This window comes from Bythopirellula sp. (assembly GCF_041737835.1).
In the GTDB taxonomy this organism is placed as follows: Bacteria; Planctomycetota; Planctomycetia; order Pirellulales; family Lacipirellulaceae; genus Bythopirellula.
The window spans coordinates 1-50,655 of the sequence record NZ_JBGSQY010000038.1; the positions used below are offsets into that span (position 1 = coordinate 1).

At 55.4% G+C, this 50,655-nt stretch carries 48 protein-coding genes and 1 pseudogene; 14 read left to right on the forward strand and 35 right to left on the reverse strand.

The genetic code is table 11. From position 1 onward, the window contains the following. Positions 1 to 415 precede the first annotated feature (415 nt). Complete coding sequence (locus tag AC6T8Q_RS11280) at positions 416 to 625, forward strand: hypothetical protein (protein WP_500679174.1); 210 nt, start codon at positions 416 to 418, stop codon at positions 623 to 625. A gap of 99 nt (positions 626 to 724) precedes the next feature. Here the strand turns inward: AC6T8Q_RS11280 and AC6T8Q_RS11285 are convergent, their stop codons facing one another. Next, positions 725 to 3,550 (reverse strand): cation-translocating P-type ATPase, encoded by a 2,826-nt coding sequence (locus AC6T8Q_RS11285; RefSeq protein WP_500679175.1) that lies wholly within the window; start codon positions 3,548 to 3,550, stop codon positions 725 to 727. A 166-nt stretch (positions 3,551 to 3,716) separates the two neighbouring features. Here AC6T8Q_RS11285 and AC6T8Q_RS11290 point away from each other — a divergent pair, with 166 nt between their 5' ends. The 10 genes from AC6T8Q_RS11290 to AC6T8Q_RS11335 all read left to right on the forward strand — a co-directional run bounded on the left by AC6T8Q_RS11290 (position 3,717) and on the right by AC6T8Q_RS11335 (position 12,887). Continuing rightward, positions 3,717 to 4,529, forward strand: a complete 813-nt coding sequence (locus AC6T8Q_RS11290; RefSeq protein ID WP_500679176.1) for a transglutaminase-like domain-containing protein — start codon at positions 3,717 to 3,719, stop codon at positions 4,527 to 4,529. A 428-nt stretch (positions 4,530 to 4,957) separates the two neighbouring features. After that, positions 4,958 to 6,187: a glycosyltransferase family 4 protein gene (locus AC6T8Q_RS11295; protein ID WP_500679177.1), complete on the forward strand. Its 1,230-nt coding sequence runs from the start codon at positions 4,958 to 4,960 to the stop codon at positions 6,185 to 6,187. A gap of 2 nt (positions 6,188 to 6,189) precedes the next feature. After that, the gene (locus AC6T8Q_RS11300; RefSeq protein WP_500679178.1) at positions 6,190 to 7,260 is read left to right on the forward strand and encodes a hypothetical protein; all 1,071 of its coding nucleotides are present in this window, start codon (positions 6,190 to 6,192) and stop codon (positions 7,258 to 7,260) included. 67 nt (positions 7,261 to 7,327) lie between these two features. After that, entirely contained in the window at positions 7,328 to 8,335 is a 1,008-nt protein-coding gene (locus tag AC6T8Q_RS11305) for a glycoside hydrolase family 130 protein (RefSeq protein ID WP_500679179.1), read from the forward strand. Position 8,336: 1 nt separating this feature from the next. Continuing rightward, positions 8,337 to 8,540 (forward strand): hypothetical protein, encoded by a 204-nt coding sequence (locus AC6T8Q_RS11310; RefSeq protein ID WP_496921128.1) that lies wholly within the window; start codon positions 8,337 to 8,339, stop codon positions 8,538 to 8,540. A gap of 69 nt (positions 8,541 to 8,609) precedes the next feature. Further along, positions 8,610 to 8,792 (forward strand): hypothetical protein, encoded by a 183-nt coding sequence (locus AC6T8Q_RS11315; protein WP_500679180.1) that lies wholly within the window; start codon positions 8,610 to 8,612, stop codon positions 8,790 to 8,792. Between the two features lie 69 nt (positions 8,793 to 8,861). After that, on the forward strand, positions 8,862 to 9,038 hold the full coding sequence (locus AC6T8Q_RS11320; protein ID WP_500679181.1) for a hypothetical protein: 177 nt from the start codon (positions 8,862 to 8,864) through the stop codon (positions 9,036 to 9,038). Positions 9,039 to 9,217: 179 nt separating this feature from the next. After that, complete coding sequence (gene nhaA, locus AC6T8Q_RS11325; protein WP_500679182.1) at positions 9,218 to 10,543, forward strand: Na+/H+ antiporter NhaA; 1,326 nt, start codon at positions 9,218 to 9,220, stop codon at positions 10,541 to 10,543. A gap of 132 nt (positions 10,544 to 10,675) precedes the next feature. After that, the gene (locus AC6T8Q_RS11330; RefSeq protein ID WP_500679183.1) at positions 10,676 to 11,968 is read left to right on the forward strand and encodes a DEAD/DEAH box helicase; all 1,293 of its coding nucleotides are present in this window, start codon (positions 10,676 to 10,678) and stop codon (positions 11,966 to 11,968) included. Between the two features lie 178 nt (positions 11,969 to 12,146). After that, entirely contained in the window at positions 12,147 to 12,887 is a 741-nt protein-coding gene (locus AC6T8Q_RS11335) for an MBL fold metallo-hydrolase (protein ID WP_500679184.1), read from the forward strand. Between the two features lie 127 nt (positions 12,888 to 13,014). Here AC6T8Q_RS11335 and AC6T8Q_RS11340 read toward each other — a convergent pair whose 3' ends face one another. After that, positions 13,015 to 14,814 (reverse strand): DUF3466 family protein, encoded by a 1,800-nt coding sequence (locus tag AC6T8Q_RS11340; protein WP_500679185.1) that lies wholly within the window; start codon positions 14,812 to 14,814, stop codon positions 13,015 to 13,017. A gap of 139 nt (positions 14,815 to 14,953) precedes the next feature. Beyond that, a complete protein-coding gene (locus AC6T8Q_RS11345) occupies positions 14,954 to 16,318 on the reverse strand; it encodes a flavin-containing monooxygenase (RefSeq protein ID WP_500679186.1) in 1,365 nt (454 codons plus the stop codon). Positions 16,319 to 16,425: 107 nt separating this feature from the next. On the opposite strand from AC6T8Q_RS11345, the gene AC6T8Q_RS11350 reads away from it, so the two are divergent. After that, positions 16,426 to 16,962, forward strand: coding sequence for a helix-turn-helix domain-containing protein (locus AC6T8Q_RS11350; protein ID WP_500679187.1), 537 nt, complete (start codon positions 16,426 to 16,428; stop codon positions 16,960 to 16,962). Between the two features lie 6 nt (positions 16,963 to 16,968). Here AC6T8Q_RS11350 and AC6T8Q_RS11355 read toward each other — a convergent pair whose 3' ends face one another. The 9 genes from AC6T8Q_RS11355 to AC6T8Q_RS11395 all read right to left on the reverse strand — a co-directional run bounded on the left by AC6T8Q_RS11355 (position 16,969) and on the right by AC6T8Q_RS11395 (position 22,807). After that, a complete protein-coding gene (locus AC6T8Q_RS11355) occupies positions 16,969 to 17,583 on the reverse strand; it encodes a hypothetical protein (protein WP_500679188.1) in 615 nt (204 codons plus the stop codon). Then, entirely contained in the window at positions 17,583 to 17,798 is a 216-nt protein-coding gene (locus AC6T8Q_RS11360) for a hypothetical protein (protein WP_500679189.1), read from the reverse strand. The genes AC6T8Q_RS11355 and AC6T8Q_RS11360 overlap by 1 nt, the downstream gene beginning before the upstream one ends. Positions 17,799 to 17,855: 57 nt before the next feature. After that, entirely contained in the window at positions 17,856 to 18,254 is a 399-nt protein-coding gene (locus AC6T8Q_RS11365) for a hypothetical protein (RefSeq protein WP_500679190.1), read from the reverse strand. Next, entirely contained in the window at positions 18,254 to 19,054 is an 801-nt protein-coding gene (locus tag AC6T8Q_RS11370) for a LamG-like jellyroll fold domain-containing protein (protein ID WP_500679191.1), read from the reverse strand. The genes AC6T8Q_RS11365 and AC6T8Q_RS11370 overlap by 1 nt, the downstream gene beginning before the upstream one ends. 2 nt (positions 19,055 to 19,056) lie before the next feature. Continuing rightward, the gene (locus AC6T8Q_RS11375) at positions 19,057 to 19,542 is read right to left on the reverse strand and encodes a hypothetical protein (protein WP_500679192.1); all 486 of its coding nucleotides are present in this window, start codon (positions 19,540 to 19,542) and stop codon (positions 19,057 to 19,059) included. Positions 19,543 to 19,603: 61 nt separating this feature from the next. After that, positions 19,604 to 20,764 (reverse strand): phage major capsid protein, encoded by a 1,161-nt coding sequence (locus tag AC6T8Q_RS11380; RefSeq protein WP_500679193.1) that lies wholly within the window; start codon positions 20,762 to 20,764, stop codon positions 19,604 to 19,606. 100 nt (positions 20,765 to 20,864) lie between these two features. Beyond that, on the reverse strand, positions 20,865 to 21,335 hold the full coding sequence (locus AC6T8Q_RS11385) for a capsid cement protein (RefSeq protein WP_500679194.1): 471 nt from the start codon (positions 21,333 to 21,335) through the stop codon (positions 20,865 to 20,867). A gap of 63 nt (positions 21,336 to 21,398) precedes the next feature. Further along, positions 21,399 to 22,403 (reverse strand): hypothetical protein, encoded by a 1,005-nt coding sequence (locus AC6T8Q_RS11390; protein ID WP_500679195.1) that lies wholly within the window; start codon positions 22,401 to 22,403, stop codon positions 21,399 to 21,401. Between the two features lie 221 nt (positions 22,404 to 22,624). Next, positions 22,625 to 22,807 carry a hypothetical protein gene (locus tag AC6T8Q_RS11395; protein WP_500679196.1) on the reverse strand — a complete coding sequence of 61 codons (183 nt, stop codon included), beginning with the start codon at positions 22,805 to 22,807 and terminating at the stop codon, positions 22,625 to 22,627. Between the two features lie 185 nt (positions 22,808 to 22,992). On the opposite strand from AC6T8Q_RS11395, the gene AC6T8Q_RS11400 reads away from it, so the two are divergent. Beyond that, on the forward strand, positions 22,993 to 24,834 hold the full coding sequence (locus AC6T8Q_RS11400) for a hypothetical protein (protein WP_500679197.1): 1,842 nt from the start codon (positions 22,993 to 22,995) through the stop codon (positions 24,832 to 24,834). 20 nt (positions 24,835 to 24,854) lie between these two features. Here the strand turns inward: AC6T8Q_RS11400 and AC6T8Q_RS11405 are convergent, their stop codons facing one another. The 14 genes from AC6T8Q_RS11405 to AC6T8Q_RS11470 form a co-directional block, all read right to left on the reverse strand. After that, positions 24,855 to 25,397, reverse strand: coding sequence for a PH domain-containing protein (locus AC6T8Q_RS11405; RefSeq protein ID WP_500679220.1), 543 nt, complete (start codon positions 25,395 to 25,397; stop codon positions 24,855 to 24,857). Between the two features lie 241 nt (positions 25,398 to 25,638). Continuing rightward, positions 25,639 to 26,514: a pyruvate, water dikinase regulatory protein gene (locus AC6T8Q_RS11410; RefSeq protein ID WP_500679198.1), complete on the reverse strand. Its 876-nt coding sequence runs from the start codon at positions 26,512 to 26,514 to the stop codon at positions 25,639 to 25,641. A gap of 223 nt (positions 26,515 to 26,737) precedes the next feature. Further along, positions 26,738 to 28,090, reverse strand: a complete 1,353-nt coding sequence (locus AC6T8Q_RS11415; protein ID WP_500679199.1) for a phage portal protein — start codon at positions 28,088 to 28,090, stop codon at positions 26,738 to 26,740. A 151-nt stretch (positions 28,091 to 28,241) separates the two neighbouring features. After that, positions 28,242 to 29,864 (reverse strand): phage terminase large subunit family protein, encoded by a 1,623-nt coding sequence (locus AC6T8Q_RS11420; RefSeq protein WP_500679200.1) that lies wholly within the window; start codon positions 29,862 to 29,864, stop codon positions 28,242 to 28,244. Further along, positions 29,864 to 30,382, reverse strand: coding sequence for a hypothetical protein (locus AC6T8Q_RS11425; RefSeq protein ID WP_500679201.1), 519 nt, complete (start codon positions 30,380 to 30,382; stop codon positions 29,864 to 29,866). Before AC6T8Q_RS11425 ends, AC6T8Q_RS11420 begins: the two co-directional genes overlap by 1 nt. Then, a complete protein-coding gene (locus AC6T8Q_RS11430; protein WP_500679202.1) occupies positions 30,379 to 31,503 on the reverse strand; it encodes a GNAT family N-acetyltransferase in 1,125 nt (374 codons plus the stop codon). The genes AC6T8Q_RS11425 and AC6T8Q_RS11430 overlap by 4 nt, the downstream gene beginning before the upstream one ends. 58 nt (positions 31,504 to 31,561) lie before the next feature. Beyond that, positions 31,562 to 32,125, reverse strand: a complete 564-nt coding sequence (locus AC6T8Q_RS11435; RefSeq protein ID WP_500679203.1) for a ParB N-terminal domain-containing protein — start codon at positions 32,123 to 32,125, stop codon at positions 31,562 to 31,564. Between the two features lie 3 nt (positions 32,126 to 32,128). Beyond that, the gene (locus AC6T8Q_RS11440) at positions 32,129 to 32,401 is read right to left on the reverse strand and encodes a hypothetical protein (protein ID WP_500679204.1); all 273 of its coding nucleotides are present in this window, start codon (positions 32,399 to 32,401) and stop codon (positions 32,129 to 32,131) included. A gap of 8 nt (positions 32,402 to 32,409) precedes the next feature. Next, on the reverse strand, positions 32,410 to 33,093 hold the full coding sequence (locus tag AC6T8Q_RS11445) for a hypothetical protein (RefSeq protein ID WP_500679205.1): 684 nt from the start codon (positions 33,091 to 33,093) through the stop codon (positions 32,410 to 32,412). A 33-nt stretch (positions 33,094 to 33,126) separates the two neighbouring features. Further along, the gene (locus AC6T8Q_RS11450; RefSeq protein ID WP_500679206.1) at positions 33,127 to 33,417 is read right to left on the reverse strand and encodes a hypothetical protein; all 291 of its coding nucleotides are present in this window, start codon (positions 33,415 to 33,417) and stop codon (positions 33,127 to 33,129) included. 16 nt (positions 33,418 to 33,433) lie between these two features. After that, positions 33,434 to 34,435 carry a S1 family peptidase gene (locus AC6T8Q_RS11455; RefSeq protein ID WP_500679207.1) on the reverse strand — a complete coding sequence of 334 codons (1,002 nt, stop codon included), beginning with the start codon at positions 34,433 to 34,435 and terminating at the stop codon, positions 33,434 to 33,436. 1 nt (position 34,436) lies between these two features. Beyond that, on the reverse strand, positions 34,437 to 35,027 hold the full coding sequence (locus AC6T8Q_RS11460; RefSeq protein WP_500679208.1) for a hypothetical protein: 591 nt from the start codon (positions 35,025 to 35,027) through the stop codon (positions 34,437 to 34,439). 253 nt (positions 35,028 to 35,280) lie between these two features. Further along, positions 35,281 to 36,378, reverse strand: a complete 1,098-nt coding sequence (locus AC6T8Q_RS11465; protein WP_500679209.1) for an endonuclease/exonuclease/phosphatase family protein — start codon at positions 36,376 to 36,378, stop codon at positions 35,281 to 35,283. Between the two features lie 351 nt (positions 36,379 to 36,729). Next, positions 36,730 to 37,254 carry a MogA/MoaB family molybdenum cofactor biosynthesis protein gene (locus AC6T8Q_RS11470; protein WP_500679210.1) on the reverse strand — a complete coding sequence of 175 codons (525 nt, stop codon included), beginning with the start codon at positions 37,252 to 37,254 and terminating at the stop codon, positions 36,730 to 36,732. Positions 37,255 to 37,607: 353 nt separating this feature from the next. On the opposite strand from AC6T8Q_RS11470, the gene AC6T8Q_RS11475 reads away from it, so the two are divergent. Then, complete coding sequence (locus AC6T8Q_RS11475; RefSeq protein ID WP_500679211.1) at positions 37,608 to 38,816, forward strand: HEAT repeat domain-containing protein; 1,209 nt, start codon at positions 37,608 to 37,610, stop codon at positions 38,814 to 38,816. Positions 38,817 to 39,015: 199 nt separating this feature from the next. Here AC6T8Q_RS11475 and AC6T8Q_RS11480 read toward each other — a convergent pair whose 3' ends face one another. From AC6T8Q_RS11480 to AC6T8Q_RS11520, 9 genes and pseudogenes are all read right to left on the reverse strand, one after another. After that, positions 39,016 to 39,420, reverse strand: a complete 405-nt coding sequence (locus AC6T8Q_RS11480; RefSeq protein ID WP_500679212.1) for a hypothetical protein — start codon at positions 39,418 to 39,420, stop codon at positions 39,016 to 39,018. Positions 39,421 to 39,563: 143 nt separating this feature from the next. Beyond that, complete coding sequence (locus AC6T8Q_RS11485) at positions 39,564 to 40,598, reverse strand: hypothetical protein (protein ID WP_500679213.1); 1,035 nt, start codon at positions 40,596 to 40,598, stop codon at positions 39,564 to 39,566. Positions 40,599 to 40,854: 256 nt separating this feature from the next. Then, positions 40,855 to 41,499 carry an RNA polymerase sigma factor gene (locus AC6T8Q_RS11490; RefSeq protein WP_500679214.1) on the reverse strand — a complete coding sequence of 215 codons (645 nt, stop codon included), beginning with the start codon at positions 41,497 to 41,499 and terminating at the stop codon, positions 40,855 to 40,857. Positions 41,500 to 42,023: 524 nt separating this feature from the next. Continuing rightward, complete coding sequence (locus AC6T8Q_RS11495; RefSeq protein ID WP_500679215.1) at positions 42,024 to 43,817, reverse strand: CRTAC1 family protein; 1,794 nt, start codon at positions 43,815 to 43,817, stop codon at positions 42,024 to 42,026. A 234-nt stretch (positions 43,818 to 44,051) separates the two neighbouring features. Next, positions 44,052 to 44,696 (reverse strand): MIP/aquaporin family protein, encoded by a 645-nt coding sequence (locus AC6T8Q_RS11500; RefSeq protein ID WP_500679216.1) that lies wholly within the window; start codon positions 44,694 to 44,696, stop codon positions 44,052 to 44,054. A gap of 190 nt (positions 44,697 to 44,886) precedes the next feature. Beyond that, a complete protein-coding gene (locus AC6T8Q_RS11505) occupies positions 44,887 to 45,981 on the reverse strand; it encodes a carboxypeptidase-like regulatory domain-containing protein (protein WP_500679217.1) in 1,095 nt (364 codons plus the stop codon). A 126-nt stretch (positions 45,982 to 46,107) separates the two neighbouring features. Next, positions 46,108 to 46,971, reverse strand: coding sequence for a hypothetical protein (locus tag AC6T8Q_RS11510; protein ID WP_500679218.1), 864 nt, complete (start codon positions 46,969 to 46,971; stop codon positions 46,108 to 46,110). Positions 46,972 to 46,982: 11 nt separating this feature from the next. Continuing rightward, on the reverse strand, positions 46,983 to 48,728 hold the full coding sequence (locus AC6T8Q_RS11515) for an autotransporter outer membrane beta-barrel domain-containing protein (RefSeq protein WP_500679219.1): 1,746 nt from the start codon (positions 48,726 to 48,728) through the stop codon (positions 46,983 to 46,985). An 89-nt stretch (positions 48,729 to 48,817) separates the two neighbouring features. Further along, positions 48,818 to 50,655, reverse strand: a pseudogene (locus tag AC6T8Q_RS11520) (hypothetical protein); the annotation flags it as partial.

Here is a 50,655-nt window from a genome sequence, read left to right on the forward strand (position 1 = left end):
ATTGGTTCACTTGCGCGCAGTGAAGTCGGGCGACGACTTTGAAGCGAGAGTTTGTGAACGATTCTTGAGAGTTTTAATAATTTGCTTTGGACTTGAGCAGAATATTTGACGATTGTTTTATTCATCCTTATCCTTCACAGAATCGTAAGCTTCTCTCTCATTTCAACCAGCGGCCCACCCATCAATAATTTATAAAGCCGCGACCGTCGGTCGCGAACGCAACACGAATTCGCCTCGGCCGCGAACTTAACGATCAGGAGTAACGAGAGCTGACAAACCGCACGAGCAACTTAGCAAACTGCTAGCGAACAGGCTCTGTTTTTCAATTCTACGTGGCTTCCCTTGCTTTCTAAGCGCCCTGAGGGAGAGCCAAATTTTCAACTAGGGCGCGATCACGGAAGGAGCCCATAAGACTATGGCTACTAAGAAGAAATCTGCTAAGAAGGCCGCCCCCAAGAAGGCTGCAAAGAAGTCCCCAAAGAAAAAGGCTGCTGCTAAGAAGCCAGCCGCCAAGAAGTCGCCGAAGAAGAAGGCTGCTACAAAGAAAGCCGCTCCGGCCAAAAAGAGCCCCAAAAAGCGTGCTGCTGCCAAGAAGCCAGCCGCCGCTCCTGCCCCCACCGCCTAGTTCGGTCGGGTCAGAATCGTATCGAACCGATTGCGTCCTGCAGGACGCGATCGGTTTTTTTGTTGGTTGATTGCCGCAAGGTTCTATTCAAGCGGCCCCTCAACTCGCTGGCAATGAACTGCGGCGAGTTACAAATTTACTGAGCTCCCGCAGCCATACCACTGAACTGGCTACGACGGTGCAGAACAGCCAATCTCCGAAGCTCAGGTTCGTGGTTGAAAACGCCTTTTGCAGGAAAGGTATGTAAACCACCGCAATGTGCAGCACCAACGACAGACCTACCGCGCCCCATAACAGTGGATTGCGAAACAGGCCGTGAAAGGCGCTCACCTCATCTGAGCGGGCATTAAATACGTTGAACAGCTGAAACATCATCAGAGTGGTGAAGGCCATCGTTTGAGCGTATCGCATGTCGCCGCTGCCTTCGATCAGGCCGCCGGCTAGTGACGCATCAAGCACCGCGAGAGTTCCCACGGCCATGATCACCCCGACAAAAAAGATGCCTCGCCACATGCGGCCTGTGATGACCCCTTCATCTTGTGGACGCGGGGGACGTAGCATCAAACCCTCATCCGCCGGGTCGACACCGAGCGCCAAGGCAGGCGCTCCATCGGTCACCAGATTGATCCACAAAATTTGCGTGGCCAACAGCGGCAGCACCACGGCTTCCCCCTCGGCATGAAGTTCAATGACTCTGGCCAGTAGGACGCCAAAAAACATCGTCAGCACCTCGCCGATGTTCGACGAAAGCAGGTAGCGCAGAAACTTGCGAATGTTCGCGAAGATGGCCCGGCCCTCTTCGACGGCCGCGACGATGGTCGCGAAATTATCGTCCGTCAGCACCACGTCGGCCGCTTCCTTGGAAACATCCGTGCCGGTGATCCCCATCGCGATGCCGATATCCGACTTTTTCAGCGCGGGGGCATCGTTCACCCCGTCCCCCGTCATCGCGACCGTGTTGCCGTCACGTTGCAGTGCTTTCACGATGCGCAGCTTGTGTTCGGGATTCACCCGCGCATAGACCGACACTTCCCGCACGGTTTCGAGCAGGACTTCGTCGGACATGGCCTGGAGTTCGGAGCCGGTGACGGCACGAGCTTCGTTTGCAATCCCGAGTTCCACCGCAATCACGGCCGCCGTCTTGGGATGATCGCCCGTGATCATGATCGGGCGAATGCCGGCGCTCTTCGCTCGTGCGACGGCCTCGCGAGCTTCCTCGCGCGGGGGATCGATCATGCCAATGAGGCCTAGAAAAGCGAGTTCCTGTTCAACGCTATCGTCCATTTCATCTGGCTTGAGCGCGTCCGCAGCGAGTTTGCGCGCGGCCACCCCCAGGGTCCGCAACGCTTGGCCTGCTAGTTCTTCATTGGCCTGAACGATCTGCGCGCGACGCTCCGCGGTTAGCTTTTTGGACTGCTCTCCCACGTATTCGTGAGTACAGCGAGCTAACAGCACATCCGGCGCGCCTTTGGTGAAAATTAGCAAGTTTTCCTGGAGTTCAGCATCGGCGTGGACGGTCGTCATGAGTTTGCGTTCGGATGAAAAGGGAACCTCACCGAGTCGCTCGTATCGTGCGTCGAGTGATGCAGTCTCAAGACCCGCCTTGCGCGCCGCCACAATGAGCGAACCCTCTGTCGGGTCACCCTGCACCAGCCAACGCCCCTCGCGCTCCTGCAACACGGCGTTGTTTGCACGGTCGGCGACCGTCAGCGACATGTCCAGCTCCACGCGCAACGCCCCTTCGAGCGGCGACCCTCCCTCGACCTCAACTTGTCCCTCAGGGGCATATCCGGTCCCTGAGAAATTCACTCGGCCGCTGGCCGTAACAACAACTCGCACCGTCATTTCATTTTTCGTAAGCGTGCCGGTTTTGTCCGAGGCAATGACATCCGTCGAACCGAGTGTTTCCACCGCTGCCAGATGACGCACAATCGCTTGCCGCTTCGCCATCCGCTGCACGCCCAAAGCGAGAACCGCCGTCACCACTGCGGGCAAACCTTCGGGCACCGCAGCCACCGCGAGCGCCACCCCCAAAATGAGCACATCAAAGAGAGCAGAGATACCGCGCACATTCTCAACGAAAATGATTGTGATGATCATCACCACGGCGATTGCCACGACGACGATGCCAAGCACCCTGCCGACCTGATCGAGTTCCTTTTGCAGCGGCGTCGATTCCTCGGGAGTCTCTTGCAGCATCCCGGCGATGCGTCCCATCTCGGTTTGCATGCCCGTGGCCGTGACCACGGCCATGCCATGACCATAGGTGGCTGCCGTGCCGCTAAAGACCATGTTGTGACGGTCACCAAGGCTTACCTCCCCGGAAAGTGGTGGCACGTCTTTCGACACCGGCAGACTCTCGCCGGTAAGCGCCGCTTCGGCCACCTGAAGCGAGGCCGATTGAACCACGCGAGCATCGGCGGGAATGGTATCGCCCTCTTCGATGAGCAACAGATCACCCGGTACGATCTCCGTGGCCGGCACACTCCGCTGCTCGCCATCGCGAATCACCACAGCTTCAGCCGCCGACATCGCCCGCAACGCCGCCACCGCAGCTTCCGCTCGGGCTTCTTGCACGTAGCCCAGAATGGCATTGATCAGAACCACGCTGAAAATGGCAATCGCTTCATAGGGCAACGCCGATTCCCGCTCGTAGAGCCAAAGTCCAGTCGAGATCCCGGTCGCTATGAGCAACAAGATCACGAGAGTATCTGTAAACTGCGCGAAGAATTTCTTCCAACCAGGCACGGGAGGCTCGGCTATCAATTCGTTCCGGCCATATTGATCGAGTCGTTCCTGGGCTTTCGATTCCGAGAGACCCCGTTTTCGATCAGATCCCAAAGCCGAGAAAACTTCGTCATCCGATAGTAGATAAGGCGTGTCCAAAACACTTCCTGCTTCCTTGGCGATCAGTTTGCGATCCATCATGCACCCCTGACTCGCCGTCCGCCAAGATATACAAAAAAGTTCACCGTCAATTCGAAATGAGATCCGCTTCTAAAGGTAGCATGCGTCTCCGGCTCAATAAATGCACGACTTGGAGAGAATTGCTACAATGAAGGGTTTGGCGGATGAAAGATGAAATAAACTTATGCTTATTCAAGTTGGCTTCGAAGCCAGTTTCGATTTTTCCCAGCCAACGGCCGTGATCGTTATGGGTTATCTGCACCCCGAGCGGACCTCGACGATTCGCCAACTCAACCCCTTAACAGTCGCCCCCGCCGTCCCCATCAACGAATACTTCGACACCTACGGCAACCTCTGCGGTCGCGCGGTCGTGCCTGCGGGTCGTGTGAGCTTTCGCACCTTAGCCATTGTCGAAGACACTGGCCTCGTCGATGAGCTTGGGCTGAATGCCTTCCAACACCAAGTGCAGGACCTTCCTTACGACGTACTGCAATTCTTGCTCCCAAGCCGTTATTGCGAAGTCGACAGCGAACTGCGTGACATTGCCTGGGCCCGCTTTGGTAAAGAACCGGCGGGCTGGCCCGTCGTGCAAGCCGTCTGCGATTTTGTCCATGGGCATATCCGTTTCGACTATATGCGGGCTCGTGCGAATCGCACCGCGCTTGATGTGTTCCGCGAACGGACCGGCGTCTGCCGCGACTACATGCATTTAGCGATTGCGTTTTGCAGATCGCTCAACATCCCCGCACGATATTGCACGGGCTATCTGGGCGACATCGGCGTGCCTCCGGTGCACGACCCGATGGATTTCAGCGCGTGGTTTGAAGTTTATTTGGGTGGTCGGTGGTACACGCTCGACGCACGCAATAACACACCGCGCATCGGCCGCGTGCTGATGGCTCGTGGTCGTGATGCCGCCGACGTTGCGCTGACGACGACGTTCGGCATGAATACGTTGCACGACTTTCACGTTTGGGCTTACGATCTTCCAGCGTAAGAATTGAACCTGCTGCAATTGGAATCATTGGCTGAGCACAATCCACTCAGCGCGGTCGCGCGTGAGACAATTCTTACTAATCCCAAAGAAACCCTATAATAAAAAGGCGATAAAGCGCACCTATAACCCGTGTATTGGCAACAATGTGTTTAATGGTGACTTGTAAATAAGTACTCTTAGGCGTATGGTTGATATGCCGAATTCTTCTTACACCGACCAGGCAGTTGTTTGGTCGCTGACTCGATAAGCCTCACTCGGCGGGCATTTGAACCGGGCGATTTTGCTTCCTACTTCAACCACGCGTTGAATCTCCATTCGCTCGTTTGGACCATGCCGTCCAAGTCCTAATTGGTATTGTTGCCAGGCTAGTATGGCTTCGAATATCGCATGCTCCTTTCTAGCGATGAAGAAAGTGGTGGTGATTCGTGATGCGTACCATACGTCCGCTCTTTGTTTCCACGTATCCGCCTGAAGCATGCGGCCTCGCGACGTTCACAAAAGATTCGGCGGATGCCGTCGATGCGGTCGCTGATTGGCCCGTGTCCTCGGTGATGGCCATTCAAAAACTTGAAGAACTTCCCGGCGACGATCCGCGCATCGTACACGTCATCGACAACAATCGTGCGAACGCTTATCGCCACGCGGCTGAAGTAGCCAACGACGGTCCTTGTGACGTTGTCAGTTTGCAGCACGAGTTTGGACTATACCCCGACGAGTGGGGCAAGCGTGTCATCGACTTCATGCACGAGTGCCGTAAGCCGGTCGTCACAACGTTTCATACCTTGCTGACAAAACCAGACTCATTGCCACGCCGCATCATCCAAGAGATTGCCGCTAAGAGCCAAGGCATCGTGGTGATGACCGACATCGCGGCCAAGTTGCTCCATAGCGTTTATCGAGTCCCCACGGCAAACGTGCATGTGATTCCGCATGGCGTGCCGACGGTGCCTTTTGAACGCGATGACTCGCATAAAGCACGATTAGGTCTCGCGGGTCGCAAGATGATTTGCAGCTTCGGCCTGATCAATCCGGGCAAAGGACTCGAGTACATGATCGAGGCGATGCCTCGCATCGTCGAGGAGTGTCCCGAGGCGATCTACTTGATTGTGGGTGCCACGCATCCCCAGGTGAAAAGAGATTCTGGAGAAAAGTATCGCGATAGTTTAGTGGACTTAGCTCAAAGGCGGGGCGTCGCGAATCATGTGCGGTTCGTGAATAAGTACCTGGATTTGCCAGGTCTGTTGCAACACCTGCAGGCCTGTGATGTGTTTGTCACGCCCTATCAAGGCGCCGATCAGATCGCGAGCGGGACATTGGCCTACGCCTTGGGTGCCGTGGGCTCGGTGGTCAGCACACCCTACTTGTACGCGAAAGAGATTTTGGCTGAGGGACGCGGATTGTTAGTTCCTTTTGGCGGCAGCGATCAATTTGCCACGGCGACTTTGCAATTTCTCAAAGACCCGCAGTTTCAACTGGAAACACGACGCCGTGCCTACAAATATGCAAAGTCGATGTTCTGGCCCGTTGTCGGACAACGCTACTTGGAGTGCTTCAAGAAGTACGGACAGGTCAGCAAGCATCCGGTCAATCGTGTTGAATACGCCCTTACGCCCGCGAACGGCTTAGGCCATCTCGCTGCACCCCTGCATGGAGGTTGAGAATGATAAATCGTATCGAACTTTGTTTAGAACATCTCGATCGCATGACAGACTCGACCGGTCTGATTCAACACGCGATCTACAGCATTCCGCGCCGCGAGAGTGGCTATTGCACTGACGACAATGCCCGTGCCCTGCGCATCTGCGTACGCTTGTGGCAACACCAGCCAAGCCAAGCGATGCTTAACCGTATCACGACATACTTGAGCTTTGTCGAGCATGCCCAATCGCCCGGTCGGGGATTTCATAATTTCATGGACTACGACCGTAGCTGGCTCGACGCCGAAGGCTGTGGCGACTGCCAAGGCCAAGCGGTGCTGGCACTCGCGGAAGTGTTGGGAAGCGATCTGCCTGAGGGTTATCGGCTCTTGGCACGCGAGCTGATCAACGCCGTGCTGCCAGCTCTTGCCGATTTACGCAGCCTGCGTGCCCAAGCTTATATCATTCTCGCCTGGGGTCATCTCCGCGCCAGTGGGGTTAAGGAGATTAACCTGCTCGAAAGTGTGGCTTGGTCCGCAACAAATCGACTCACGGAATGCTACGATCGTTCGTCGCGCCCCGATTGGCCCTGGTTCGAGTCGAAAATGACTTACGCCAATGCCGTTTTGCCTCACGCGATGATGATCGCCGCCCAACGCTGGCCCCAAGAAAAATTTCACATGGTGGCATTGTCATCCTTTGCATTTCTTGAACACACCACGACGGTTAACGGTTTCTTTCAACCGATTGGCAATCAGGGTTGGTTTGAGCATGGTGAGGAAAAAGCCGCCTACGACCAACAGCCCGTCGAGGCCGCGACGATGGCCGACGCATCACTCGCAGCGCATGAGCTTACGAACGACAAAAATCATCTCGTCACATTTCGGCGTGCCCGGGAATGGTTCTTTGGAGAGAATAGCCAACGGCAGTCACTTGTAAATCCTGAAAACCATTCGTGCTTTGACGGACTCGCGGCCGCAGGAGTCAATCGTAATCAAGGAGCCGAGTCGACCCTCGCTTATCTGTTCGTCGCCGTCCTAGACTCCACGATGGAAACGATGCCCCTTAACAAGCGCCAATTCAAAGGTGCCTAAGGCATTTCAGTGAAACACAAAACACATTTCATATTGCCGACATAACCACGGAGGGAAGGAAACCAAGATGCTTATAGAACGTAAACGAGCCCCAGCATTTCCCGAGCTATTTCAACGCCACGCGGACAATCCGATTTTGACTGCCGCCGATTGGCCCTACCCAGCGCATACGGTCTTCAATGCCGGCGCGTGTCAGCTTGGTGATGAAACAATCTTGCTCGTCCGCGTGGAAGATCGCCGTGGACATTCTCATTTAACCGTAGCTCGCAGCCGCGACGGGGTTTCCGACTGGCAAATTGACGAGAAGCCCAGCTTCGCACCCAGCCCCGATCAATTCCCCGAAGAAACCTGGGGCGTCGAAGACCCGCGGCTTACATGGGTCGAAGATCGGCAAGAATGGTTGATCGCCTACACCGCATTCTCTCATAGCGGCCCACTCGTTTCGTTGGCAGCAACCAAAGATTTCAGGACCTTCAAACGGCTTGGCCCCGTGATGCCTCCCGATGATAAAGATGCGGCCGTGTTTCCACGGAAATTTGGCGGCCGCTATGCCATTTTGCATCGGCCGGTTTCGGCAGGCAGCTCGGGCGCGCATATTTGGCTCTCTTTTTCTCCCGATCTCAAACATTGGGGCGATCATCACGTGTTGATGCATGCACGGCGTGGCGCTTGGTGGGATGCCAACAAAATCGGACTCAGCCCGCCACCACTCGAAACGCCCGAGGGATGGCTGATGCTGTATCACGGCGTGCGGCATACTCCGGGCGGTTGTCTATATCGCCTGGGTTTGGCCCTGCTGGACTTGGAGAACCCCACTCATGTGCTTCGCCGCAGCGATGACTGGATCTTTGCCCCCGAGGAACCTTACGAACGACAAGGCGACGTCAACGGCGTTGTCTTCCCCTGCGGTTGGGTCCACGACAAAGCGAGTGGCGAGATCCGCATGTACTACGGTGGGGCCGATTCCTGCATTGCGTTGGCAACAACACAAGCATCTCTGCTGCTTGAGTACTTACTTGCTTGTCCCGTACCAACTGATTCCAGCAATTACGTCCCAAGGGGATTAGCAACATAAGATGAGCACAATCAAAGCCGCGTATGCCTTGCATTACAACCCAGACTATTCTGGCGATCGCCATCCTTGGCATTGGTATTCGGGCACGACCGTCGACGACCTAGAACGCACCTCGGCCCATGCTTCCGAATCGGAGGCACTCGAATTCCTCGGTGAAAACTTATTCAAAGCAGCCCGACAAAAGCGCGAGCGCACAGAACACTAAGATCATTTTTTCGATTGATTAACAATGTCCCCTAATTGTTCGTATGCGAACAATGCAATCGAGGCAACCATGTCACTTCTCGACCAACTCCCCGTGAGCACCACAGCCTTCACGCTCGCAACGCTGCTAGCGCTGTGGGTCGTAAGTCTGATCTACAGCCACAATCGATCACAAACAGTTCCAATCGCCACAAAAAAAGTGAGCAGTAAAGCGGGCAACAGTCGTATGCTCGACGATCGCCACCGTAAATAAATGTGCGTTCTCCCAAGAGTCTCAAGGGCCGTTTAGTACGGCAGTCTTAGTCAAGAAAAGGGTATTGCTATGAAGAATCTATTATTGTCGATGTTTGTTTTGAGTTTATTTGCGGTCGTCGGGTGCGGCGAAAAGACTTCCACAACCGAGGAAACCACCGTCTCGACGCCCGGCGGCACCACGACCGTCACGACTGAAAAAGAAATTGAGACGACGGGTGATAATCCTCCCGCCGTACAACCATAAGCCTTAGGGATCGCAGCTGAAAATCACTCGCGAAAAATCGCGAAAACTAAGCTGTTCCTAAATCATCCAATTTTTTCTCCCGGAACAAACCTTATGTTCTTCGGCGTTGTGTGGCATTATGCACTCTGACAATTGTCGTTGCTAACAAACACGACTCCTGCCACACGCATCACACATCAATGACATCCGAGACCCGAAAACCAGAACTTCCGAACGCGCCGATTCATCGCCTGCTCGGCCCCTTGCGCAGGTACATGGCCATCGAAGCCACCAGTGGCGTCTTACTGGTTCTCTGCGCGGCCATTGCGCTGGCCATCGCAAATTCTTCATGGGCGGACGAATTCTCAGCATTCTGGGAAACGCATCTGCGTATCGGTATCGGCCGGTGGGAGATCAATGAATCCTTGTTGCATTGGGTCAATGATGGGCTGATGACCATCTTTTTCTTCGTGATCGGTTTGGAGATCAAACGCGAGATCGTCGACGGGGAACTCAATGACTTTCGGAAAGCGGCCCTGCCACTCATGGCGGCCCTCGGTGGCATGGTCGTGCCCGCAACTCTCTACTTGTTATTGATTGGTAACCACGAAAGCGGGCGATCGGGCTGGGGCATCCCGATGGCGACCGACATTGCGTTCGTGGTCGGATTCCTAGCCCTGCTGGGGCGACGCGTACCACTAGGCCTCAAGATTCTTCTCCTGGCACTGGCGATTGTCGACGACATTGGAGCCATCCTAGTCATTGCTGTCTTCTACTCCGAGGGAATTTCAATCGTGGCCATGGTGGTGGCAACCACGGGTTTGGGTGTCACGGTCCTCTCGCATTGGATGGGGATCCGGAGTATCGGAGTTTATCTTCTGATAGGAACGGCGATTTGGGTGGCCATGTTTCATTCGGGCGTTCACCCGACCGTCGCGGGCGTGTTGTTGGGCTTGCTGACACCTGCAACCGCGCTCCTTCCCCGAGTCACTGTCCTGGATGCGCTGGAGGAATCCATCGGCGACGGTGAACCCGACGATTTGCCGCGGGAATTGAAATCAGTTGGGCGATTGAAGTGGATGATGGGGGAAACGATGTCCCCGCTCGACAGGCTTGAGAAAGCTCTTCATCCCTGGGTCGCGTTTGTTATTATGCCACTCTTTGCCCTGGCCAATGCAGGCGTGACGATCGACTTGCGAGCCGTCACTCATCCTATCTCTTGGTCCGTGGCACTGGGTTTGGTCTTGGGCAAACCGCTAGGAATCTTTCTCTGTAGCTGGCTCGCGGTCCAGATCGGGCTGGCCAAGCTGCCCACGGGGGTGACTTGGAAATCGATCGCCGGGGCAGGCTGCCTTGCGGGAATCGGCTTTACAATGTCGCTCTTTATCGCGAGCCTGGCATTTGAAGGCGACCTGTTGAGCGCAGGAAAGATCGGTACCCTGCTTGGCTCTTTCGTGAGTGCCGTCCTGGGCCTCACGCTTCTGACCCTGTTCCTACCGCCCGCTCTGGCGACCACGAGCGAGTGAAAGCCGAGTTAGAAACGGGGACACACGTCGCTGCGTCCCGCGGAATTGACCTAACTCCCATTTGCTGCTAGCCTTGCTGAGTCGATTTGGCCTAAATTTAGCCCCAACCTCCCTAACAATCCTGCATGTGCCTTGGTAACTGATCGCGTCTCTAGCGGCGAGTCCGCAGAATCACCCCCTGTTCTTACATTTGATCAGCTCGGCCTGTCGGACGTGATGTTGGCCTCGCTCGCCGACGCCGCTTACCACAACCCCTCGCCCGTGCAAGCCGGCATCATTCCCCGTGCGCTCGCCGGAAAAGATGTTCTGGGCCAAGCCCGCACCGGTACCGGCAAGACCGCCGCATTTTCGATCCCGATTCTCGAACTGCTGGAAGAAGGCAAAGCCGGCAGCCTGCCCCGCGCGTTGGTGCTTGTTCCGACGCGTGAACTCGCCGTGCAAGTCAAAGACGAAATGAGCAAGCTTGCCAAGGGCCGCAAGACGCGCTGCATCGCGGTCTATGGCGGCAAGCCGATCCGTCAGCAAATCACCAAGCTCACCAAGGGATCCGACATCGTCGTGGGCACCCCCGGCCGCGTGATCGACCTGCTCGCCCGCAACGCGCTCAATCTCAACGAACTGCAATTCGTCGTGCTCGACGAAGCCGACCGCATGCTCGACATCGGTTTCCGGCCCGACATCGAAAAGATCTTACGCCGCTGTCCCAAAGAACGGCAAACGCTGCTCTTGAGCGCGACCGTGGCCCCAGCCATCGAGCGACTCGCCCAGCGCTACATGATCGAACCCGAGGTCATGGACTTTTCCCCCAAGAACAAATCCGTCGACACGATCGAACAGCGATACTTTTCGGTCGATGAAGAACGCAAGTACGATTTGCTTGTCCGCTTACTTCATCGCGAACAGCCCGAGCAGGCCATCGTATTCTGCCGGACGAAGCGCGGCACGGATCGGTTGCACAATAAGCTCTCCAAGAAACTGCCCGACATCGACGTCATCCACGGCGACTTGCCCCAAACGGCTCGCGACCGCGTGATGCGCAAATTCCGCGATGGCGACGTGACGATTCTGATTGCCACCGACGTCGTCGGCCGTGGTATCGACGTTTCCAATATCTCGCACATTATCAATTACGATCTCCCCCAGTCGTCGGATGATTATGTCCACCGCGTGGGACGCACCGGCCGCATGGGCCGCGAGGGTGTGGCTTATTCCTTCGTCACCCCCGAGCAAGGGATCGAGCTCACCCGCATTGAAATGCTGATCAACACGCTCCTCAAACGCGACGAAATTGAGGGTTTTCTGACCGTAGCCTCGTCCGCTCCGCCGCGCGAAGCACCAGTATCCACTGAGGACAAGCCCGCCGAGCCTCCCAAACCGGCACCTCCCGGCCAGCGCCCCCGCCGCCGTCATCGCCGCGGACTTTAAAAGTTAGCCGGTATCGTCCCGATACCGTTCAAGTCGGGGTCGTGACGACCTGGCTCGCGGATAGCTGCGATGGAACCACTTTCCGCCGGTCGGTACAATAAAAACATCCCTAGCCGCGATTCAACGAATCGCCGGGAATCTGCGATCTGTTGAATCGCGGCTACTTGCAGAGATCTTTATGAAATTGGTTTTGCTCGGCACAAGCGGCTATCACCCCAACGATCGGAGGCAGACCGCTTGCCTGATGCTGCCCGAATTGGGCGTGGTCTTCGATGCCGGCACGGCCATGTTTCGCGTCGCCGATCACGTGCAAACTGACACGCTCGACGTGTTCCTCTCGCACACCCACTTGGATCACTGCTTTGGCCTGACGTTCATGTTCGATATTATCCCCGCCGGGCCGCTCAAGCGCGTGACCGTCCACGGAGAAGCCGACAAGCTGCAAGCCATCCGCGAGCATCTGTTCCACGAAGAGTTGTTTCCGGTCGATCCACCGTTCGAGATGCAGCCACTCGCGGGCAAAATAAAACTTGCCGACGGCGCGATCCTCACGCATTTTCCCTTAATACATCCCGGCGGGTCAGTCGGCTTTCGCATCGATTGGCCAGACCGCTCGCTGGCGTATGTCACCGACACCGTGGCCGCCAAGAATGCCGATTACCTCAAGCACATCCGCGGCGTCGATCTCTTGGTCCACGAATGCTTCTTCTGCGACGATCAACCCGAGCAAGCCGAACTCACCGGCCATAGCTGCCTGATGCCCGTGGTAGAACTCGCCGCCGCCGCCGAAGTGAAGAAGCTGGTGCTCGTACACATCAATCCGGTGTACAACGAAGACGAATGCTACGATCTCGCCGCAGCAAGAAAAATCTTCCCCGAAACATCAATCGGCATCGATGGCATGGTGGTGGAGTTCTAGGTGCTGGCGGCTTAGCAACTCTGCAATAGGCCACGGAAGAACACGGATTGAACGGATGGTCGCAGATTGAATTGACTGACTTTTGATCAAATCCGTGCATATCCGCCTAATCTTTGTTCATCCGCGGCTAAGAATTCCTAATCACTCTAATTCGTGAAGCAAAAATAGCAGCCACCAGCGCAAGAATTACGCCACTCGGTTCGGGCACCGTCGGCGTTAACAAGTAGCCCATTTGCCCGAATCCAAAATCAGGAACCGACCCATTGCCGAAAATCTGCCCGGTCGAGTTCGCGTAGAAAGCTTCGGAGAGCTTTTCCCAGCCGTTGGCCGGCAAACCGCCGATGACAAGCGAACCCAAATCCCACAGGCCATCATCGATCGAATACAAAAACGCCTTACGCTCATGCAAGTTGAATTGAGGTGATGGGTAGTAGTAACCAAGGACGAGTCCGTCTTCACCGAGAAACTGAACCGACGAGAAATCAAACCCATTAGTCCCATGGATAGGTTTAATCGGAATCGTCGTGCCAAGCGTTGGATCGTAAAGCCAGCTATCAATTCCAATCACCTGGCTAAATTCATCGTAGCGTATGGATTCTCCTGTCACTTGACCGGCATTGTTCAACAACCTGGGAAAGCTGTCGCTGTATCCATTATCATTGGTGTAGACGCCTCCCACGAGTCCGATCTCAACCGAGCTCGTTCCGTCGAAATACCACGCACTCTCGCCCAAGTCTTGGCCAATCTCAAGCCGTGTTGAGGTACCGATGGCCCGGCCATTTTCGTTAAGGGCTACGACTTCGCTGAATTCGTAACCGTTGAGGATGTGATCACTGTCTTGCAGGCCAACGCGCACTGAACTCGAACCATCGTACAGCCAGGCGACTTGACCACGGGTCTGACTCGAGCCTTCGAAGCGTATCGAGATTCCAGCCACCTGCCCTGCTTCATTCATACTGTGGACAGCGCTCGATTTAAAGCCGTCATTGCGGGTAAACTCGGCATCGGAGAGGCCAATATTCATGGTCGATCCACCACTGTAAAGCCACGAGCTGTAACCAAGTTCAACACCCGTTGGCGAGTACCGTTCCGAAACTCCGGCCACTTGCCCTGCTTCATTAAGCTTGGCACTGAAACTTGCTCTCGATCCATCAGGGCGCACGTGCTCGCTATTGACAAGCCCCACCTCAACCGTGTTTGTTCCATCATAGAGCCAAACAATCGTCCCGTTGTCACCAGCAAAACGGGTGGAGGTTCCGACCACTTCACCCGATTCGTTGAGGTCCCAAACACTGCTGCTTTTCAGACCGTCGCCTCGCGTGTAGTCGGGACCAGTGAATCCGATGTTTTTTGTAGTCACGCCATCATAGAACCAGGCGCTTAGCCCTAGTGTTGAGCTGCCATCATAGCGATTCGAAGTCCCGACCACCTGACCGCTATCATTCATGTGGTCGACATCGCTTTGCTTGAAACCATCGTTGCGGGTGTGCTCAGCGTCGATTAAGCCAATGTGATGAGTCAGTGAGCCATCGTATAACCACGCGCTGTTACCTAGCCATGAATTCCCGTTGTAGCGAGCCGAGACGCCCATGACATCCCCTGATTCGTTAAGTCCAAACGCTCGGCTCGTTTGATCTCCGGCGGTCGACATGTGCTCGCCGTTAGTCAGACCCAATCCGATTGTTGAAGTTCCGTCGTAAAGCCACGAATTGATCCCAGCGAATGTATTCACAAGATATCGATCCGAATCACCAATCGCTTGTCCCGCATCATTGGCTTGCACGAGAGTGCTGTGTCTGAGACTATCTGTGTCCGTCGTGTTGGCAGGACCAGTAAGACCCAGCGGTGTTAGGACATAAGGCACCGCCTCAGATATTGAAGAAAATGCGCTGACGGTCAAACAAAAGATGATAGCTTTGAGCTTCACGGTTGACTCGATGGGATAACTGATGATGAGTTCGTGCAAACAACTCCGCCTGCTGATTGTACCACAGATTTTCCGTGTATCACCCAATATTGGTTTTACACTATTTTTTCATGTGCAAAACACTTTGAGCCGATCGTTTTCACCCCAACCCCCGCGCCCTTCTCTGCAATTCCCGCCGATAGCTAAAATGCTCCACCTCCAGCCGATGCCGCGGGGAATTGAGGTACGTCCGCCCGCCACGCCAGGCTTGATCGTTGCGATCCTTAAGATACTTAAACCCCAACGTGTGTGACGACTTCTCTTGCAAGCCCTTTAAGTACCGTGCCACCAACTTCGCTTGATCGTCGACGATCCCCCACTGCCCGCTGTCGGGCTGAATCAAACCGATGCAAAACAGATCGTCCCGCTCGGGATGAAAAATATTGAGATACAAATCCGGTTTGCCGTCACGCCAATGCAATTGCTCGGTGTCGATAAACGGAAACGAAAGCTTGAAGCCCGTGGCGTAGATAATCACATCGAACTCTTCGCTCGTGCCATCCACAAAATGCACCTGTCGGCCATCGAGCCGTACCACATTTGGCTTGATCGTCAGATCGCCATGCCCCACGCGGTCGTGGATGCGTGAGTTGATGATCGGGTGACTCTCAAACAGTTTGTGATCGGGTCGCGGCAGTCCCGAAAGTTCCGGCGGACCGATCACCCAGCGGATGATCAGCTTCGAGGCCACTCGCCTTGCCCACAGGGGCAATCGCCAGCGGAGCAATCGTTCGCCACATTCGTCGATCGGTTTACCTTTGAAGAACTTGGGAAGAATCGGATACCCCCGCCGCCAACTCTGCACCGCACGGCTGGCATAAGTCGCGGCCTCTACCGCCAAGTCACAACCCGAATTGCCACCCCCCACGACTAAGACGCGTTTACCAACCAGCACATCGGGCGTTTTATATTCGCTCGAATGAAACACTTGGCCTATGAACTCACCAGGGAAATCGGGGAACTGCGGATCCCAATTGTGCCCATTGGCGATGACGACCCCGCGATAAATACGTTCCTCACCATTGGCGAGCCGAACGCGAAATCCTGAGTGATTGCTCACTAGCCGCGACTCAACGAGTCGCTGGTCCCTGCGATTTGTTAAATCGCGGCTATTCGTGAAAGGCTCCACCCACTTCACCGCCGTGTTGAACTGAATATGCCCGAGCAATCCAAAATGCTCGGCATAGCTCCGCAAATAACGAAACACCAACTCGTGGCTGGGATACTCCGGATAATCCTCCGGCATGGGGAAGTCGCTGTACTCGGTCAGCCGCTTCGACGAGATCAGGTGCGTCGATTGATAGATGCTGCTCGCCGGCTTGCCATAGCACCAATTCCCGCCGATCGCGTCTTCCCGCTCCAGGCAATCGAACGGAATCCCGTGATCCAAGAAATTCTTAACCACGGCCAAGCCGGAAGTCCCCGCGCCAATGATGCAATAACGGTCTGAAGTGTCGGTGGTCATACTGTCCATTATGTCTCAACAACCCGCCCCCGGTTAGCCGGTCGTGTCCCACGACCGATCTCTTGACACCCTGCCTCGGATACTGTACATAAGTTTACATGTCGGCCATGTCCTCCCAATCCCGGAAAGACCTGCGCACCCTCCCCGGGGCCAACATCCGCCGGCTCATGGCCCGGTTCAACATGACCATGCAAGGGGTCGTCGACGCCACGGGGGTCGACGAACGCACGTTGCGCAGCATCTTACGCGGCGAAACCTCCCCCCACGCCCGCACGCTCCACAAGCTGGCCGAAGGCTTGGGCATCGATAGCGACGAGCTGTTTCACGACGCTTTTTTCGCGGAACATCCCGAATTTGATCGAGCCACCAACCAGCAAGTCACCGAGGCGATTCGCAGTCACCCCGAGCTTTTCGAGGATTGGACCGAAGCCGAATTTAATGAGCTTTACAGCCGCGTGGCCGTCGGCGGCGAGCTCACCGCAGCCGGTGCGATCGCAACCGCCACGGCCATGAACGCCCGCCGCGAATTGCTCTACCAAGTTTCGGTCATCCTCGAAACCAGCGAAGCCGAAATCTTGCGCGAAATGATCGGTCTGCTCTATCGGAGGGTGACGAATGTTAATTCGAAAACCAATAATGCCTAATTCTTATTACAACCGCCGCACCACCGCCACCGGCAACACATCAATCCGCTCCGCCTGCTGATACGTTTGCAACACATAAATCGTCCCATCGCCCGCGACAAAACGATCGTGCGGTTCCAGCACCAGCGACTCTCCCAGAATAATCCGAAACGTCGCTTGCCCGGTTTGTTCGTCGTCGACGCTCACTTCCAAGGGCTGAATTCGCACGGGTAGCGCGGTCGCAACATACGTGTAACCGACAATCTCCGGCGTCTCGCCGTCACTCCACACGGCCCGTTCGATTTCGACCCGTTCGCCACAACCATAAGCAATCCGCAATTCGCGCGTCGTGCATTTCCAACGCCCCAGCAGCGGCAATTCTTCGACTTCAAGAATCGTCCAGCGATGCTCGGCACCGTCGAGCACCACGTCGCCTATCTGCGGAGCAGCGCCTTCGACCAGCGCCAAATGCCATTCCGAATTGGCCTCCACGACCGTACCGCTCGAAGCTTCCGCTTCGCGAGTTCGTGATTGCTGCCGTCGCGCGGCCAGCACCGACACGGTCGCGTTGGAATCACGCCGCAGCAGCGTGACTTCTTCCAGGCCATCCACAACTTGTGCAAAATCCGTGGCAATATCCATCAGGTCATCCCCTGCGAACGGCATTCAAACGGTCGATAACCAGCCAGCTTCAAATCGCACCATTCAATCGTCTCTTGCAACGACCGCACATATTCGGTCCACGACACATGCTGGCCATCGATCGTGTAACTCGGCTTAGGACTTTCCCGCAATTCCACGAGCTGCGCGAACGTGTTCGCGCGAATCGTTTCAATCTGTTCAATATCCGTTGGCATATTTTTACTTCCTCTACTCCCTCCCCTAGCCCCTCCCGCAAGGGAGGGGGACAGCTTCTAAATGCACTTCAACAAAAAGCGAAACACAATCTTCTGCCCCGTCACGGGCAGCAACTCGTAACGCACCTGATACCGTCGGCCTGCTTCGGCGAATGCTTCCGCCTCTGACACATCCAACTCATGCCGAAAGTTGTAACCCACCTCGTCCGCCGTCCAGCCACCGCCAGTTTGCAGCGAATCAAAGATGATTGCCTCCACATCGAGCGCAACCTCTTCGTGCCCTTCGACCGCAATCAGACTTTCCGGCTGATCCATTTCCAACGCGAAGATCGTGTAGCTCGCACTGGCCAGCGAGGCTTGGTTGATCGGCTCGGCTTGGCCGTCCACCACGCGCGCCATCAACACGGCCGTCCCATGCCGAAAAACCGTTCCTTGAATATCCTTAGCGATTCCCATCAGCTTTCCTCTCCCCACAGTTCCCCAATGTTCACACCCGCCCCCACGATTTGACCTTCAGTTTGGCCAGATTGGCATGCTTGGCCAGGTTTGCCCCCTGCCAGATTCATTCCGTGCAATTCTCCCCGCGCTAACTGAAATGGCGCCCAACGACGAAACGGTATCGTTCGTGCCCCAAAGTTTTGTCGATAAAAAATCCGTGGATGATCCACCACTATCGGCGCTGCACCCACACTGGCAGTGGCACTATGAGCTGGCCAATTCAAGGGCCGCACGCAACTTTGATATGCCACCAATTGCGAAGACACTGACAAACACAATGGAGAAAAACCCAGTGCCAATGGACTTATCTGCCCCGCTGTTAACGCCACTTTGAACACCGCCGCCTCGGCCACGTCCACCGCATTTATGCCGAGATTCCCCAGAAAATAGTGATCAACGCCGTCAAACACACGTGTCTGCGAATTCGTCCCCACGTGCCCACCATCCAGATAAACACGCCGCGAGTTGGCCGCTTCAAATACACCCACTACGTGATGCCACTGTCCCGTCGTCATCACTGTGCTCGACAAAGCCGTTGTGCCCGACGAAACAAAACTCACAGCCCCAGCCACCTTGCCGGCGTGACCCGTATAAACAAGGCGGTGATAGGATCCCGTCGCAGAGTTGCCGATTCCCATGATCGATAGCAAGCTGTTCACGTTCGGTACGCGAAACCATCCAGCCAGCGTAAACGGATAACCGGTAATCCCCACGGACCCTAAATCAATCAGGCTTGTTTGATCGACCGTAAGTCCCACGGCTAAGCCTCCTCGACTACGACGCTTACCAATTCCCAATCACCACTCATCGTGTCAGCCGCGTCTGATGCCAAGCGTGTGATGTGAATGCGCAGAATTTCACCCGCTTCCAAATCCGCAACACTCAGCGATCCAAATTCGCTTTCCACCAACACTCCGCTCGTCGCTGGACACGCCACAACGAGATCGCCACTTGCGGTCGCCGCAGGCAGCGCATCGAGGTTCGCCCCGGCGGCAATACGCGTCAGCTCCACGCGCAGCTTGACGTTGCCACTGGTAGCCGATGTTGGTGTTCCCGTCACAACAACATGAAGCTCGCCCCCTTTGTAGTGGCTCGGCACAACCGCCTGAAATTGTGCGGACTCATTCGCACTCGCATTGAAATCGAGCACGACGAACTCTCCCCGCAAATCGAGCGTGGCAAAATTCGCCGTCGGCGGATGATTCGCCAAAGGATCAAAAACCAAAATCGTGTCACCTGTTGCCATCTTGAATCTCCAACGCCCAGGGGTTGCAACCCCTGGGCGTGCCTCCCTTAACCGTTCACACCTACCCCGTACACTTCACCACAAACCGCGGATTGATCACCGCCGCCGCGCCTCGTTCGCTCGCCTTGAACCGCAGCAGGATGTCGTTATTGAAATCCGCCTCGCTGTTGATCGGCGCTTGCGTCACCGTGATCGGCCAGTTCTCCATGTAAGCAAACGCCTTGCGGAAGTCGCCCACGAACCACCACTTCTTCGCTTCGACGGCCGCGACCCCCGCTGTGATCACGCGCCGATAAGCCAGACGACTTTCCACGACCTTGTAGTTCCCCAGCGGATTGGCCGCCGTGGTTTGCGTGGCCGCGCCGCTGGCGCCGTAGTTGATCTCCACAGCATTGAACACGCGATGCGCCGCGTGACGATACGCTGGCATCACCAGCACGGTCGTCCCCCGCACGAGCACCGGTTCACCCGTGTTCGGATCGAGCATGTCGGCGAACAATTGCTCCGCCGCGTCGACGTTCGTCCAATCCACGAGCGCGTTGCCACCCAACGAGTTCACCCACGGCCCGTTGGCATAGTAAGTGTCGTAACTCGTGCCGTTGGCCTTGTAGTTGTTCGTCTCGCCAATCACGACGTCGAGCAACCGCTTTTCCTTGTTGAGGCCGAGAATCTCACCCACTTCCGCGGCACGGCTCAGGATCAAATGCGTGCGATCAAAGAAAATCGCTTCTTTCGTCACCGGCACAATGAAACCACGCTTGGCCGTGTTGGGCGTTTCGATGAAGTCCTCACCGAATCCCAAATGCGGATACGGCATCCCCGGCGGCACTTCGTCGATGTTCTCCTTCAACCGTCCCACGCCTGGAATCTTCTCGCCATCAAGCCGCGTCGGAATGGTCTGCACCAACTTCGACACGACAAACGCTTCTTGCGTGTAAGCATCCAGAATCTTGGCATGCACCACCTGCCCCGCGACGTTGAGAAACGCCGTCACATCGACCCCTTCCATCGATTCCGTCACGCTCACCTGCCCACTCGAACGCGGGTCCAACAAGCGAACCCACTGCCGACCATCCGGCACGAGCGCCTCCGCCAGGTCACGGATCGAAAAGTCCTCGGGAGCCAAGTGCTTTTGCTCCAATGCCTCCGACAAGTGCGCGACGGTCCGCTCCGCACCATCCAATTCATAACGTCTTTTCAGTTCTCGATAATTCAATGACACGAATGTCTCCTTGGTAAAAATGTTCCGAAAGTCTTGGCGAGCCAGAAACGTGAGTGCCTGGAGTTTCTCCGGTCGCTCACGCTCACGGCTCGCCGCCCCCCTACGCCGCGGCTTGTGGCCCACCCTTCACCAACGTGCTCACCACATCCACCAGCACTTTGGTTCCCGCCGGCGAAACACGCTTCACACACCGACCGACGGCCAGATTCGGGGTCGCCACCTCATCGACCAACTGATTGTCGAGCTCGCCCCCGCCCGCATCGTTGCCACCCAGAAAGTCCCCCACGTCGAAAGTCGCCGCGGCACAATCGAATTCAAACACTCCAGTCGTCGCCACGCGAATCGGATCCGACACCCCCACAGGCGAGCACTGCATCGCGACCCCCACGAACTTGTCGTGAAACGATTCCTGTGTCGCCGCCAAAGTTTCCTCTGCTTCAAGTACACCCGCGGGACGCACGTCATCGGTTTCCAAATACACGAGATCGCCAATCTCGATCGGGATGTCCGCATCCACCGGCATCATCACAGGATTCGTTTCGCCATACCGCCATCGCATAACATTCGACATCAATTGCCTCCAATCAAACAAACATGTGTAATAGCCGCCGACGGAAGTCGACGGCCTGACCAGTTACTTACCCACCTTCAACGCCCGCGCGAAATCCACCGACGTGCTTTCACTCGCTGCGCGTGATTCACGCACGGCCAGCTGATCGCGCGAACGGGGTCCCGACGTCCGCCACCACGCGTCGTGCCAACTCGAAGCCTTGCGCACCAGTTCCGCCCGTTCCACGATCCGTCGTTCCACCTCGTGCTCGTCGCCGAGCGCAAGTAGCGTTTCAATAAACGCCGCGTTGACGATCCCCTCGCCTTTACCACTGGCAACACCCAAACGAGCCGGCACGGGCAAGCCATGCTTGACAAGCAATTCACTGATTCGCTGCCCACGCTCCAGCACGGCAATCCGCGCGGACGTTTCTTCATGCAGCGTTTTCAATTGCGAATTACTTGATGCTTCGATTTCCGCGAGCAAGTCCGGCCGATGCAGCTGCAGAGTTTCAAGCGTCAGCGCGTCCCACACATGTCCCTCTCCCCGGTACTCCGGGGAGAGGCTAGGAGAGGAGCTTTCAGAACCTGCACTATGCTCGAATAACCCTTCCGTCGCCGCCGGATCGGCCACCAAATCGACGCTCTGCACGCGCGTGATTTCCTCCACAAACGTTCCTTCCTCCGTGCGGCTCAATTTGGCTTGCACGTTGTGCGAAAAGCCCACGTTCCGCGGATTGTGCTCGGCATCCCAAGCCAGTTGCTCGGCAAGTGCGTGCTTGGGATTGAAATGCAAATTGCCAAACAATCCTTCCCCCGCGCGAAATTCCACGTCCCGAATCACACCGATGCGGTCTTGATAATCCCGCGGAGCCAGCGGCCCGTCTTTGGGATGATTCACATTGACCTTGGCGTCTTCATAGAGTGACGCTGCTTGGACCAACGCCGCTTCGCGATACCGCCGTCCGTTGCGGGAGTGAAGCCCAATCAACTTCACCCCCCACAGCACGCCCTCCTCGCGATCAATCCGCAACGACACCCCCCGCGAATCGGCATATTCCTGGATTTGCTCGTGTTGTTCTGTTTCCATTTTCTCATTTCCTTCTTGATCCCCGCCTACGCGGGAATGACTTCATGGACCAACAAAAAAAGCCCCGGCCGAGACATCCGTCTCAACCGGGGCTTAAGTGTGATACCAGCATTTCTGCCGGCTCAGTTAATACCCAAAATAGCTGTCAGCTATTAGCTCTTAGTTTTTAGCCAAACAATCACTCTGGCTAACAGCTAAAAGCTAACGGCTAATCGCTTTTCTTACCTCACCATTCTCTCCACCGCCACCTTCGTGTATTGAATATGTCCATCCTGCACCGTGATCGTCACACTCGCCGATCCATGAAAACCCGTCACGCAGGCGTTCTCAATCACCTTCTGAAACTCGGCTTGTGCGACCTGCCGTTTGTCGACCTTCGCACTCGTGGTATTTGCTCTCATCATGCGTGTGAACATACCACATCTCAGTGGCCATTTCATTAACGATTTTTGGCCACCTTTGCTTTTTAGCTTCTCGCAAAAAAGGGCTGGAAATTCTTCCGCCACTCTTTATTGACCCATCCCCATACCGTGATATGCTGTGGACAAGCACTATTCTCAATAAATCGATGACATAGGTACATCACCTCATGAATCGCTTATTTTCTGTTTACGGCTCGCTCTTCGCCATCTTGTTCCTGATCGCGGGCAACTCAGTTTCACTGCACGCCGTACCAATTGTCGATCAAGATTCCCTCTACTCAAGCAAGAGTTTTGCGAATCCCGGTTACAGCGGCAACCAGATCGCACAAACGTTTACGGTAGGCTCAGCTGGTTTACTTTCGCAAATCGACTTGCAACTTTTTCGCTATCCAGAGGCAACCACTTCACCAGTTGTGCAAATACGTTCCACCACGGGCGGAATTCCTAACTCCAGTTCGTCGAGCGTCCTTTTTGAAACGACCGTCAACTTGGCGAATGTTCCACTTGACCCAGGTTTTTCCGGATACGTTCAACCAACGAGCTTCGACGTCAGTTCAGCCGGCATCATGGTCAATCCCGGCGATGTGCTGGCGATCTCCTACACGGGACCAACCATGATTTCGCCCGATTGGACGCTGTGGAGTGGCAAGTATGGAACCAACAACTATGCCAATGGAAGTCGTTACTATCGATCATCGAACTCGCAAAGCTGGTCACTTACCGGCGAAGAGATGAGCTTTCGTACCTGGGTCGATCCCAATCCGCTTCCCCCCGGACCTGGCATCGGAAACTACACGCTCTTCGAAACCGCGCTGGCCACCCCTGACCATCCCTCGTCCAATAGTGGCAGCATTATCAGTAGCGATTTCTATACGGGAATTGGATTCAATGTCGAACGCACAACCGATATTTCTCAAGTCGGTGCCTACCTCGATGGAACTGGCACCGTCTTTGCCGCGATCATCAAGCTCAGTGGACAGTACGATGTTCCCAATTTCTCTGGGAATGACGTCCTCGGCCACGCATTGATTACGCTTCCCAACAGCACGACAGGTAGTGACATCAGTGCCGACCTCGACCTCACTTTGGAACCCGGATCCTATGCACTCGTGTTTGGATCGGGGCGATTTGGCGCGACTGGCGAGGCCTTCGTGCGAAATTCGCACATCCCCAACGGTAATTGGACAGAATATACGCTTCGGCAATCTGATGGGGTCCGCACGTTTGTGGCAGGCACGAAGCGAATGTTCGTCGTGGCCGATTCCGCGCCGGACACTCTGCAGATCCGTCCGACCCTGGACCTCGTCGCTGAAATCGCCTCCGACGAATCGATGCGCCTGATCGATGGCGAAGACGACATTTTGGTTCGCAATGGCGCTACGAGTTCCGATCCCGATTATGTGGCCTTGTTCCAGTTCTCACTCGCCGATGTCCCCGCTGACCGGGAAATAACCGGAGTCAAATTAGAGATCGATTTGAATCTCCTTACATTCAGTGGTTCGGGGGTCGCGTTCGATCTCTTTGGCTATGCGGCCGATGGCACACCTCTACGCTCTCATGCGATTACACTTGGCAAAACCGATATCGGCACGACGAATTTCAGTTCTACAGGGTTGGCAACCGTTACGCTTGATCCCACGTTCGTCGAGAGTCTTATTGGAAATTCAACTCACTTCGGACTCGCCATCGCACCGACCGGCACCAACAACTTTCGCTTTGCGACACTCGAAGGAGGCGAATTCAGCGAACCTGCGCTGTTAACAATTAGCCTCGGCCCACCCCCCTTAGTCAGTGGCGATTTCGACAATGATGGCGATGTTGATGGCCGTGATTTTCTCGCGTGGCAACGCGGCGAATCACCTAACCCGTTCAGCTCGGGTGACTTGGCCGAGTGGCATGTCAATTACGACAACTCAGAACTCAATGCCTCATCGGCTGCCGTTCCTGAACCAAGTGCGCTGTTGCTGTCTTTCTGCGCAATCACCCTGTTCGTTGTTCGTCGCCAGTAACGCTCAAGTTGCTCGAAGAATTACGAATTTTCTCGCTGCGCGTCGATCACACTCAGCAAGTCGCGTATTTTTAGAGCGTTCTTTATGCCCTTCAGACGAATCGTGGAATACCTGCCACCTGCCGTCGTGGTCAACATAAGCCCTTCGATACCACAAAATCTCATCAAAGGACCCGAGAAACAGGAATAGTCGACTATCGAACGGAAGTGCAGTTTGCGATCACTACGAACAAACACTCCTTCGCTAAACCTGAAATACTGCTTTTCAACGGAAACTTCCAAGCGATTAACGCGCAGTCGACTTAAGTAATGGCCAACAATTCCATAGATCACCACGGCAATTGTTGAACCAATTAACAATCCAATTCCCATTCTTAAAGGAATCGTGATCCACGAATCAAGCTCCATCATCGCATGTCGATTGGTAGCGCTGACCAAACCAAATTGTGTGCCAAAGAAAGCGCCAAAAAACAAAAGTGTCAGTAATGCTTCGAGTCGCCAATAACGGCACAATTTCTCTCGCTCAATCTCAATAGGAAATGATTCTGGATAAGAATCTGTCATGGAAAGCAATTCTCCGCGGCCAATGGGAACAACTCATGTTACTTTCATTATTTCGATTTCGTCGTTACCAGCTTTTCAAAAATCGCTTCCTATAACCTCCGATTATCCTAAGTACAACCAGGAACGCTAATTACCACTAATCTTCGCTAATCAATAATTAGCGTTCATCAGCGTCTATCAGCGGTTCAAAAATCCGTGTTTCTTCCGTGTTCATCCGTGGCTTATTTTCTCTGCGGCTGATTTACACAATCAATTTCAACTTCATGAGGACCTGTGCGGCGGTCTGCTCGATGGTCGCGTTCGTCGCGTCGATCAGAGGATAACCCCGGCGCTGGCATTCCGTCTCGAAGTCCAACACCTCGCGAATCACACTTTTCAGATCGTCGTACTCGGTTCCCGGCGCGCCGGCTTCCTTCATTCGCTCGACACGAATTTCGTGCAATCGCTTGGGCTGCATCGTCAAAGCGACGATCTTCTTCTTGGAAATTTTGGATAGCTCGGCGGGGAATCCCGTCGCCGGCGAAATCGCCACGTTCGCCACTTTGTAACCTCGCGATCCCAAATACAGCATCGTCGGGCTTTTACTCACGCGGCTCAGTCCCACGAGCACGATATCTGCCTTACTCAGCGTCGAGAGACCCAGATTGTCGTCGTGTTCCATTGCGAATTCCATCGCTTCGATCCGCCGCTGATAAGCTGCGTCCATGCTGTGTAGTCGCGTGAGATCGTTGTTCGAAAACTGCCCCACGCAGTCTGCCAGGAAATCAAACAGTGGCCCCGTCAGATCAAAATGAGGCAGCCGCTGGCGTACGCAGTAAGAGCGGACCAACTGCTTGCTGCCTGCATCGGCCAGGCCATGGATCACCATCACCTGCGAACCACTGATCCCTTGCAGAATCTGCTCAATCTGCTCCGGCGTGGTGGCCAACGGGTGCGGCACGATCTCAAACTCGATGTTGGAAAATTGCGTCGCGGCCATCGTTGCCATGCGAAACAGCAAATCCCCCGTCGAGCCCGAGATTAAGTGCATCGTGTACTTCTCGCGCACTTCTTCGGATTGATCGGAACGGCTCGCCGTGTCCTTAACGTTCTTCTGAAAGGTCTGTTTTTTGGCCATGCTGTTGTTGTAACGATTCCAGCGAAACAAGTACACCAATCCCTGCTTGACTTCGCTATTGAAGAATAGACCGCAGACAAACGCGGATTAAACGGATTCTCACGGATTTGATTTCAAAACAGTGAATTCTAATCTGCGTTAATCCGCCGAATCCGTGTTCATCCGTGGCCTATTCCCATCCGCCGACTATCCTCCTTCCGCCTTCCCCCTTCCACCTTTCTTCTCACCCCCTGTGCATCACCAAATTCTTCTGCTCCTGGTCGTAATCCAACCCTAACTTCAAGCTCCATGTCTGCGGCGAAAGAATCCCTTTCTCATACGCGATCTTCTCCACCTGCGCCTGCTGCAACGTATTTCTCACTTCCAAACTCGGCGGCGTGATTTGGATATCGACCCACTTATGAACCTCCAGCGGCAACCGCCCCGCTTCGACGGCATGGGCAATCACCCGCCACAAGAGTTCGCGGTCTTCGTTCTTGAGATTTCCCTGCAATCGCTCGAACATCTTCACCGCCGGACCTTCGGCCACCAATGTTGAAGCATAATTCGAGTTCGACGCATCCGACGTAAACATAAACTCCGGCATCACTAACCGCGCGGCGACGGCCCGCAGCTCTGCCTGCAACACGGCCACGAAATTGCTCGCATCGATCCCCGATGCGGGAAAATCGTAATCCATCCCCGCCGGTGCATCGAGAATCGTCCCCGGAGCATACTGCGAGAGATACCGCGTGCGACCGCCAATCGTCGACGTCTGACTTTGATCGGCAACGAATTGCTCCACGCCCGACCGCGACGCTCCGCGATGTTTGCGAATCAACGCGATCGCCGATTGAATCTCTGCCACGACGCTCATGTTACGCAGCAGCTTCTCGATCCGCCGCAGATTCTTCCGCACCGGAAAATACAACGGCAACCCACGCTTCACATTGGCATCGACGTTCGCCTTGCGATGCTGAATCTCCGCGGCGTTCACCGGCTCGCCGTCGATGTAGTACCCGAGCACCGATTCCACATCGTGCTTCTCGGTGTGAATCCCAAAGCTCGCCTCGGGCACATTGGCGACCTCGCGCGGAGTCGTCACTTGATCCGGCTCCACGAATCGTGTGCGTGTCACGCCGACGGCATCGATAAACAGCCGCAGGAAGACTTCGCCATCTCGATCCAACCGCCGCACGATTTCCTGCTGCCGAGCCTGCCAACGATTCACGAGCAAAAACTCATCAATGACGGCCTGCACTTCCGCTTCCAATTCCGCGGGAGCGTCGATCCCTTTCCGCACGCAGGCCCGATAAACGTGTCCCGTTCCGACCAAATAGCTTACGCGGTTCTCAATGCCGTTGATCGCAAACTCGTTCGTGTTCACCAGGTGCCGCACCTGATTGCGAACTTCAGCCAACTCCTGCTCCGTGGCAAACGGCACGCTCAACCGAGGACTCCCCTGCCCTCCGACCGACAACATGTTCCACATCTGCCCCGTGTCGTCGAGATACGCCTCAGGCGGATCGACAAACAAATCCCACAAGGCATCAAACGCCTCCGACAATCGTGATTCCCAACGCTCTGCTTCTATCATCTAGTTTCCCCTTGCATGTCATTCCGAAAGGAGTTCTGCGACTTGAGGAATCTGGCTTCCACTCTCGTGCGCTTTCAACGCGTAATCGTACTGCCAGCCAGATTCCTCTGTCGCCTAGGCTCCCTCGGAATGACTTCATTAAAAAAACCTTTTACTCACCCACAATCAATCTCATCCCCAAACCGTCATCCCTCGTCCCACCTCGAAACACTTCCTCCGCCAACCGCAATGCCATCTCCAGCGCATCCGGCCCGTCGTCATGCGAGCCCAACGGAAAGTCTTGCAATTGATTCACCAGCATCTTCGTCGACGCGTTGCCGCGCAAGAATCGCAACCGTCGCTGCGACAAGTACGGCCCCAGTCGGCGAATTCGCATCTGTTTGTTTGCAAAGTTGTGAATCGCACTCGGCACGCACCAGAAAATGCCTTGCCGCGCAAACTCCGCCACAAATTGGTCAGCCAACAACTCCTGAAACTGGTTCGCCTCGACGCCAAATCCCTGCGATTGATACTTCTGACACAACGCCACACCGTCACTCACGATCCGCTGCGTGTCCCGCCGTGCCAGATCTGCGGCAACGTAAAGAGTCCCCGTGCGGTCGACACCCAACACGACAAACGCCGAGTAATCCCCATGCCGCGATTCACGGCCTTTGCTCGGATCGAGCGCGATCGTCGTGAACTGCAAATCCTGTGGCCAGCAGTCAAACCAAATCTCCTCGCCAAAATATTCGGCGGGCCATTCGCACTTCTCCGGATCAACCGGCGAATTCTGCTTCTCACGCTCAAACGCCGTGCGGCCACTCTCGGCACGCATCTTCATCAGCGTGTACAGATCCTCTTCCGCCGGCCACAAAACGACCGCGCCAAGTTCCATCGCCGCGCGATTCTGCTCGAAGAATGCGAGCGCATTCTGTGCCGCCTCGGGATTCTGTGGATCGCAATAAAGTTCTTCCCACTCTTGCCAGAGGTACATATTGGCCGGCCAATCCTCGATGGCCGCAAACTTCCGCGTGATCCAACCCGTTTTTTGACTGTGGATCTGCATCGCTAGCGCCTCGCGGTGCAGTGCCGTCGCCAGATTGATCGAGTTTGTATTCTTGTTGCCGGCCTTCATCAGAGTCCCATGAAACCACGAGCGGCTGCTTTCGCGTTGCCGCGCCGATTGCATGTGTCCGTCATTCTGTAAGTCGTCGCACACAATGAGCGACGGCCGGGCATCGCGTTCCCGGCGACCGCGCAATTTTTGTCCCGTGCCGAATGACTCAATCACCGTGCCGTTGGTCAGCTTGATCCGATTCCCGGTATGAGTTCGACAACGCACGTGAGCGTAATGCTCTTGGAGCAATTCGTTGGATTCCAGCTCCGCCTTGATGTTCTCCAAGTGAGCCTGAGCTTGTGTTTTCGTATCTGAAATGACCCAAATATATTCTTCCCACCCTTCAAGCGCTGCCCGCAGCACATAGCAGAGCGTGCCGATGGTCGACTTCGCCCCGCCACGTGGCCCCATCACATTCAATTTTGTTCCCCGTCGCAAATGCATTCCGTCGAGTTGATCGCCCAACCACTCGTGCATCTGTGAGGGAGCTTTGCGAAAATGATTGGGCAAATACCTCTGTCCCCACTCCAATGTGCTCAACTGCTGATGTTTGGTTGCTAATTTCTTTTGTCGCCCGTGAATCTTCAGGGCCTGCGAAAGCCACAGCACCACCATCGCCAGTCTCGAAATCCAGCGATGAGCACTCGCGAAAAAGTAGCCACTCCCTTTGTACATCACCGTGCGTCTTCCTTACTTTCAGACCCTGCGATGTCCTTAGGTTCCGGTTCCGCGAGAGCGAGCACCGATTTCGGCAGCACGCCCCCCGCTTCTTGTTCCAAGGTAATCGCCAGCGCCGCTAGGCTCGTTACCAATCGTTCACGGTCGTCCTCGCGCGTGACTTCACGAAACACGATCTCCACCAACTCGTCGATGAGCTCCTGAATCTCGGCCGTCGTTAAACCTTTGGCCGTGCGGCGTGAATATCGCTTCTGCGCTCGCCGTTCGAGCCACCACGTTGCCGCCCGCCAGTTCTTTTCATCCTTGCTCGCCGCGTGGAGCAGTTTCATTCTCAGAAACTCCGCTTGCCCTTCGGCGCGCAGCAAGACTTGCTCAAACTCGGGATCGCTTTTCAGCACTTGCCGCAATCGCTTAACCGTCCACCCCACCGCCTTCGCCGCCATCTCGCGGTCGCAACCCATCGCAAGCATCGTCCGCACGGTTTCCTGTTGATCCTTCAGGTTCTCGTCGCTCATGATTCCCCCACAAACTCAAACGACACCACCGCCCGCCCCGTCGAACTACGGTACTGCTGAAACTGACTCGCGCTCCGCGAATTGGAACCCGTTTTCTTGACGTTCACCGTTTTCCAGAGCGGCGAATGTTTGCAGTGTCGAATCAACGCCGGATGACTGCTCGTGACGTTGATCCGATATCCCTCTCGCCGATGAAGTGCCGCCACCGCGGCCACCACCTTCATACCGATGCCCATCCCTTGATAATCTGGCAGCGTCACGATCCGCGTGAACCGCCGATGATGTTTGCGGGTGATGATCGGCACGGTCGCGCAAAACGTCACCGGCTCGCCGTTCCACAGTCCCAAATAACACCGGGCCCCGGGCGCGAGCGAACCACTCAGATAGTGATGTCGCGCAAACAATTCCCACGCAGCCATTTGGCAGCGATAGACTTCCAAGTGAATCGTCGGCCGCCGAAGCCGCCTCCGTTCTAGCCGACCCGTCGCCATATCAAGCACCCAATCCGCTTCGAGCCATTCCGCCACGTCGTAGTGACACGTCACCGCAATAAACCGGCACGAAATGCTGCCACGGCGAATTCCCTTGGCAATCGCCGTGGAGCAAGCCTTCGCCACGTTGCGATCCACGACGCTTGTGTATTCGTCAAAGACAACAAGTTGCGAGTTTCGCGTTTCGAGTTCATTTTCTTTCCTCGCGACTCGCGACTCATAACTCGCCGCTAATGCTTTCGCCAAATCACACCGAAACCGCTCCCCGCAACTCAACACCTGATACGGCTTAATCCACGACGGCGGCGAACTGAATCCCACCGCCGTGAAGAGTTCCACGACCTGCCGCACGGGAATGTCGCCGAAGCAATCGATCACCGCCTTGTCGGTCGGCCAATCGCTTTCGGTATAAAGTTCACTGTTGTAAAACTCCCGCGCGATCGTGCTCTTGCCGCTTCCCGACGGACCAACGATCAGTCCCACTTCCCAATGCTCGGCCAGCGACGGCAACTCCACGCGAAATCGCTCCGTGCATTTCTCGGCAAGCGGCACGTCGAACATCCCCGCCACCTGCTGCACGCGAAACGAATCAAACACAGGACAGGAAACTTGCACTTCCAATTTCGTCACTTCAACTCCCTATTGCACAGACTTAACTAGCGCCTAGCGCCTCGCAACTCGTAACTCCTCACAACGTCAACACCCGACACTTGTATCCTTCACCGCGCATCCGTTCGTAAACTTCCTGCTGCTCATCTTCATCCTTGCATTCGACAACGACCTGAAATGCCTCGGGGATTTCAACTTCTGGGCGATCACTCGATGCAGCAAATGCGGCGCTCGTTCTTTCCTCCGCTTCCTCAAGCTGTGCGAGCATTGCCACCACGCCAGGACTTTCAAAATCGCAATCGCCCAGCAGTTCGTTGAGACGCTCACCATCGATTTCGGCGAGATCAGCCAGCGGATCGTGCGTGAGCAAAATCTTCGCGGCTTCTTCTTCGTTCACATCGAGCACCAACACGGGCACCACTGCATCGGGCGTCGTTTCCGCGCGTAAGTGGCCATCAATCAAACCGAGCCGACCGTCGGGCAGCTCACGCACGAGTAACGCATCGGCGTAGCCCACTTCCGCAAGCACTCCCCGTAACGCATCGCGTTGGTTGTCGGGATGGGTGCGCCAATTCCGCGGATGCGGCACCAACTCGCTCGCGCGCACTCGCCGCAGTTCCTTCACTCGATCACGAATCTGCATAGTTCACCTTTCCCCACTCACTAATTTCCCCAACAACTCACGCACCTCCTTGATATCACTCCGCAATTCGGTGCGGAGTTGCTGGGTCGAAACCTCGATCGCCGTGAGTCGCGCCCTCACCTCCGCGATCTCACGGCCCGAGGCGAAGCGATCTTCGTCGACAATCGTTGGCACTTCGCGATCGACGGCAAACGACGCCGCTGCCGCGCCCACCATCGCAGCAATGAGCGTCGCCGCCGCCGGCCAACCAAGTTGTCGTTGAGTCACTTCAGACATAGCACAACCTACTTACTCGCCCCATTGCCCGCCGTTTCAGTCCGCAAATTCGGCGAGTCCGTTGGCCCCAAAGGTTCTTCTGTGGGACGTACACCCGCCGCCATGTCAACGCGATTCGCATCGCCGGCAAACGCATTGAGATACTCGAGTACTTGCACATAGTTGCCGTACATCCGCATCGAATCTTTCACGTAGATGAACGTCCCGCGGAATCGGCTTTCTAATCGCGTCCAATTCACAATCGCCCGGTCGATCGCCCCCAATAAGATGAGCGCGTTCTGGCTACGAAAGTTGAGTTGGCTTCCCAACGGGATGTTGGGATCGCTCCCATCCAAAGCCCACGGCAACGAGATCAAACCGCCGGGCGCTTCTTGCACCTCATCGCCGCCAAACGGATCTTGCGCTCCGGTGAGCGTTTGCTGCACGTCGGTCGCGCGTTCGATCAATTCTCCCAGCGACAACTTGTCGGGGTTGTAAGTCACTCGCCGCCGCATCCGATCCGAAGCGAGCAAATGATCGACGTAATGGTTCTTGGTCGTTTCATCCAAGCCACCCCGCACTCCGAATTCATCGTTCGAGACGATCTCGCTACGAAAATCAAACAGTGGTCCCAAAGCCGCCACGATGTGCAAGTTGCGAAACTCAGTAATCGCACGCCGAAATTGTTCTTTCCCAAGATCACCCGCAGGCATGTTTTTTCTCCTTTGCAAATACTTGATGAATCGTTATTTAGCCGCGGTGCTTGCACCGCGCTCATTACTTACGACAAACTTCGTGGGGGCAATCTCGTTGAATCGTTCCCTTAACTCCCGCCTCAACTCGTCGGCCCACGCCGCTCGTGCCAGGTCCGTGTCACTGTCGGCAACCGCATCGAGCCGGTCGAGCGCAAGCCGTCCAGCAATCGCGTCCTGTAACGGGTCACGTCCTTCCAACTGCGAAAGTCGTAAAAGTTCTCGACCTTCACGGTCATCGCGTTCGATGGGTTGCTCGACTTCGCGAAACGTCGCCTCCGCCATGACCGCGGAGCCCTCCTTACTCGTGTCCGTGGGGAAAGCCACTCCCGCGGCGACCTCCCACGCGCCGCCACAACCATCCCACCAGCCAACCACCAAGAGTCGTCACTCCCACAACACCCCACCCCGTTGCCCCAACAATCCCTTCCGCCGCTCGCAGCTTAGCGCCCCACCCCGCCAACTCATCGTGCGTCACATAGTCACCACGTTCCTGCTTCCCCCGCTCCAACGCCGCGATCCGCGCTTTAATTTCTTCAAGCCCAGGCGAGCTTTTCGGCGTACCCGCCGCATCAAACTCAGTAGCGGGCGGTGCAGGCGGAACCAAAGGCGGTGCGGGCGTCACCAACGGTGGTGTCACCAACGGCATCCCCCCACCCTGCGGCACCCTCGGGCAAACCCCATTCGGGCACCGATAAACAAATGTGGTCCGCTTCCCCAACACGCGATCCAAAAATCGCCGCAGTGGCGCGCCCGTACTCGCGTAGGTCACGCCCTCCGCTTCGCCCCATACCACGGCGACCAAATTGCCTTTCTCATCGAACACACCCCCGCCCGAATCCCCCGAGCGCACCGCATCTCCCACAAGCACGCTTGTCTGCCCCGCATTGTTCGCTTCACCAACAACCGCTCCTTGGGCACACCGATACTCACCATGGGGCCCAAAGCCACAGGCTTGCAGTTGCGCTGTCGGCTGAATTTCAAACGCCACTTGCGCTCGCTCACAATCGGGATTGCTAATCGCCAGCGCCGCCAAATCGGCCTCATGATCGATCGCCACGAGCTTCGCACCGTGTGTTTTGACTCCGGGAAACTCAACAACGACCGTCCCAACCCCTTCGCTAAACAGATGCGCACAGGTCAGAACCAAACCCTCGCGACCATCGTCGGTCTTATCCACGAGCGTGCCGCTTCCCACGTTGTTGAACGTGGCCAACCGATTCTGAACACGACAGACCGCTGCACGTGGTTCCGCAAACACAAGTTGCGGCGTGAGCAGTAACATCAATAGGAAACCGCGCATCTCACACCTCCCCCAGTGTGAAGCGATAACGATAGAAGGCACTCCGCGCCAAATCAGCCGGCTCGGTGATCCGATCCGCCAAATGCGGCACGGGATCAACGCCTCCACCGATGCGGTCGGCCATCGCACAAGCTTGCGAGCAGAACGGCGGCCGCGTTTCCACGTGGGCATCTTCCGTGGCTGGCTTCACCAGCAGCCGACAGAAGGGGGCGTGCAACAGCGCCGCCTGCAACAATCCGCCGTAGCCGTAATCACACCCGGCCAGTAGCAGCATGAAACGATTCGCGCCGTGGCGATCGTATTCGGGCCAACGGTTGTCGGGGTTCACGGCAAACACATCGATCAAGCCAGGAAACTTGCGCACCTGACTGGCCAACGTCACCGCCCTGCCCCCCTTAAGCTCACGAATCTCGCAGCAGAACAAGGTGTCGCCCCACCAAATCGCCCGCGCGGCATGCGTGTATTCGCTGCGCCCCGCCGTGCCAATCAGTCGCGACAACAGTCCCCGACCACGAAACAACAGCAAATCGCCGTTCCAAATTTGTGCTGCGCTCTCTGACAGTCGCACGTAATTTTCTCGTTTTTCATTCACTCGCCTGTTCCTCACTGCGCACAAAAAAAGCCGACCGCAGGACCAAACCCTCAGCTGAGGATTTCGTCTCGCGGTCGGCTTGTGTGATACCCCTCAGAACTTTGAAATTCTGGATGGGCTTCGTTCAATACCTCACGAACAAACGCACCATAACATAGTGCGTGGCACAATTTCTACAAAAAAATTGGAAGAAAATTTTCGCTAAGCGCCGGTACTTGTACCGTCACCCGCCGCAAGCGGCGTGGCTAAATCATTACCGGCTAATCATATAACGCCGATTGGCCACCCGGCCGGCGTAGTCGCGCTCATACGCGCTGAACTCGGCCCACACGGGAAAGTGATCGGAAATCTCCAGCGCCTGCTGCTCGTTGAGATTGTAATTCCGCATCACGTCGAAGACCCCCGACCGGCCCGTGTATTCGGTCGTCGAGGATTGATGAATGATCAGATTGTCGTACTGTTTATCTTGCCGCGTGTTGGTCGAAACGCCGGCAATCAAGGGCAGGATGCCCGGGAGTTGCCCCAGACGCTGTAAGTGCCTGTCGTCGGCATTGAAATCGCCGAGCATGATCACATCGTCTTCTTGGCGTGCTGACCGTCGCACGACTCGATACACTTCCGCCAGCGCATCAAGTTCCACCACCAAATCACGCGGATTCGGATCGGTATGGACATTCACCAGCGTGAACGTGAATGCTTCGTCGGGATCGACCCCACGCACAGCAAACGTCGCCACCAACGGTTCGCGATGCAAGAGATCGTCGGGATCGTTGATCGTGTAAATACTTTGAGGATCCACGGTAATGCGGTCGGTATCAAAGATATACACATACTGCTCTTTGCTCACCGTGCGACCCAGCCGCGGGCCGATCACATGATCGTAACGCCGCCCGGGCTGATTGATGAGTTGCACGAAATTCGGAATCAAATACTCGTTCTGAGAACGGATTTCCTGAATCGCTACGATATCAAACTTGCGAATCATATCCGCCAGCCGCACCATGACGTACTGCTTCGACGCCTTGGTATTGCCGAACGCTTCGATGTTGAACGAGGCTATGCGAATCACCGGCCCGCTGTTGGGAAGTCCGGGGGGTTGAACTTCGGCAGCATTCGACGAGACCGGCTGATAATTTTGCGTCGGAGATGGGGCTGGAGCCGACGAACCATTCCAAGTGCCCGGCGAACGATACGGATTCACTGCCGCTGGCTGATTGCCGTCGGGGCGCACCGCCATCTGGCTGAGTCCCCCTCCTTGCAGGAAGAGCCAACTCAGATAGCCAATCACACCAAGCGTACCGAGCGACAAGAACCGTTGCACGAGCCCCTCCTTGGGCAGCGAGCAATACATCTAGCCCGATCATCTTGATCGGGAAAACAAGCGCAGCGCGCGCAACACCTGCGCGGCAAAGAATATCGGCCAACCGCAATTGTTGCCAGAGGAATACGCGGTGCCGCTTGCGGCTTAGCGCCCCACCCCGCTGCCGCATGCTAGCAAAATTTTTACACGAGATAGCAGAGCAAGCAGAGGATGAATACAGAACACTAATCAGCGCTAATCTTCGCTAATAAACATTTCTTAATTAGCAATTATTAGCGTTCTGCACTTCTTATCTCTGCTCCCTCTGCTTGCTCCTGTAAATCCCTTCATAGAAATCCGCGAAGATCCGCCCAATCAGTGTTCATCCGCGTTCTATTAGAATTACCGTCGAGCGTGCTTCACCAAATGCCCCAACTCCGGCAAGATCAACTTATCCATTGCCAGCCGCACCGCCGCCGTCGACCCCGGCATGGCTAGCACCAAGGTGTTCTCGATCATGCCCCCCAGCGCCCGGCTTAACATCGCCGCCGCCCCAATCTCTTGATAGCTCAGCATCCGAAACAGTTCGCCAAACCCGGGCAGCTCCTTGGTCAACATTCCTGCAATCGTATCCGGCGTTTGATCGCGCGCGGCAATCCCGGTCCCGCCGGTCAGCAACACGGCATCCACCTCCGCCGAAGCCACGTACTTGAGCAACGCTTCGCGCATGGGAACCGGCTCGTCGGGGATGACCACGTGCTCGACGACGCTATGCCCGCCCGCTTGCAGGCCTTCGACAATCAATTGTCCGCTCTTGTCGGTGGCGGGAGTACGGCTGTCGCTCACCGTGATCACCGCACAACGGACGGCCGGTGGTGCCGATTGCCGGTGTTCTTCGGCCGACGGGCTGCAATATCGTTCGGTCATTTTCGCACTTTTCCGCGGGATTTCTCGACTTGGGAACGGATCGACTATAATTGAAGATACCGAGCAAGTGGCGAGAATACCACGGTCCGAGAATAGAACGCGGATTGGGTGGATTGTCACAGATTATTACAGGAGAAAGCAGAGGGAGCAGAGAGGGGAACTCTAATAACCGCTAATCACCACTAATAAAAATTTCTTGATTAGTGGTGATTAGCGCTGATAAGTGTTCCAAATTTTTTTTCTGCTCACTCTGCTACCTCCTGTAAAAAAATCCGCGAAGATCCGTCCAATCCGCGTTCATCTGCGTTCTAATAATTTAAGAAACTTTTGTGCAACGTCTGTCTTTGGCCTCTATGAAGTCTTTCAATACACACATCCTGTGCTTCTCGATCGCAACAGTGCTGTGTGCTGACATGACCTATGCCGATGTGTTTCATCTGACCGATGGCGGGCAAGTCTCCGGCCAGCTCGTGGAGCGCGGCGACAAGGGCGAGTACATCGTCAAAACCGATCTCGGCGGCAACGTCACGCTTGCCAAAGACCAAGTGCAAGACCATGTCCGCGAGAGCGAACATCAACGGGAATATGAAACCCGGAGCCGTTCGCTGCCCGATACCGTCGCGGCTCATCGCTCGATGGTTTCCTGGTGCAAGGAGCACAAACTTTCCGATCAGGCCGATCACCATTTGCAGCGGATTATCGAACTCGATCCCAACGACGAGCAAGCCCGCACGGCCTTGGGCTATCAAAAGCATCAGGGAAAATGGTTCAAGCGTGACGACATCATGGCTGCACGTGGCATGCGGTTCTACGACGGGGCCTACCGCACCGCGCAAGACATCGCGTTGCGGGAACGCGACAAGGCGCATCAGAATGCCGAAAACGAGTGGTTCCAGCAGCTCAAGCTCTGGCGCGGTTGGCTCGACGGGCGCCGCGTGGATCGTGCCGACGAGGCATTAGCGGAAATTCGCTCGATCACCGATCCCCAGGCTGCCATGTCGCTCGTGAGAATGCTCGCCTATGAAAAGGACGACGGTTATCGTCCTTTGTGGATGGAAGTTTTCAGCCAAGTCAAGCATCCTGCCACGATGCGGGCATTGGTTAATCTGTCGATCACCGAACCCGACCGCGACACGCGGATGCAATGTGTTGAGTATCTCCTGAGCATGGGCCAAGAGATCGATATCTCGCCCTATGTAAAAGCGCTCCGCAGCAAAGACAACGACACGATCAACATTACGGCGGAAGCTCTCGCTGAAATTGGCAACCCCGAAGCGATCAGCCCACTCATCGATGTCCTCGTAACGCGGCATAAAATTCCGCTGCCATCGACCGGCGAAATGTCGGCGTCTTTCTCACCCGACGGCAGCGGTGGTGGGGGCCTGAGTGCAGGCAGCAAACCCAAGTTTATCGAACAAGATTTTGAGAACGTCGCCGTGCGTCGGGCGCTGATTGAACTCTCCGGCGACCAAGACTTCGGCTTCAATAAAACGGCTTGGCATCGTTGGTACGAGAATCAACGCAGACAGCAAGTGATGCGCGATCCCCGCCGCGATGAATAATTTGATTCTCAAAGTCTACTGATATAACAAGTATTATCCGTATTCAAGTCTATTGGGTACCAATAGTTTAAGTACACAGGGGACTAAATTAAGCTATGCATATTACGCTCTGAAGGGTGCCTAAGATTACCACTGCCTGCGTGGACATTGCTCAGCTATGAGCATGCCCAATCAACCACCGGCTGCGGCTTCATGAATTTTACTTAGCCGATTTTTTGGTTGTCGCTCTTTTCTTGGCTGCTTTCTTCAGAGCAGATTGAGCCTTCACGGCTTTCTTGGGGACAGTTTTCTTCGCTGCGGTCTTTTTGTTTGCAGTCTTTTTTGCGGCGGCTTTCTTTTTATAAGCAGCCGTTTTTGGTGGGGCTTTCGATGACTTGGCCGAACTCTTGGCTGTTTTCTTTGTAGCTTTCTTTTTCTTCACAGATTTGTTGCCGACGATTGCGCCGGTGACTCCACCCACTAAAGCTCCCACGGGACCGGCCACAACGGCACCGAGCACGGCTCCCGTGATGCCGCCGACAGCTTGCTTGGTAACGGGTGGAGTTTCCGGGAGTTTTGCTGTGGACGAGGTTGCCGTAACACCTTTGGCTGACTTCTTGGCCATGATTTGCATCCTTGTGCGAGACTTGAAAGGAGATGAATACGCACAAGAAAGTTAGCAAACGCTGTGCCGACAAGGGCCATATAGGCCTGACAACTATCGCGAATAAAGAGGGCGACCAGCGGTCGTAGCTTCTTAGAAGGTGGTTACTTTGTATTTGCTTTCATGGGAACAACGAATTCGATCACCGGCACGACCTCGCTGGGCACCAACACGGTATCTTCTTCATGCAGACCGGCGGCAGGTTCGCCTTCGTCGTTCAGATACCAATGATCCTTCTCTTGGGCGCATTTGCACTGCTTGCGATACTTCACGCTCAAGTCTTGAAACAGAAAATACTGGCCGCAGCCGCCGTGATTGGCACTTTGATAGCCCGCAATTTCGCGGCTCGGAGCGTCTCCCAGCAACGGAATGTCACGACGACTTTGCAAACGCACGGGCTGCAATTTGCCAGAGGCATTACGATGGCCAAGAGGGTAAGCGTAGCTCCCCCCCATCCACTTGCGGAAATACTCTTGCTTGGCAGGCGAAGCATTCCGTAACTCCGCCTTAGTAGGTATGTAGATAATCACACACCCGTTTGCAACACGTTCGGCCAGTTGCGAATCAGGACAGACCACGGCTCGCGCGGCTTCTTCAGGAGACAAGTAGCCCCCTTGGACTAACTTGGCGATATACATGCCCGCATTTTCATCGGGGCCGACCTGCGGTACGCCTTGATCTTTGAACAAAGCGTAGTTCATCGAGGCCGAGGCCAAGGTGTGGAGATTTCTTTCGCACGTGTTGCCCCGCGCGATGTCGCGACTGCCGCGTAAGGCAGGGATAATCAATCCCCCTAAGGCGGCACAAACGCAAACCGTGCCTATAAAGTCGGCCATCGTCCAGCGACGGTTGGGATTGAGATGATCGCGGTTCTCACTCAACCGTTTATTGGCACTCGCCACGGAATGGCAGACCATCTGAGACTTCTGAATGGAGTGATCGACAAAACAGCAAGTTCGCTTCGCCAGTTGTGTGGGAGGGACCGAGTCGGGCTCGGCTTCTTCACACATCCCCATGCATTCTTGCAGTTTAGTCAACTCTTCTCGGAGCGCGGGGTCTGCGGCCAGGGCGGCCTCGATTTCGGCCCGCTCGGGGGGGCTCAAATCCTCAAGCAGATAAGAAAGCAACTTTTCTTTCATCTGCCCACGACCTTACTCGTAAAACCTGGAAACCGGCAAACCTGAACTTCGCGGTGCCGCATAAGTTCCATACGTGGCCAAAGCCCGGCGGTTCATACTCTGTAAACGCTTCGCACTCTGGAAACAAAGCACGAGCCTGCCACATCGGGTGACAGGCTCGTGAAAAAAGAGCTCGGGAAGGGTAGCAAAGGCTGCCACAACGTGCGAAGAGCAATTTCGAGCTAAGTCGCCAAATGCGACATTAGCGAACGATTTATTAGCGGTTTGTGACCTGCAGGTCGCGCCACGATTGGCCGAGACGCTTGATCGCAGCATGAAGGCGGCTTTTGACCGTTCCCACAGGGACTGACATGATCTTAGCAGCGTCACGGTATTTCATCCCTTTGAAATAGACCAGGTTCACCGCGCTTTGCAGAGCATCGGGCAGCGTGGCCACTTCGTTACGAATCCATTCAGCCTGTTCGCCCGAATCCACAGCATCGCTGGGATTGGCTTCCTGGGTCGCAACCACTTCCATCAGTGAACCCACTTCCTCGCCGCTCGCGCTGTGAGCCATATCGAGGCTCAAGCGACGATGCCGACGATTGCGTCGTTGGGCATCAATGGCTTGGTTGGTGGCAATCGTGTAAAGCCAAGGACGGAATTTGCGGCCCGACTCAAACGATTCGCACTTCAGGTGCACTTGCAAAAAAGTCGTCTGGAACACATCCTCGGCCAACGCGCCGTCGCCGAGATAGCGTCGCAGATAATTGTACAGTTCACGTTCGTAGCGCGAGACCAACTCGCTGAAGACGGTCGTATCTTCCGCGCTCTGATATTTGGCGAGCAGCTGTTCATCGCTGAGCTTCGCCAAATCGTGATTGTTGTTCTTGTTCAAAACTTCCTTGGTGTTCCTAGCCATCTTTACGAACTCCTCGTTCCGAGAGTTCGACGTTTACGAGGAGAAAATCCTTTCTCCTAGCCGTCCAAATAGGATTCCGCGAACCCTCGCAACTTACATGTGCGTTTTCCATGGGTAGCGGACAGCGACCGGTCCACTTTCGTTAGACCAGCCGTAGCAGTCGAACCTGTTGCCCCATTGTAACCCCTCTTGCCGAAAAATGCTCGTAGGAGGTGTTTTTGCGACAGGCAGTTCATGCTGCTGTGTGTGTGAAAAAGCAAGTCCCATGCCGGGAAGTGTCTAATCCGTGGGAACCGCAGTGGTAGCAAAGTCCCAAAATCAAATGAGATAATCTGTTACGCAAATTGGTGGTTTCCCGGTTCACGAAATGTCCTTCGCCGGGGGCTGCCAAATCTTGCACTTTTTTCCAAGATCACAGACTTTGGCAGTCAGGCTGTCAAACGGCTGGTGATCGATTTTGCCACATTGGATGAAAATAATACGCTCAATTGGACAGTTATGAAATCGCTTGCAGAAAGGGTGATTCATCGCTGGCGTCGGAACAGAACGGCAACAACCCCGCCCAGCCACAAGCAACTCGGCTCGGGCACCGCTAATGGGTCAGCGAGACCGGCCAGCGGCGCTGCGTAATTCAACTGCCAATCTGCGAGATCGGCACTGCTGTAAGGCGTGGGCGATTCTCCCCGCTGCCATGCCAAGAAGTCGCGGCCATCGACGTCGCCATCGCCGTCGAAATCCCCCGGGCCGGGGATCGTCACGGTGAGATACTGATCCACCGCCACGTCGAACAATCGTTGGGTCGTGCCGTCGGGCCATTGAATCAAGAGTTCGTCAATGATTGATGCCGCTCCCAGGCCAAAGTGCACGGGCAAGTCGCTTTGATTGAACGTGCCGGCGTTGGTGTTCGCCTCGCGGCGGAGCGTGACTTCGTTGGGCGTCCCTTCAAACAGCGTCGCGTAGAGCGATGCACCAATGGCGGTCGTGTTCCAGCTCGGACCTTCCAGTTCCACATACAGCCAGTGATTGCCGTTGGTCGAGGCGTTGCTCACGAAGAGCCGCTCAGGGGTTGGGGCTCCCACGGGACCGATGTTGTTGGGGACGATAAGATCCTGGTCACCATCCCTATCGAGGTCGCCCCAGGTGCTGTCATAGCCACCCTCAATACCGGCATGAATTCCTTCGGCGACGGTCACATCGGTAAACTCCCAATTGCCGTCGTTGCGATACAACTTGCGGCCCTTGGTGCCCGCCGCATTGTTGTGGAAATACAGGTCGAGATCACCATCGTTGTCGTAATCGACCGCTCGGCCTCCATTCAGATCGCCTGCAGTGTCCGTCAAAAGAGGTTGATTTGTGATTGTATCGACGTCGGTAAACATGTTGTTTCCGTCGTTCCGAAAGATTTTGCTGTCCTCTCCATCGGCTCCAACCATGAACAAATCGAGCTTGCCGTCGTTGTCGAAATCAAGAAATTCGGCTCCAAAACTGTTGTTCATGAATTGAGTGCCGTTGGAATCGGCAATGTCCACGAAACTCAATGAGCCAGTTTCGACGAGTTGATTCTCGTAGAAATTGTTGCGAATGTTGTTGTCGTTCCGACAGGTGGAAATATAAACGTCCAAATCACCGTCGCCATCGGTGTCGCCGATAGCCATACCATATGCCTTCCAGCCAAAATCTTGCTGAAACCCAACCGCGGCACCTACGGCAGTAAATTGCTGGCTTGGCCCCTGTAAATAAATCTGATGCTTAGCGGGACCTTCCATGCCGATGAGCAAATCCAGATCATGATCGTTATCGATATCGACCCAGGCTAAATTCTGATGGAATTCGGCATCATTCAAGCCCGTGGCAACGCTGGTGTTGGTGAAAGGTGCGGGCCAATTGTTCTTGAGAACGTCGCCTTTGTCGTAACCCGCCAAAACACCAGCCGAGTTCGTGCTATTATCTTGTCCGACAAAGACATCGATCCTGCCATCGCCGTCGTAATCGCCCCACGCGGCACTCCACGAATCTTGTAGCGTGGGATTAGGCAGAATCGTTGCCGTAATATCGGTGAACGTAAACGAACCCGTGCCGATGACGTTATTACGCAACATCTTCTGGCTCTCAGTTCCGCCCCCTTGGAAGAACACATCCAGATCGCCATCGTTATCGATGTCGGCAAGCGATGCACTCCGTCCGGAAACATTCAACCCACCGAGGACCGTGGCCCCCTGCTCGGTGAAGGTCGCCGCATAAGTAGCTGTTGCCAACCAATGACTGGTAAGGACACAAAAAGCAGTTGCGCACAGAATGCGACGACCGGATACTGGCATTTGTCGATACTCCCTGACAAAGTGAATCTCGCCTCACGATATTCGCTTTGGTCGCGGATCGCAACAAAAACATATGCGAGTTCTCGCAAAAGACCGAAATTGCTGCGCGGGAGCGGGAACAAAGTGAAGATTTTGTCCTTTCAGCCAAAGACTCCCCAGGACTTCGCAAGGGATGGTGCGATAGATTCGCTATCTACCGAACAACAAGGTACTGGCGTGATTCGGTCGCATCGATCACTTATCGTCGGGATTAAGAAAATTAAAGGCCAAACCTGCCACTAATCCGCCGGCGAGGTCAGCGGCGATATGAACCCAAATCGAAGACAAATGGAACAGACCGAGTGTTCCTGCTCCCACGGCAACCGCAGGATTGAAAGCCCCGCCGGAAATCGAACCGACGGCAAATGCACCCGTGAGTACCGTGAATCCGATGGCCAAACCGTAGAACGAATTTCCCTCGGTCGCTTTGGCGGTAGCAGCATTCAGCACAACATAGGCCAAGGCAAACGTAAACAGAAACTCGGCCACGCCGGCCTTTGCCAAATCGGCCGGTGGTGCAGCCGGATTTTCAACACCGCCAGTTAGGTACTTGGCAGTCCCCGCAGCGAGTAGCGCTCCTGCGATTTGTGCAATCCAGTAAGGCACCATTTCGGCAGCCGGAAGACGACCACGCACGACGGCGGCCAGAGAAACGGCTGGATTGTAATGTCCCCCCGAGAGATGGCCACCCGCGTAGACCATCACCATCAATGCGGAACCAATCGCAATTGGTGGAATAATTCCTCGACTGGCGTCAGCAGATAAGATGACAGTACAGCCAATCGTAAGCACCAAAAAGAATGTGCCAATCAATTCCGTGACAAACTTGCGAATTAACATCGCATTTCCTTTCCATGAGTTGTGAAGCGGGAATCTGCCTACAAGGTCGTTCGCGAGCCAGGGCTATTTTGCCAAACCACATGCCCGCTGGATTGTCAACTTTCTTGCTGCGGTTGTCTATCGAGAAACAGCGAATTCCTCTCACTTTGCAGGCAAACTCAATCTTACCATCAACGTATAAATTACGACTTCACTCTGACAAGGCCTGCACGATTAATTCCTTGGGCGGCTGACCGTCGACAAGAGTTACTTCTCGCCAAGTAAACTTAGGACAGTCTGCTGGCCAATCGTCCTTCGGTTTGAGTTTGAAAGTTCCGGCGTTCATCGACAGAAACTCAAACGATCCATCCTCACGCGAAGTTGTGCATCTTCCAGCGAGGGGACCATGACTGCTTGACGTAAAAATCTTCAGGCCTGCAAGCGGCTCGCCATGAGCATCGAGCACTCGACCTTTTAGAACAATGCCTTTGTTGAATCGGACATCGCCCAAGTTTAAGACTCCATCTTTCTCACTGAACTTGTTTGCGTCGTCGTATTCGATGTCGATTTCAAGCGGGGCGTAACGCACGAGTGGATGCTTGGGGTTTGTGCGCTCCAAGAACTCGGTATCAATCACCTGCCAATCGCCACCCGTCGTGCCCAGGTGCAACCAATTGCGCGCTTCCTTAGGAGGCACTGTCACACTGAACGAACCATCTTCTTCGGTTGTCGTGCCACCATTCCAGTCGGCGTGGTGTTCCGTGGAGTATCCTACATTGATCATATTCTCGTTGACCCACGGCGGCCTTGATGAACTGACCGCGGCATGAAGCTTCACGCCACTCGCGGGCGAGCCCTCGGGGAGCAGTAGCCTACCGCGCACTTCGGTGCCGCGATGGAGTTTGATCGTTCTCAACTTCTTCGGATCCGCGGGCGGAGCATCGCCGCGAAACTCTTTCGGCAAATTACCCACCACGGGAAAGCCGCTTCCGTGACACCACCCTGGCCCACGCACATGCAGAAATGCGGCTTTCTCAGGACGTAATGGAACCTTGATCCGGCCACTGGCATCACTCACGAGCACCACCAGTTGTTGATCGGCTTCGTGCGGCATAGAAACGCTGGCATCGACCTTAATACCAGGCAGAGGTTTGGCAGTTTCGCCGTCAACAAATTCCACCGACCAAAACTGAATGGGAGAATCGACATCGACAGTACTGAGGCTCTCGTTAGCTCGCACCAAACTCACACAGCAGAGGGCGACGACAACTCTCACCATATAGGCAGTATTGTTTTTGGCTGGCATGCCTGATCACTCGTGAACCGATGACACGTGGCAAGTACTGAACAGCCAAGATTCTAGTCGACGACTGCGATGATCCGAATATCAAGTTCTGCGGGCAACGCCCGTCAGCAAATTGCCGGAACTGCGCTACCGCTTGTTCCGACCTGCAGTCGTCGCGAGACCGGTCAGGAATAGGACCACCCATGAAATACCGGGCTCAGGGACCGCAACACTCGTTGCCGTGAGACTAGCCACGCCGTAGTTCTCTTGCCAATCAGCAAGATCACCGGCGCTAAACGGATTCGTCGTTTCCCCCCGTTGCCATTTCAGAAAGTCACGCCCATCGACGTCGCCATCGAAATCAAAATTGCCCGGCTCAGTTACTTCCACAGTCATCCCCGCGACGAACGGTACGCCGGACGGATTGCCTGCCGTTCCTGTGAGTCGAATCTCGGTGAGCGTTTGTCCTTGGAACGTCAGTGGCAGTAACAGCACCTGTCGGTCGAGACGCACAGATCCGTAGTTCGCAGTTTCAATATCCGGACCAACGAGGTTGTTGTAGATGTTCTGGGCGTGGTCACGGATATTCGTCCCCTGCACGAGGTCGAAGCTGGCGTAGGCACCCCCAGTGCCGATTGCCTCCACGAGGCCATTATTGGCTCCGAATGTCCCGAATCCTGAGTTGATCAGTGTGTAGACTGCGACCACATCGGACTGATGGACTGGAATCACAAGATTGTAGGGACCGAGCGGGCTAATTACGATGCCCAAGCTGTTGGCAATATTCGCCTGCGGTTTCAAGTCAAACGGTACCCCGCCGACAGAGATCGTGATCGGCGCGACTGGGTACTGCGATCCACCGAATGATGTACGTAAATCAGCATTGAAATGGCTCGAAATGTCGACCGTATGGAACTCAGAAGCCACTAGTTTTGACAAGAAAACAAGCGTGATTGCCAGGGCTAGCAAGGTGAGCGAGCCAGCGCAATTAAGAGTTATTCTCGGAAACATTAGTTATCCCCTTAAAGTAGTTTGTCAAACACCGACGTACTCGATTTACCCGAGCGGCGGAACAGGCGACAAACAGCAACGCCAAACCAGGGAATCATGACAATCAATGCATTCGGCTCCGGCACGGCGGTGCTTGCCGCGATCAACCCGCCCATACCATAGTTTGCTTGCCAATCGGCGAGGTCACTCGCGCTGAAGGGATTGAGCGAACCTCCGCGTTGCCACAATAAAAAATCGCGCCCATCGACGTCGCCGTCGGCATCGAAATCACCCGCGATGGTTACTAACAGTCTTCCGGTCGTGTAGAGTTGCGTAGCGTTCCAACTGATACCGCTGGGGAGCGATGGGAGTTGCAAGGTATTGAAAGTGCCGCTGATGCCCGCACCATCGATAATGTTAAAAGCATCGCCCACGGCTGGAATGAACGGACTGCTCAGTAGCACCTGCAACGTACCATTGAGCGACACCGCTCCGCTGACCAGCAGTTGATCGTAATTCGTCGCCGGTATCGTGCCACCAATATCGAATTTTAGTTTGCCAGCGGCAGTTTGCGTGTAGCTGCCGTCAAGCTGCAAGGCACCTTCTGTGACGGATGCTTCGCTGCCGGGATCGACGATGCCGCTGTTCGTGATGTCCGCCGAAATGTTACTATTGCTCTCGATAATTCCGGTTGACGCAACCGTGAGCGTGCCAGCGACTGCGATAGAACCACCGGTAATGACCCTGAGTTGGCTCGCAGATCCGGTACCCGTGCGGCCAACCAATAGGTTTCCGCCGATAGTCCAGCTCGACCCGGCACCAACAACCCTTGCTTGGCCAACACTACCGCTCAATTCCCCGAGATAGGCGCTGCCGCTAGTAAGTATCTGGCCGCCATCAGAAACAAAAAGTTGCCCCACACCGAGTTTGCCAATAATGATTTCGCCATTGTTGGTCCACGTTGACCCTGCATCCTCAATATTGACGGTACCCGTAGCGAAAAAGGAGGATTTGCCCATCACGGCATTGCCGCTCGTTAGTTGCCCGCCATTTTGAATCGTCAGGTTGCTAAAATTTTGTTCGCCAATACTTAGGCTGCCACTGATAGTCAAAGCCGATCCAGCGCTGCTGACCGTCGCGTAATTATTGGTTCCACCCCGACCCATGACCATGTTTGCGTGCGTACCACCAGTGACATTGACATTCGCGCCGCTAGTAACATTTAAGCTGCCGCCATTGCCATCCTCGCCGATAATCAGCTCGTCACCCAGTTCCTGCGAGCCGGTCACATTGAACGTACCGCCATTTACGTTGAGCACTCCCCCGTTGTTTAAGCCAACGCTTGTGTTACCGATAATCACCGAGCTTGTGGAAAAATTGCTGAGCGAGGTATTGAGTTCGCCTTGCGTCCCAGCAGTGCCGATAACCAAGGCCCCCTCGGCCAACGTGTTGGCGGCGTCAATCGCAAAGTTAGCGGGCAATTGATTGAAGTTCACCGAGTCCGAAAAACTGACCGTGTTTGTCCCCACAATCAGTTGACGGACTTCGCGAGTGAGCGGACTAAGAATCGGCCGGCCTGGAAAGGTCACGGCGTATTCGATATCGAGATTGCGGTTGAACACGGCCGTATCGTTCACCAAGGGGACACCGGCCGACCATTTGGTGGCGTCGATAAAGCTGCCACCAAGATTGGTATTCCAATTCGACGTGATGGCGGCCACCGGCAGACTCAATCCCAACATCAAGAAACAAGCCTGGACGAAGGGAGAAATTTTCATGGTGGATCGACCCTATTGGAGTTAGTGCCCGAATGATTCTAACTTATCTTCGAGGCCGACCCTTTGGCCGCCATATTTATTCTTTTCTATTAGCCAACATACCCCCGGCGGAAGCCAAATAACATCATCGCAATCCCCCCTCCCAACAATGCGCACCCCGGCTCTGGCACGGAGGTGCTTGCCGCCGTTATCGAGCTGAACCCATAGTTCGCTTGCCAATCAGCAAGATCACCGGGGCCCCACTGAATGGGTGATTGGCCTCTCTGCCACATCAGAAAATCCCGGCCATCGACGTCGCCGTCGAGATCAAAGTCGCCGAGCGAGAAAATCGGAGCCGCGAGATAGGCCACGTCGAGCGTATCCCACGAGACGGTCTTGCCATAGCCCGCGTAACCAAACACCTCATAGTCAGTCAGGTCGTTGGGAACGAGCGTGGCGTACACGGATTCCGCGGGAAGTGATGTCAGTGTCACGGGTCCACTTCCTCCAAAAGCAGCATTACGCGCGAAGCCGCGCTCAGGCAGGGAAGACTGATAGCCTTCACCCGTGGGGCAGATTCCTAGAACAGGGCTCGCAAGTGCAGAGGTCGTCAGATTCACCAGCATCAGCATATCGTGTCCGATATATTGGTCGCCGAGATATCCAATGCTTCGACGGACCAGGGCGGCAGTTGCGCCGAAGGGCGCATTTTCTTGAAGCTCGAGGTATTCGGGCACTCCAGAGAAGTTGACATTGATGAGCCCGTAGACTTCGGCACCACCGACGATTTGGGTCATATTGGGAGTGCTCGGGCTTCCTTGGATGAGTGGGTTGTTATCACGAGCCGCGAGCCCGATCTGAAAATCTTGGTTCACGCCGTTACTCGTGCCGTAATTGGGAAGTGCCGCGCCGTTGTCGCTCACCAAATAGCGACCGTTGCCACCAGCGCTGCCGCTGCTCACTCCACCACCGGCGTTGATTGTTCCACCATCCGCGCTAAAGAGCGAGCTCTTGAACATCACCGTGCCACCCGCACCACCGCCACCGTGCCCGCCATTGCCGCCGCGGCCACCATTTCCTCCGCTACCCCCGTCAGTGCCGTCTCCTCCATCACCGCCATCTCCACCAGTGCCGGTTGCGGTCGTTTCGCCAAGAAACCCTCCGAATCCTGCACCCCCGGCGGTGCCTGATTGAGGATTGCTACTTGTGAATCCATTGAGTGCCCCCGCTCCGCGAATGTTGATCGTGCCGGCGAAATCGATGCGGCCCTGGGCGGCAATCTCAATCGCTCCGCCGCCGGCTCCACCTCGTCCCGAGCCAGCCCCCGTTGAACCATTACCGCCGAATCCACCTTGGCCACCGAGACCGCCCAGTCCGCCGTCGCCACCATTTTCAATAGCAAAAATGACCTGACCGTAACCGCCACCGCCACCGCCGCCGCCACCTTGACCACTGGTACCACCACCGCCACCGCCACCACCACCGCCTGAGCCACCGCTCGCACCGCCGGATCCACCACTGAGCGTGAAACCCGTCACATTGTTCTGGCCACCGCCACCATTCCCACCATTTCCACCGTCGCCTCCGTTGCGACCTGCGAAGCCATTTTGAAAACCGTTGCCGCCATCCTCACCGTCGTCACCCGTTGAGAATCCGGTAAGATAAGCGAGTCCGCCGTCGCCGCCATCGCCGCCATCCTCTAGTGATGTCAATACACTACCAAGAGTACCTGCCGTACCGGCCGATCCGCCCGGTTGAATGCTGATATTATTGAAGCCCGCTTGTCCTGCTGCACCGGCTTGTCCCGCGGTACCCACGCCACCGGGTGTGCCTGCATTCATTGGTGAGCCTGTTCCGCCATTCGCACCGTTATAACTCGGGTCACCGCTTACCACACCGCCAGCACCACCGGCACCACCCGCCGCGAACGTGCCGCCCGCGCCGCCCG

Excerpts from the sequence above, each read along its gene's own strand:
- AC6T8Q_RS11280 (WP_500679174.1), top strand. The coding sequence starts at position 416 with ATGGCTACTAAGAAGAAATCTGCTAAGAAGGCCGCCCCCAAGAAGGCT.
- AC6T8Q_RS11285 (WP_500679175.1), bottom strand. The coding sequence starts at position 3,550 with ATGGATCGCAAACTGATCGCCAAGGAAGCAGGAAGTGTTTTGGACACG.
- AC6T8Q_RS11290 (WP_500679176.1), top strand. The coding sequence starts at position 3,717 with ATGCTTATTCAAGTTGGCTTCGAAGCCAGTTTCGATTTTTCCCAGCCA.
- AC6T8Q_RS11295 (WP_500679177.1), top strand. The coding sequence starts at position 4,958 with ATGCGTACCATACGTCCGCTCTTTGTTTCCACGTATCCGCCTGAAGCA.
- AC6T8Q_RS11300 (WP_500679178.1), top strand. The coding sequence starts at position 6,190 with ATGATAAATCGTATCGAACTTTGTTTAGAACATCTCGATCGCATGACA.
- AC6T8Q_RS11305 (WP_500679179.1), top strand. The coding sequence starts at position 7,328 with ATGCTTATAGAACGTAAACGAGCCCCAGCATTTCCCGAGCTATTTCAA.
- AC6T8Q_RS11310 (WP_496921128.1), top strand. The coding sequence starts at position 8,337 with ATGAGCACAATCAAAGCCGCGTATGCCTTGCATTACAACCCAGACTAT.
- AC6T8Q_RS11315 (WP_500679180.1), top strand. The coding sequence starts at position 8,610 with ATGTCACTTCTCGACCAACTCCCCGTGAGCACCACAGCCTTCACGCTC.
- AC6T8Q_RS11320 (WP_500679181.1), top strand. The coding sequence starts at position 8,862 with ATGAAGAATCTATTATTGTCGATGTTTGTTTTGAGTTTATTTGCGGTC.
- nhaA (WP_500679182.1), top strand. The coding sequence starts at position 9,218 with ATGACATCCGAGACCCGAAAACCAGAACTTCCGAACGCGCCGATTCAT.
- AC6T8Q_RS11335 (WP_500679184.1), top strand. The coding sequence starts at position 12,147 with ATGAAATTGGTTTTGCTCGGCACAAGCGGCTATCACCCCAACGATCGG.
- AC6T8Q_RS11345 (WP_500679186.1), bottom strand. The coding sequence starts at position 16,318 with ATGACCACCGACACTTCAGACCGTTATTGCATCATTGGCGCGGGGACT.
- AC6T8Q_RS11350 (WP_500679187.1), top strand. The coding sequence starts at position 16,426 with ATGTCCTCCCAATCCCGGAAAGACCTGCGCACCCTCCCCGGGGCCAAC.
- AC6T8Q_RS11355 (WP_500679188.1), bottom strand. The coding sequence starts at position 17,583 with ATGGATATTGCCACGGATTTTGCACAAGTTGTGGATGGCCTGGAAGAA.
- AC6T8Q_RS11360 (WP_500679189.1), bottom strand. The coding sequence starts at position 17,798 with ATGCCAACGGATATTGAACAGATTGAAACGATTCGCGCGAACACGTTC.
- AC6T8Q_RS11365 (WP_500679190.1), bottom strand. The coding sequence starts at position 18,254 with ATGGGAATCGCTAAGGATATTCAAGGAACGGTTTTTCGGCATGGGACG.
- AC6T8Q_RS11375 (WP_500679192.1), bottom strand. The coding sequence starts at position 19,542 with ATGGCAACAGGTGACACGATTTTGGTTTTTGATCCTTTGGCGAATCAT.
- AC6T8Q_RS11385 (WP_500679194.1), bottom strand. The coding sequence starts at position 21,335 with ATGTCGAATGTTATGCGATGGCGGTATGGCGAAACGAATCCTGTGATG.
- AC6T8Q_RS11390 (WP_500679195.1), bottom strand. The coding sequence starts at position 22,403 with ATGGAAACAGAACAACACGAGCAAATCCAGGAATATGCCGATTCGCGG.
- AC6T8Q_RS11395 (WP_500679196.1), bottom strand. The coding sequence starts at position 22,807 with ATGATGAGAGCAAATACCACGAGTGCGAAGGTCGACAAACGGCAGGTC.
- AC6T8Q_RS11400 (WP_500679197.1), top strand. The coding sequence starts at position 22,993 with ATGAATCGCTTATTTTCTGTTTACGGCTCGCTCTTCGCCATCTTGTTC.
- AC6T8Q_RS11405 (WP_500679220.1), bottom strand. The coding sequence starts at position 25,397 with ATGACAGATTCTTATCCAGAATCATTTCCTATTGAGATTGAGCGAGAG.
- AC6T8Q_RS11410 (WP_500679198.1), bottom strand. The coding sequence starts at position 26,514 with ATGGCCAAAAAACAGACCTTTCAGAAGAACGTTAAGGACACGGCGAGC.
- AC6T8Q_RS11415 (WP_500679199.1), bottom strand. The coding sequence starts at position 28,090 with ATGATAGAAGCAGAGCGTTGGGAATCACGATTGTCGGAGGCGTTTGAT.
- AC6T8Q_RS11420 (WP_500679200.1), bottom strand. The coding sequence starts at position 29,864 with ATGTACAAAGGGAGTGGCTACTTTTTCGCGAGTGCTCATCGCTGGATT.
- AC6T8Q_RS11425 (WP_500679201.1), bottom strand. The coding sequence starts at position 30,382 with ATGAGCGACGAGAACCTGAAGGATCAACAGGAAACCGTGCGGACGATG.
- AC6T8Q_RS11435 (WP_500679203.1), bottom strand. The coding sequence starts at position 32,125 with ATGCAGATTCGTGATCGAGTGAAGGAACTGCGGCGAGTGCGCGCGAGC.
- AC6T8Q_RS11440 (WP_500679204.1), bottom strand. The coding sequence starts at position 32,401 with ATGTCTGAAGTGACTCAACGACAACTTGGTTGGCCGGCGGCGGCGACG.
- AC6T8Q_RS11445 (WP_500679205.1), bottom strand. The coding sequence starts at position 33,093 with ATGCCTGCGGGTGATCTTGGGAAAGAACAATTTCGGCGTGCGATTACT.
- AC6T8Q_RS11450 (WP_500679206.1), bottom strand. The coding sequence starts at position 33,417 with ATGGCGGAGGCGACGTTTCGCGAAGTCGAGCAACCCATCGAACGCGAT.
- AC6T8Q_RS11455 (WP_500679207.1), bottom strand. The coding sequence starts at position 34,435 with ATGCGCGGTTTCCTATTGATGTTACTGCTCACGCCGCAACTTGTGTTT.
- AC6T8Q_RS11465 (WP_500679209.1), bottom strand. The coding sequence starts at position 36,378 with ATGTATTGCTCGCTGCCCAAGGAGGGGCTCGTGCAACGGTTCTTGTCG.
- AC6T8Q_RS11470 (WP_500679210.1), bottom strand. The coding sequence starts at position 37,254 with ATGACCGAACGATATTGCAGCCCGTCGGCCGAAGAACACCGGCAATCG.
- AC6T8Q_RS11475 (WP_500679211.1), top strand. The coding sequence starts at position 37,608 with ATGAAGTCTTTCAATACACACATCCTGTGCTTCTCGATCGCAACAGTG.
- AC6T8Q_RS11480 (WP_500679212.1), bottom strand. The coding sequence starts at position 39,420 with ATGGCCAAGAAGTCAGCCAAAGGTGTTACGGCAACCTCGTCCACAGCA.
- AC6T8Q_RS11485 (WP_500679213.1), bottom strand. The coding sequence starts at position 40,598 with ATGAAAGAAAAGTTGCTTTCTTATCTGCTTGAGGATTTGAGCCCCCCC.
- AC6T8Q_RS11490 (WP_500679214.1), bottom strand. The coding sequence starts at position 41,499 with ATGGCTAGGAACACCAAGGAAGTTTTGAACAAGAACAACAATCACGAT.
- AC6T8Q_RS11495 (WP_500679215.1), bottom strand. The coding sequence starts at position 43,817 with ATGCCAGTATCCGGTCGTCGCATTCTGTGCGCAACTGCTTTTTGTGTC.
- AC6T8Q_RS11500 (WP_500679216.1), bottom strand. The coding sequence starts at position 44,696 with ATGTTAATTCGCAAGTTTGTCACGGAATTGATTGGCACATTCTTTTTG.
- AC6T8Q_RS11505 (WP_500679217.1), bottom strand. The coding sequence starts at position 45,981 with ATGCCAGCCAAAAACAATACTGCCTATATGGTGAGAGTTGTCGTCGCC.
- AC6T8Q_RS11510 (WP_500679218.1), bottom strand. The coding sequence starts at position 46,971 with ATGTTTCCGAGAATAACTCTTAATTGCGCTGGCTCGCTCACCTTGCTA.
- AC6T8Q_RS11515 (WP_500679219.1), bottom strand. The coding sequence starts at position 48,728 with ATGAAAATTTCTCCCTTCGTCCAGGCTTGTTTCTTGATGTTGGGATTG.